This window comes from Pontibacter saemangeumensis, from assembly GCF_039541895.1.
Lineage (GTDB): Bacteria > Bacteroidota > Bacteroidia > Cytophagales > Hymenobacteraceae > Pontibacter > Pontibacter saemangeumensis.
Genome location: NZ_BAABHC010000009.1, coordinates 1 through 57671 on the forward strand (window position 1 = coordinate 1; position 57671 = coordinate 57671).

At 53.7% G+C, this 57671-nt stretch carries 44 protein-coding genes (1 of these 44 running past the window's edge); 23 read left to right on the plus strand and 21 right to left on the minus strand.

Annotated features, from left to right (window positions below; all coding sequences use genetic code 11):
- Positions 1-138 precede the first annotated feature (138 nt).
- From ABD920_RS09135 to ABD920_RS09145, 3 genes are all read left to right on the plus strand, one after another.
- Positions 139-1332, plus strand: a complete 1194-nt coding sequence (locus ABD920_RS09135) for a molybdopterin molybdotransferase MoeA (protein WP_345158460.1) — start codon at positions 139-141, stop codon at positions 1330-1332.
- 108 nt (positions 1333-1440) lie between these two features.
- The gene (gene moaC, locus ABD920_RS09140) at positions 1441-1917 is read left to right on the plus strand and encodes a cyclic pyranopterin monophosphate synthase MoaC (protein WP_345158461.1); all 477 of its coding nucleotides are present in this window, start codon (positions 1441-1443) and stop codon (positions 1915-1917) included.
- Entirely contained in the window at positions 1898-3055 is a 1158-nt protein-coding gene (locus tag ABD920_RS09145; RefSeq protein ID WP_345158462.1) for an NTP transferase domain-containing protein, read from the plus strand. Before moaC ends, ABD920_RS09145 begins: the two co-directional genes overlap by 20 nt.
- Positions 3056-3094: 39 nt before the next feature.
- Here ABD920_RS09145 and ABD920_RS09150 read toward each other — a convergent pair whose 3' ends face one another.
- The 6 genes from ABD920_RS09150 to msrA form a co-directional block, all read right to left on the minus strand.
- Positions 3095-3574, minus strand: coding sequence for a GNAT family N-acetyltransferase (locus ABD920_RS09150; protein WP_345158463.1), 480 nt, complete (start codon positions 3572-3574; stop codon positions 3095-3097).
- A gap of 76 nt (positions 3575-3650) precedes the next feature.
- Positions 3651-4520, minus strand: a complete 870-nt coding sequence (locus ABD920_RS09155; RefSeq protein WP_345158464.1) for an alpha/beta fold hydrolase — start codon at positions 4518-4520, stop codon at positions 3651-3653.
- A gap of 73 nt (positions 4521-4593) precedes the next feature.
- The gene (locus ABD920_RS09160; RefSeq protein ID WP_345158466.1) at positions 4594-5010 is read right to left on the minus strand and encodes a molybdenum cofactor biosynthesis protein MoaE; all 417 of its coding nucleotides are present in this window, start codon (positions 5008-5010) and stop codon (positions 4594-4596) included.
- Positions 5011-5022: 12 nt separating this feature from the next.
- On the minus strand, positions 5023-5265 hold the full coding sequence (moaD, locus tag ABD920_RS09165) for a molybdopterin converting factor subunit 1 (RefSeq protein ID WP_345158467.1): 243 nt from the start codon (positions 5263-5265) through the stop codon (positions 5023-5025).
- A gap of 16 nt (positions 5266-5281) precedes the next feature.
- Positions 5282-6166 carry a sulfite exporter TauE/SafE family protein gene (locus ABD920_RS09170; protein WP_345158468.1) on the minus strand — a complete coding sequence of 295 codons (885 nt, stop codon included), beginning with the start codon at positions 6164-6166 and terminating at the stop codon, positions 5282-5284.
- Between the two features lie 391 nt (positions 6167-6557).
- Positions 6558-7097 (minus strand): peptide-methionine (S)-S-oxide reductase MsrA, encoded by a 540-nt coding sequence (gene msrA / locus ABD920_RS09175; protein WP_425568590.1) that lies wholly within the window; start codon positions 7095-7097, stop codon positions 6558-6560.
- 480 nt (positions 7098-7577) lie between these two features.
- On the opposite strand from msrA, the gene ABD920_RS09180 reads away from it, so the two are divergent.
- From ABD920_RS09180 to ABD920_RS09195, 4 genes are all read left to right on the plus strand, one after another.
- Entirely contained in the window at positions 7578-8105 is a 528-nt protein-coding gene (locus tag ABD920_RS09180; protein WP_345158469.1) for a (2Fe-2S)-binding protein, read from the plus strand.
- A complete protein-coding gene (locus ABD920_RS09185; protein WP_345158471.1) occupies positions 8102-9097 on the plus strand; it encodes an FAD binding domain-containing protein in 996 nt (331 codons plus the stop codon). Before ABD920_RS09180 ends, ABD920_RS09185 begins: the two co-directional genes overlap by 4 nt.
- Positions 9094-11313 carry a xanthine dehydrogenase family protein molybdopterin-binding subunit gene (locus tag ABD920_RS09190; protein ID WP_345158472.1) on the plus strand — a complete coding sequence of 740 codons (2220 nt, stop codon included), beginning with the start codon at positions 9094-9096 and terminating at the stop codon, positions 11311-11313. The genes ABD920_RS09185 and ABD920_RS09190 overlap by 4 nt, the downstream gene beginning before the upstream one ends.
- 97 nt (positions 11314-11410) lie before the next feature.
- Complete coding sequence (locus tag ABD920_RS09195) at positions 11411-12583, plus strand: XdhC family protein (RefSeq protein ID WP_345158473.1); 1173 nt, start codon at positions 11411-11413, stop codon at positions 12581-12583.
- Between the two features lie 191 nt (positions 12584-12774).
- On the opposite strand, the gene ABD920_RS09200 is transcribed toward ABD920_RS09195, so the two are convergent.
- Both ABD920_RS09200 and ABD920_RS09205 read right to left on the minus strand, forming a co-directional pair.
- Positions 12775-13158 (minus strand): DUF3037 domain-containing protein, encoded by a 384-nt coding sequence (locus ABD920_RS09200; protein ID WP_345158475.1) that lies wholly within the window; start codon positions 13156-13158, stop codon positions 12775-12777.
- On the minus strand, positions 13136-13933 hold the full coding sequence (locus ABD920_RS09205; RefSeq protein WP_345158477.1) for a HipA family kinase: 798 nt from the start codon (positions 13931-13933) through the stop codon (positions 13136-13138). Before ABD920_RS09205 ends, ABD920_RS09200 begins: the two co-directional genes overlap by 23 nt.
- A gap of 277 nt (positions 13934-14210) precedes the next feature.
- On the opposite strand from ABD920_RS09205, the gene ABD920_RS09210 reads away from it, so the two are divergent.
- From ABD920_RS09210 to ABD920_RS09220, 3 genes are all read left to right on the plus strand, one after another.
- Entirely contained in the window at positions 14211-15089 is an 879-nt protein-coding gene (locus ABD920_RS09210; protein WP_345158479.1) for an alpha/beta fold hydrolase, read from the plus strand.
- Between the two features lie 919 nt (positions 15090-16008).
- Positions 16009-17562 carry a GAF domain-containing protein gene (locus tag ABD920_RS09215; protein WP_345158480.1) on the plus strand — a complete coding sequence of 518 codons (1554 nt, stop codon included), beginning with the start codon at positions 16009-16011 and terminating at the stop codon, positions 17560-17562.
- Positions 17563-17609: 47 nt separating this feature from the next.
- Positions 17610-21734 carry a chemotaxis protein CheB gene (locus tag ABD920_RS09220; RefSeq protein ID WP_345158481.1) on the plus strand — a complete coding sequence of 1375 codons (4125 nt, stop codon included), beginning with the start codon at positions 17610-17612 and terminating at the stop codon, positions 21732-21734.
- Positions 21735-21884: 150 nt separating this feature from the next.
- Here the strand turns inward: ABD920_RS09220 and ABD920_RS09225 are convergent, their stop codons facing one another.
- Both ABD920_RS09225 and ABD920_RS09230 read right to left on the minus strand, forming a co-directional pair.
- Positions 21885-23900 carry a glycoside hydrolase gene (locus tag ABD920_RS09225; protein WP_345158483.1) on the minus strand — a complete coding sequence of 672 codons (2016 nt, stop codon included), beginning with the start codon at positions 23898-23900 and terminating at the stop codon, positions 21885-21887.
- Positions 23901-24321: 421 nt separating this feature from the next.
- Positions 24322-24651 carry a hypothetical protein gene (locus tag ABD920_RS09230; protein ID WP_345158484.1) on the minus strand — a complete coding sequence of 110 codons (330 nt, stop codon included), beginning with the start codon at positions 24649-24651 and terminating at the stop codon, positions 24322-24324.
- Positions 24652-25056: 405 nt separating this feature from the next.
- Between ABD920_RS09230 and ABD920_RS09235 the strand changes: the two genes are divergently transcribed.
- Positions 25057-27303, plus strand: coding sequence for an outer membrane protein assembly factor BamB family protein (locus ABD920_RS09235; protein WP_345158486.1), 2247 nt, complete (start codon positions 25057-25059; stop codon positions 27301-27303).
- Between the two features lie 78 nt (positions 27304-27381).
- Positions 27382-28740 (plus strand): glycoside hydrolase family 140 protein, encoded by a 1359-nt coding sequence (locus ABD920_RS09240; RefSeq protein WP_345158488.1) that lies wholly within the window; start codon positions 27382-27384, stop codon positions 28738-28740.
- A 304-nt stretch (positions 28741-29044) separates the two neighbouring features.
- Here ABD920_RS09240 and ABD920_RS09245 read toward each other — a convergent pair whose 3' ends face one another.
- The 4 genes from ABD920_RS09245 to cysC form a co-directional block, all read right to left on the minus strand.
- On the minus strand, positions 29045-29626 hold the full coding sequence (locus ABD920_RS09245; RefSeq protein WP_345158489.1) for a hypothetical protein: 582 nt from the start codon (positions 29624-29626) through the stop codon (positions 29045-29047).
- Complete coding sequence (locus ABD920_RS09250) at positions 29626-30924, minus strand: LVIVD repeat-containing protein (RefSeq protein WP_345158491.1); 1299 nt, start codon at positions 30922-30924, stop codon at positions 29626-29628. Before ABD920_RS09250 ends, ABD920_RS09245 begins: the two co-directional genes overlap by 1 nt.
- A 247-nt stretch (positions 30925-31171) precedes the next feature.
- The gene (gene cysQ / locus ABD920_RS09255; RefSeq protein ID WP_345158492.1) at positions 31172-32002 is read right to left on the minus strand and encodes a 3'(2'),5'-bisphosphate nucleotidase CysQ; all 831 of its coding nucleotides are present in this window, start codon (positions 32000-32002) and stop codon (positions 31172-31174) included.
- 9 nt (positions 32003-32011) lie between these two features.
- The gene (gene cysC, locus ABD920_RS09260) at positions 32012-32662 is read right to left on the minus strand and encodes an adenylyl-sulfate kinase (RefSeq protein WP_345158494.1); all 651 of its coding nucleotides are present in this window, start codon (positions 32660-32662) and stop codon (positions 32012-32014) included.
- 136 nt (positions 32663-32798) lie between these two features.
- On the opposite strand from cysC, the gene ABD920_RS09265 reads away from it, so the two are divergent.
- A complete protein-coding gene (locus tag ABD920_RS09265) occupies positions 32799-33695 on the plus strand; it encodes a sulfotransferase domain-containing protein (protein ID WP_345158495.1) in 897 nt (298 codons plus the stop codon).
- Positions 33696-33699: 4 nt separating this feature from the next.
- Here the strand turns inward: ABD920_RS09265 and ABD920_RS09270 are convergent, their stop codons facing one another.
- Positions 33700-34173, minus strand: a complete 474-nt coding sequence (locus ABD920_RS09270; protein ID WP_345158497.1) for a hypothetical protein — start codon at positions 34171-34173, stop codon at positions 33700-33702.
- Positions 34174-34297: 124 nt separating this feature from the next.
- Positions 34298-35134, minus strand: a complete 837-nt coding sequence (locus tag ABD920_RS09275) for a DUF8091 domain-containing protein (protein WP_345158498.1) — start codon at positions 35132-35134, stop codon at positions 34298-34300.
- A 123-nt stretch (positions 35135-35257) separates the two neighbouring features.
- On the opposite strand from ABD920_RS09275, the gene ABD920_RS09280 reads away from it, so the two are divergent.
- The 4 genes from ABD920_RS09280 (at position 35258) to ABD920_RS09295 (ending at position 42584) form a co-directional block, all read left to right on the plus strand.
- Entirely contained in the window at positions 35258-36745 is a 1488-nt protein-coding gene (locus ABD920_RS09280) for a glycoside hydrolase 5 family protein (protein ID WP_345158499.1), read from the plus strand.
- 324 nt (positions 36746-37069) lie between these two features.
- Complete coding sequence (locus tag ABD920_RS09285) at positions 37070-38182, plus strand: acyloxyacyl hydrolase (protein WP_345158501.1); 1113 nt, start codon at positions 37070-37072, stop codon at positions 38180-38182.
- Positions 38183-38347: 165 nt separating this feature from the next.
- The gene (locus tag ABD920_RS09290) at positions 38348-38950 is read left to right on the plus strand and encodes a hypothetical protein (RefSeq protein WP_345158522.1); all 603 of its coding nucleotides are present in this window, start codon (positions 38348-38350) and stop codon (positions 38948-38950) included.
- Positions 38951-39182: 232 nt separating this feature from the next.
- Positions 39183-42584, plus strand: coding sequence for a sensor histidine kinase (locus ABD920_RS09295; RefSeq protein ID WP_345158502.1), 3402 nt, complete (start codon positions 39183-39185; stop codon positions 42582-42584).
- A 23-nt stretch (positions 42585-42607) separates the two neighbouring features.
- Here the strand turns inward: ABD920_RS09295 and ABD920_RS09300 are convergent, their stop codons facing one another.
- From ABD920_RS09300 to ABD920_RS09310, 3 genes are all read right to left on the minus strand, one after another.
- On the minus strand, positions 42608-43726 hold the full coding sequence (locus tag ABD920_RS09300) for a hypothetical protein (protein ID WP_345158503.1): 1119 nt from the start codon (positions 43724-43726) through the stop codon (positions 42608-42610).
- A 385-nt stretch (positions 43727-44111) separates the two neighbouring features.
- Positions 44112-44636, minus strand: coding sequence for a GreA/GreB family elongation factor (locus ABD920_RS09305; protein WP_345158504.1), 525 nt, complete (start codon positions 44634-44636; stop codon positions 44112-44114).
- 117 nt (positions 44637-44753) lie between these two features.
- Positions 44754-45941 (minus strand): Pycsar system effector family protein, encoded by a 1188-nt coding sequence (locus ABD920_RS09310; RefSeq protein WP_345158506.1) that lies wholly within the window; start codon positions 45939-45941, stop codon positions 44754-44756.
- Between the two features lie 887 nt (positions 45942-46828).
- Here ABD920_RS09310 and ABD920_RS09315 point away from each other — a divergent pair.
- The 3 genes from ABD920_RS09315 (at position 46829) to ABD920_RS09325 (ending at position 51911) form a co-directional block, all read left to right on the plus strand.
- Positions 46829-49732 (plus strand): malectin domain-containing carbohydrate-binding protein, encoded by a 2904-nt coding sequence (locus tag ABD920_RS09315; RefSeq protein WP_345158508.1) that lies wholly within the window; start codon positions 46829-46831, stop codon positions 49730-49732.
- 272 nt (positions 49733-50004) lie between these two features.
- Entirely contained in the window at positions 50005-51648 is a 1644-nt protein-coding gene (locus ABD920_RS09320; RefSeq protein WP_345158509.1) for an ABC-F family ATP-binding cassette domain-containing protein, read from the plus strand.
- Between the two features lie 44 nt (positions 51649-51692).
- Positions 51693-51911 carry a zinc ribbon domain-containing protein YjdM gene (locus tag ABD920_RS09325; RefSeq protein WP_345158510.1) on the plus strand — a complete coding sequence of 73 codons (219 nt, stop codon included), beginning with the start codon at positions 51693-51695 and terminating at the stop codon, positions 51909-51911.
- 155 nt (positions 51912-52066) lie between these two features.
- On the opposite strand, the gene ABD920_RS09330 is transcribed toward ABD920_RS09325, so the two are convergent.
- Positions 52067-53659 carry a carboxylesterase/lipase family protein gene (locus ABD920_RS09330; RefSeq protein ID WP_345158512.1) on the minus strand — a complete coding sequence of 531 codons (1593 nt, stop codon included), beginning with the start codon at positions 53657-53659 and terminating at the stop codon, positions 52067-52069.
- 211 nt (positions 53660-53870) lie between these two features.
- Between ABD920_RS09330 and ABD920_RS09335 the strand changes: the two genes are divergently transcribed.
- The 3 genes from ABD920_RS09335 (at position 53871) to ABD920_RS09345 (ending at position 56675) form a co-directional block, all read left to right on the plus strand.
- The gene (locus ABD920_RS09335; RefSeq protein ID WP_345158513.1) at positions 53871-54599 is read left to right on the plus strand and encodes an NUDIX hydrolase; all 729 of its coding nucleotides are present in this window, start codon (positions 53871-53873) and stop codon (positions 54597-54599) included.
- Between the two features lie 422 nt (positions 54600-55021).
- A complete protein-coding gene (locus ABD920_RS09340; protein WP_345158514.1) occupies positions 55022-55957 on the plus strand; it encodes a ring-cleaving dioxygenase in 936 nt (311 codons plus the stop codon).
- Positions 55958-56123: 166 nt separating this feature from the next.
- Positions 56124-56675, plus strand: a complete 552-nt coding sequence (locus ABD920_RS09345) for an alpha/beta hydrolase (RefSeq protein WP_345158515.1) — start codon at positions 56124-56126, stop codon at positions 56673-56675.
- Between the two features lie 175 nt (positions 56676-56850).
- On the opposite strand, the gene ABD920_RS09350 is transcribed toward ABD920_RS09345, so the two are convergent.
- On the minus strand, positions 56851-57671 hold the 3' end of the coding sequence (locus ABD920_RS09350) for an FAD-linked oxidase (RefSeq protein ID WP_345158516.1). The gene runs 841 nt beyond the window's last position; 821 of the gene's 1662 nt are visible here — the last part of the coding sequence; its start codon lies off the right edge, out of view; it ends in the stop codon at positions 56851-56853.

Genomic DNA, 57671 nt, shown 5'->3' on the forward strand with positions numbered 1-57671 from the left:
AAATCAGCTGAGACCATGATTCAGATTACCATGATACATATCATGCTTAAGAAATTATCTAAATGAAATCAAAACAGCCTCTAAGAATATATACTATTTCCTGCAGGCCCATTCGAAATCACAGCATAAAGAAAATACATGGTTAAAGTTGAAGAGGCGGAAGCAATCATTCAGGCGGAGCGCAGGGATTTTGGCACAGAGTCCGTAGCGTTTGAGCAGGCGCTGGGAAGGGTGCTGGCCGAAAACCTGAAGACAGACCGGGACCTTCCCCCTTTCAACCGGGTTGCCATGGATGGCATCGCCATCCGATTTGCGGCTTTCGAAGGAGGCACCCGCTCTTTCCCTATCAGCGCTACCCAGGCGGCAGGAGAGCCGCCTGTGGATATTAAAGCGGCGACTGACTGCATCGAGATTATGACAGGGGCCGCCCTGCCGCCTTCCACAGACACCGTGATCCGGTACGAAGACTTTCGGATTGAAAATGGCGTTGCGACTGTTTTAACGGAGGACATCAGCAGGGGCCAGAACATTCATGCGCAGGGAAAGGACAAAAGGCGGCATGATACGGTGGCCGCCGCTGGCCAGGTGATTTCCCCGGCGCTGCTTGGCATGGCCGCCGCTGTGGGCGCGAGCGCGTTGCAGGTAAAGAAGCTGCCGAAGGTGGTGGTGATCTCGACAGGCGATGAACTGGTGGACGTGGAGGAGACACCGCTGCCTTACCAGATACGGCGCTCGAACAGCTATATGGTGCAGGCCGCACTGCAAAAATACCAGCTGCACGCCCACCTGCTGCACATACCCGACGATGCCGAAGCAACGAAGGCGGAACTGGCCCTGTGCCTGCAGCACTACGAGGTGATCATTTTGAGCGGGGGGATTTCTATGGGCAAGTTCGATTATGTGCCGCAGGTGCTGGAGGCGCTGTCGGTACAGAAGCTGTTTTATAAGGTGCAGCAGCGGCCGGGTAAGCCTTTCTGGTTCGGGAAGCATGCGAACGGCGCGCTGGTGTTTGCCTTGCCCGGCAACCCCGTTTCTACGTTCATGTGCCTGCACCGCTATTTCCTGCCGTGGCTCATGGCTTCTTTGGGTTTAGATAACCCCGAGAGGTACGGTGTCCTGAATGGAGATGTCTCATTCCAAGCGCCCTTGCAATATTTTCTGCAGGTGAAATTGGGAATGAACGGGCAGGGGCAGGTGCTGGCAACGCCCTTCGAGGGCAACGGCTCCGGCGACTTCGCCAACCTGGTGGAGGCGGATGCCTTCCTGGAGCTTCCGCTGGGAAAAAGTAATTTTACGAAAGGAGAGGTGTATCGGATTTGGCCGTTCAGGTAGAGGAGCCGGAAATAACACCCTTTCGGATGGCAGAGGAATTTGTTGCATTTACCTCCAGAAAAAGCATCCTGCAGGAGATCAGAAGACATATATAAATCAAATGATAACATGAGTGAATTTTCGCACTTAGACGAAAAGGGCAAGGCCACGATGGTGGACGTGGGCGGGAAGCAGGTGACGACGCGAACGGCCACTGCCCGGAGCGTTGTGGTGCTGCCGCCCGAGGTACTGGAGAAACTGAACGAAGGCGACATCCAGACCAAAAAAGGATCGGTGTTCCAGATCGCCATCATCGCCGGCATCATGGGGGCGAAGAAAACGGGCGAACTGATTCCGCTTTGCCACCCGCTGGGCCTAGACAACTGCCAGATCGAACTGCACCTGAACGAACAGCAGGAGTTGGTGATCGACTGCACCGCCAGCATCACGGCAAAAACAGGGGTGGAGATGGAGGCGCTGGTTGGCGCCTCGGTGGCAGCGCTGACGGTATATGACATGTGCAAAGCCCTAAGCCACGATATAGTGATAAAGGAAACCAAGCTGATCACTAAAACAGGAGGGAAGCGTGATTTCAAAAGAGCATAAAAAGCATAGCCTCCTCGCCCGGCCCGCCTATGGCAACTTTGCCCGCAACGAGTGGGCGATGGTAGGTGCGCCCTGCGGGGATATAAAGGCATTGGCCGAAAAGGTGATTTCGGCTTTATCACCCCTTTATAAATGCGCCTACGTGGATGCCGCGCATGCGCATGATGATGCCCAGCCAGATCTACCTGCCCCTCTGGCAGCAGGTGCTGCTGCAGCTTATACCGACCGGATCAGCTATCATCAATTTGATTTTAAGCAGCAACCCGACACTTTTAAATTCCGGCAGCTTTTCTCGGAAACGGACCTGGTGCTGGCGAACGGCAACCACCACCAGGCAAAGGCGCAGGTGGTGATCCTGGATAAACGCAAAAGAGCCTCGCTGCAGAAAAGGCTTTCGCAACTCACGAATGTAACTTTGTTCTTACTGGCCGATAACGCAGTGGAGGTGTTTGATTTTGTACGGGAGGCAGTGCCGGCCTGGCGCGACCTTCCTATATATAAACTAAGCGAGACAGATAAAATTGTCGCATTCTTCCGGCAGGAGATGCAGCGGGCAAAGCCGGTGCTGAACGGACTGGTGCTGGCCGGCGGGCAGAGCCAGCGCATGGGCCGCGACAAAGGAGCCATCGCCTGGCATGGGCGGGAGCAGCGGTTCTATATGGCGGATCTGCTAAAAAGCTCTTGCGAGGAGGTAGCCATCTCCTGCCGCCCGGAACAGCAGGCGGAGTTGAGCAGCAGCGGCTATAAAACGCTGCCAGATACGTTTATGGGCCTCGGGCCCTATGGGGCCATACTGTCGGCGTTCCGGGAGCAGCCGGATGTGGCCTGGCTGGTAGTGGCCTGCGACCTGCCGCTGCTGGATGCTCAAACCCTGCAGCAGTTGACAGCGCAGCGGAATCCTGCCATGGTCGCGACTACCTTCGAAAGCCCGCACGACGGTTTCCCGGAGCCGCTCATCACGATCTGGGAACCCAAGAGTTACCCGGTACTGCTCTCGTTTCTAGCGCAGGGCTATACCTGCCCGCGCAAGGTGCTGCGAAACAGCGACATCCAACTGCTGAAGCCTCAGTACCCCGATGCCCTCCGGAACGTAAACACGCCCGAGGAACTGGAGAAAGTAAAGCAACTGCTGCCCTAAGCTGTGCGGAGGCAACACTGGCTATTTATGATATAATATTTAGCTGCGATGCAGGTCAGGCGTGTGGCTGGGTAAGGTCTTTTGCATGCAGACGCTGTTCTCTACACCTGCGTATTGCCCGTAATTCGGGATGATTCTGTAGTCGCTTTTGGTGTAGAGCCGGATGGCTTCGGGCTGGGCCTTTCCGGTTTCAAGGATCAGTTCCTGAAACCCCAGTTCATTTGCCCAGTGCTCCAGCGCACTTAACACCTTTCCGGCTATGCCCTGCCCCCGAAACTCAGGGCGAACATACATCCGCTTCACTTCCACAGTGCCGGCAGCATAGGCCTTGATTGCACCGCACCCAACAGGCTGGTCTTCCAAATAAGCCACTACGACATGCCTGATCATATCGATCTTATTGAACTGAGCATAAAAAGCATGGTCTTCGCCGTCCCTGATGCTGAGGTCCAGGTCTAGCAGGCGTACAAGCTTGACAAAGTCAGGGTTGGTAGAGTCCGTTCGGAGGAGTGTGAGCATAGCTTTTGAAAATTCTGATGATACTGCGGTTTGGTTAGTTTTCCAGCTAACTGCCGCTGTGCGAATCTAAAAATTTTTATCCGATTTCAAACTTCCTGAGGAAGGCATGAACTGCAGCATTATAGAAGGCTGGGTTGTCTTCGTGCAGGATATGGGAAGCCCCGGGAACAGTAATGCGTTCCGCATGCGCCAGGAGTTCGCTCAGCCTGTCGAGAAGGTAATGGAACATGCGGGGGCTTTTTTCTCCCGCAACTAATAAAACCGGGACTACGATCCGGCGAATCTCTGACAGATCTAGAGGTGGAAACCCTGAACCGAGGAACTCAGCTTTGATAAGGTTCGCCCGTACCTGTTCCCGCCTCGCTTCGGACAGATGCACGAAAGCCTGTGTGCCGAGCGTGGCCTTGCCAAAAATCTCCATGGCAGCCTCCAGTTTGCCGGCTTTGACGGCAGCCGTTGCGGGGCCAATCCCTGTTGCTCCGAATTTAATGAGGGCAAGGGCCGTTTTTGGTCTTGAAAATAGTAATCTGAGAAGCTCCGTGGGTTTGGGGGAATTGCTTACAAACAAGGTAATAGCCGGAGGCTCTGCTAACACCAGCGTTCGGACCAATTGAGGGCTTTTTGCAGCAAGCAGCAGGCAAACAAAGGCCCCATAGGAATGGCCGACCAGATGCACGGGTTTGCTTCCAAGCTTTGCAAGAAGATCTTCCAGATCTCCGACATGCCCGGCCATCGAGTAATCTTCTCCCGCCGCTATCCTTTGATTCGGCCAGTGATAGCGCCTGCTGTATGCGACAGTATGGTAATAGTTCGAGAATTCCTGCTGCTGTTTTTCCCAGGTCCGGTAATCGCTGGCAGAGCCGTGAACGAAAACAATGAAATTGCCCGTGCCTTTTTCAATGTAATGAAGCTGATACCCGTTGCGTGTTGTATATACCATCGCCATCACTTCTATGACTTTATATATACGTATCACCTCAACCAAGATTATGAGGAATAATGATCACACATTAGCTTAATTATGGGTGTGCGGCTACCCAGACTTCACCGTCTTCAAAGATTTCTTTTTTCCAGATGGGCACCGTTTGTTTCAGCGTATCGATGAGAAAGCGGCAGGCGTCGAAGGCGGCGGCCCGGTGGGCGGCGGAGACGGCGATGACGACTGGCACCTCGCCGATTTGCAAGATGCCGGTGCGGTGGTGGAGGAGCACTTTGTGCAATGGCCACTTTGCCATCGCCTGCCCGGCCAGTTTGCTCATTTCGCTCAGGGCCATAGGTATATAGGATTCAAACTCCAGGCGCACCACGGGTTTGCCTTTGGTGGCATCGCGCACGGTGCCGATGAACACGTCAATGCCCCCGCTTTGCGGCGACATCACCCAATCAATGCAGCCCGGGATATCGAGCGGCTCCTCCGTTACTTTTAGATCTATCATATAAAGCTGGTTTTAACCCCCGCTCACAGGCGGTATAATGGCAACTTCGTCGCGTTGCTGTAAAACATTATCGGTATCCGCATACTCGTTGTTTACGGCAATCATGAAGGAGGTCAGCTGTTTCAGGCGCGGGTACTGCGCCTCCAGCGCCGTCTTCAGGTTGGCAACGGTTGCGGCGTCCCCCATTTCTACCTCAACGGCAGAGGCCCCGAAGATGTCCTTGGCTATCCCAAATGCCAGTACGTTCAGTTTCATATCGCTTTCTTTTAAATCAACCTAAATGTTTATACAGCACCTCGATGCCTGCCACAAAAATCAGCACGGCCGTCATGCGCCGGATCATGAGCGGATTGAACTTCATGATCGCCATCCGCGACCCTAACTGGCCGCCGGCAAACACGGCCGCACATAATAACAGGATTCGCGTGTAATTAATTGCAGGCGGCAGCTGCAGCAGTTGCCCGGCAATGCCCGAAATAGAGTTCACGAGGATGAAGACGCTTGCAGTGGCGGCTATTTTCCTGGAGTTGTCCCACCGGATCAGGTTCAGCAGCGGCGATAGGAAAATGCCGCCGCCAATGCCCAGCATGCCCGACAGAAAGCCGATGCCCCCGCCTAACACACCATCTTTTATATAGGTATTTTTGTCTGTGGCAACAGGGGCAGCCGTCTGTGGGTGTTTCTTACTGGTCCAGAGCAGCACGGCCGCCAGCAGCAGGCTACAGCCCAGCAGTATGAAAAACGTGCGCTGTTCTATCCGGAGCGTGGCGCCTAAAAAGGCCATGGGCACACTGGCCAGCACCAGCGGCATGATCTTCCGCCAATTCACATGGTTGTTCTTTACAAACAGGATCGTGCCGCCCGTTACCACCACAATGTTGCAGAGCAGGGCAATTAACCGCAGTTCTTTGAAAGGCAGCGCATATAAGGCGAGAATCGCGAGGTAACTGGAGCCGCCGCCAAAGCCGACGGAGGCATATATAAACGCAATGAAAAAAAAGAATAGCAGGAGTTCCCAGTGCTGCATGTCGGTATGGTCAGGGCTTGGGTGTCTAACGGTGTGGGACTGGCATTTTAGTTTTGAAGCGGAAGGCAGCATTTGTCCTTTCGCCCCGCTTTTACCTCTTGAGCGGTTGCGTCTGTCAATCGCAGCCATTCACCCCCGCCGGCATCAGACCGAATTTTACTGAGCTAAAATAGCTATTTTTATCCATATATAAGTGCTGCTGCTCCAAACGGGTGCCGGAAGTGGCGAAGGAGCGGGAGAAATTTTTCTATGCCCATATATAAAAGCCTGCTGCACATCAGGGCGCAGCAGGCTTTTTAAGATATTAATGAACAGGTTTTATACCACTATCAGTTGGTTCATGCGCATTGCATTTTACTTTTCTGCAGATTTCCCTCCTCGGAGGGGCAGGAGTGGGTTCTATAGAACATCTTCGTGCGCAGTATTCAGTTGATAATGGCACTTAGCCTTTCCAGAGGGAACAAAAAAGGCAGCCATATAGTGCTACGGCCGCCTTTTGATTCGAAGTCATTGACTTTATCTATTTATTCCAATGTCGCTGTATATATCCCGCTCTGCCTGAGCCAACGTGGTAGCGCTGGTAGTGTGAGGGGTTCTTTTTGTAATAGTCCTGGTGGTATTCCTCAGCCGGGTAAAACGGTTTGGCAGGCAAAATGGGCGTTACGATGGGTTGTGAAAAAGGTCCCTTCTCTGCCAATTCCTTTTTTGAATCTTCTGCCTGCTGTTTCTGCTCTTCAGAGTGGTAGAAGATAGCGGTTTGATAAGAGGAGCCCCGGTCGCCGAACTGCCCGCCGGCATCCGTCGGGTCTACCTGCTGCCAGAAAACTTCCAGCAGCTCCCTGTAGGAGATTACGCTGGGGTCGAAAGTGATCTGCACCGCCTCGTAATGTCCGGTGGTATCCGAGCAGACCTGCTCGTAGGTCGGGTTTTCTACGTTTCCGCCGGTGTACCCCGATACTACTTTTTTGATGCCCGGCCATTGGTCGAAAGGCTTTACCATGCACCAGAAGCAACCGCCGGCAAAGGTGGCCAATTCATATCTGTTTTCTTCGTCGCTCATGTCTTCTTCGTTTTAATTATCACATCCGTTGTCAGTATGCTCATTTGCTACTGCATCCGCTGCGCGAATGTTTTCCATTGCTGCTTGCTCCTGATAAAGTATCCAATTGCGGGCAGTTTAAGAAAGCCTTTGAAAGGGATTGCCCTATATAAAGTCAAAAAAGCCGGAAAGCGTTCAAGCACCCACAGGTTTGCGGTAACCCAAATACTTTTTTCATCAACTTAAACAGAAGGATACCCCGTTTGTTTTACAGGTAGGAGGTCAACCGGATTTTAAATGGTGTGATCATAACTTATGGCGCTATTACTTAAACCGGCTAAAAAGGAGCGCGTATGAACAAGCGACAGTCTTACCGTCTTTCTCCTGCATATGATCAGCATGAGGGAATATGCCGCATGAACTGGAGTATTAAGAATCTCTGCTGCGGTATAGGCAGCTGTGAACGACCGTTGATTTTTCTACCACCTCGACCCCAAGCATATGAAAAACAAACCGGAAACGGAAACCATTGAACGCGCTGCGCCCTGGCTACCACCCAGGCAAACGGTGACGCTGACCATCAACGAAACGGAAATGCAACTGCAGTTGGAGCCCTGGACGTCGCTGCTCGACCTGCTGCGGGAGCACCTGCACCTGACCGGCACCAAGAAGGGCTGCGACCACGGGCAGTGCGGCGCCTGCACCATCCTGCTGGACGGAAAACGCATTAACTCCTGCCTCACGCTGGCCGTGATGCACGACGGCTCCGACATCACCACCATCGAAGGGCTGGCAAAAGGGGAGGAGCTGCACCCCGTTCAGCAAGCTTTTATCGACCACGACGCGTTCCAGTGCGGCTACTGCACCCCCGGCCAGATCTGCTCCACCATCGGGCTGATCAACGAGGGGAAAGCGAAGACATTAGACGATATCCGGGACCTGATGAGCGGCAACATCTGCCGCTGCGGGGCCTACAGCAACATTGTGAAAGTGGTGCAGGAAGCGCTGGAAAGGAGCAAGGCCAAATGAGGAGCTTCACCTATTCCAGGGCCGCCGATGTAGCCGGGGCCGTACAGGAGATAGCCGGCAACAAAGAGGCAACGTTCATCGCCGGTGGCACCAACCTGCTCGACCTGATGAAGATCGACGTGCTGCACCCGCGCCACCTCATCGACATCACCCGCTTAGCATTAAGTTCGGTTGAGGAAACAGCAGCGGGTGGCCTTCGCCTTGGGGCCTTGGTTACTAATGCTGACACAGCTTACCACGAGCAGGTGGAGAAGCGCTACCCGGTGCTCTCGCACGCGATACTGGCAGGCGCTACGGCCCAACTCCGTAATAAAGCCACCGACGGGGGGAACCTGCTGCAGCGCACCCGCTGCTACTACTTCTATGATAAATCGACGCCCTGCAACAAGCGCGAGCCAGGCACAGGCTGCTCCGCCATCCACGGGTTCAACCGCATCCATGCCATTTTAGGGGAAAGCGAGCACTGCATCGCCACGCACCCTTCCGACATGGCGGTGGCGTTGGCCGCGCTGGAAGCGACGGTACTGGTTTCCGGACCGGATGGCGAGCGGAAGATCGCGATGGCGGATTTCCACCGCCTTCCCGGCAACACGCCGCACCTGGACACCAATTTAGGGGAAGCGGAAATCATCACCGCCATTGAGTTGCCGGCCAAAGGCTTTGCCGAACATTATGCTTATGTCAAGGTACGCGACCGCGCGTCCTATGCCTTTGCGCTGGTTTCGGTGGCTGCCTGCATGGAGATAGTGGATGGCACGATCAAGGAAGCGCGCGTAGCACTGGGAGGTGTGGCCCACAAGCCATGGCGCGTGCCGGAGGCGGAGGCCCTGCTGACCGGCCAAAAGGCCACAGCGGAAAACTTCCGGAAAGTGGCGGAGGCTTATATAGCAGGTGCCACCGGCTACGGCCACAACACCTTTAAAATAGAACTGGCAAAGCGGGCGATTGTGCGGGCGCTGCAGCAGGCAACAGAAAGGGAGGATAAAGCATGAGAACAGATTATATAGGAAAACCTACCAACCGCGTCGACGGCCGGTTGAAAGTGACAGGCGGGGCAAAGTACGCGGCAGAGTTCCATGTGCCGGGCCTGCTATATGGCTATGTGGTATCCAGCGAGATCGCCAGGGGTAACATAGCGGAGATCGACACCAACGAGGCGCTGCAACTGGAGGGGGTGCTGCAGGTGTTAACGCATGAAAATAGGCCGCCAAGCGCCTGGTTCGATAAGAGTTACCAGGATGAGGACTCGCCACCCGGCTCCCCGTTCCGGCCGCTTTACAACAGCGAAATCCAGTTCAGCCAGCAGCCCATCGCCCTGGTCGTAGCCGAAACATTCGAGGCGGCCCGCTATGGCGCTACCCTGGTGAAGGTGGTATATGAGGAAGCTCCCCATACCACGGACCTGAAGGCAAACCGCGCGCAGGCCTACACCCCCAAGAAATACAAGTCGACGCCGCCGCCAGACTCGCGCGGGGATGTGGATGCTGCCTTTGCCAGCGCCGCCGTGAAAGTGGAGCAGGAGTACACGCACCCGTCGGAGCACCACAACCCCATGGAGATGCATGCCTCCACGGCCATCTGGGAAGAAGACGGCACCCTGACGGTATATGACAAGACGCAAAGCGTCAAGAACAGCCAGAACTACATCAGCCAGATCTTCGGTTTGTCCTCCAAAGAGGCGCTCGTGATCTCCCCATTTGTGGGAGGGGCCTTCGGTTCCGGGCTGCGGCCGCAGTACCAGCTGTTCCTGGCCGTGATGGCCGCCCTTGAGATGAAGCGCTCCGTAAGAGTGGTGCTTACCCGGCAGCAGATGTTCTCCTTCGGGCACCGCCCGGCTACCGTCCAGCATTTCCAGTTGGGTTGCGCTGCCGATGGCACCCTACAGGCGGTGCGCCAGGAGGCGTTTGCAGAGACTTCCAAGTTTGAGGACTACTCTGAGAATGTGGTGGTATGGCCGAACACCTTATACAAAAGCGAAAACGCGGCCTTCGATCACAAACTCATCAGTCTGGATGTGTACACCCCGCTGGACATGCGCGCGCCCGGCGGCTCTACCGGTTTGTTCGCCCTGGAGAGTGCCATGGACGAACTGGCCGCCGCCGCCGGTATCGATCCGGTGGAGTTGCGGCTGAAAAATTACACGGAGGAAGATCAGAGTAATAACGCGCCTTTTTCGAGTAAAGAACTCCGTGAGTGTTACCGCCAGGGTGCCGAGCGGTTCGGCTGGCACAAGCGCAACCCGGAGGCGCGCTCCATGAAGGAAGGGCACCAGCTCATCGGGTGGGGGATGGCCACCGGCGCGTGGGAAGCAAAACAGCAGCAGGCGAGCGCCAAAGCCCTCCTGACACCGGATGGAAAACTTACCGTGAGCAGTGCCACCGCCGACATTGGAACGGGTACTTATACCGTGATGACGCAGATTGCCGCCGAGGCCCTGGGCTTGCCGCTGGAGGACGTGACATTCAAGCTTGGTGACTCCGCGTTGCCGGAAGCGCCCCTGGAAGGAGGTTCCTGGACGGTTTCCTCGGTGGGATCTGCCGTGAAGCAGGTGTGTGATTCGGTGGGAGAGAAACTGCTGAAGCTCGCGCGCAAGGTGGAGAACTCACCGTTCGCCACCGCAAGCTTTGAGGAGGTGACCTTTGCGGATGGGGAGCTGCGGCTGAAGAGCGACGCTTCCAAAGCGCTGGCGGTAACGCGTATCCTGCAGGAGCGGGAAGTCAATGCGATTGAAGAAGAGGTAACCTCGAAACCTGCCTCAGAGCAGAAGAACTATGCTCCTTACTCGCACTCCGCCGCTTTCGTGGAGGTGAAAGTAGACGAGGACCTTGGAACTATAAAAGTAACGCGGGTGGTAAGTGCCATCGCGGGCGGGCGCATCATCAACACCAAAACCGCGAAAAGCCAGATCCTGGGCGGTGTGGTATGGGGCATCGGGATGGCGCTGGAGGAGGAGTCGCTGATGGATAACACCTTTGGCCGTTTCATGAACCATAACTTAGCCGAGTACCACGTGCCGGTAAATGCGGATATTCCCGATATAGATGTTATTTTTGTAGAAGAGCACGACGACATCGTGAACCCGCTGGGTGCCAAGGGCCTGGGGGAGATCGGCATTGTGGGAGTGGCGCCGGCCATTGCGAACGCCGTGTACCATGCCACCGGAAAGCGCATCCGCGAACTGCCGATCACGCTGGACAAGGTGATGTGAGCAGGGAGGGCATCGTAAACGTACATTGAAACATAATCAGGAGAGGCTGTTCATATATATGACAGTCTTTTCTGTTCTATATATAAACAGCTTTGGCATGAAAGAAGTAAAGGACATCGTGTTGGCTTATGACGCCGCGCAGCGGGAGGGCAAGCAGACGGCGCTTGCGACAGTCGTGCACGTGCAGGGCTCCTCGTACCGTCGACCGGGCGCGCGTATGCTGGTGACCGACGACGGAAAGCTGACAGGCGCCATCAGCGGCGGCTGCCTGGAAGGCGATGCCCTGCGTAAAGCGCGCCTCGTGATGGTGCAGCAGCAGGCGATGCTCGTCACCTACGACACCACCGATGAAGACGATGCCCAACTGGGCGTGGGCCTGGGCTGCAACGGCATTATCCAGATCCTGATCGAGCCGATAGACGCTAAAAATCCATCGAACCCGATTCAGCTGCTCAAGGCCTTTCTACGGCACAGGCAGACAGCCGTGCTAGTCACCTTGTTCTCGCTGGCGGATAAAAAGGCGGAGCAGATCGGTACCTGTTTCCTGATGGAGCAAAACCAGGAGATAACAGGGTGCCTGCTTCCTGATGAAGGCCTACAGGCTGCGCTGGAGGCAAATGCACGGGAGGCGCTCCAGACGGGCGCTTCTTCCTTTGCCGCCTACGAAGGAGCGCAGCCATTAACAGTTTTTGTGGAAGTGCTGAAGCCGGCTGTTTCGCTGGTGGTGGTGGGAGCCGGCAACGATGCTATTCCGCTTGTGCAACTGGCAGCCGTGCTGGGCTGGCAAATTACCGTGGTGGACGGCCGCGCCAACTATGCCACCACGGCGCGGTTCCCGCTGGCGACGCAGGTCCTGGTGTCTAAGCCTGAGCAGGTGCTCTCCCATATATCCCCCGACAGCCTCACCGTTTTCGTGCTGATGACGCATAACTATAACTATGACCTCGCGGTGCTCCGGCACCTCCTGCCGCTGCAGCTTCCCTATATCGGTGCCCTGGGTCCGAAGAAAAAGCTGGACCGGATGCTGGATGAACTGCGGGAGGAGGGGGTGCGGGTAACGGATGTGCAGCGCCAAGTCCTCCATGGACCGACTGGCTTGGATATCGGCGCAGAGACCTCCGAGGAAATCGCGCTGTCCATTATGGCGGAAATCAAGGCGGTGCTCGCTAAAAGGGGAGGCGCCCCCTTGCGAGACAAGGCAGATGTCATTCACCCGCGCCAGAATGCCCTAATCAGGAAAGTTACCCTTACCCGACAGGAGCAAGCCTAAGCTGAAAACCTGCGTGCAGGTTATGGATAAGATGCTGCGCCAGCAGGCGGGGCGGATTATTAGGAACAATATGCTCTGAGTTGGCCGTGAGGCAGCACCTGGAGCACAAGTCCTCTGTATATACCCAATGAAAAACAGCCTTCGGTAAGGTTTGTGACTGTAGGGTTGGGATTATATATAGCTGCAGCCCTCTACAATACTAATTGGTGATAGAGCCGGTCGAGCGTGTCCTGTGGATCGGTGCATAAACCCGGATGAACAGGGGAGGTCTGCACCACCGTGCTGCGCGTGGCGGTAAGCCATCGGAAGCGCGAGGCCACCGGCAGCTGGCCAATAGTTCCGCCAGTCTTGCCCCCTTTGCAGATACGAGCTAAGGCCTGAAGCCGCTCCTCCAGTTCAGTTATATCCACCTCCTTCGTAAATGCCCGCAGTCGTGCCTCGTCCAGGTGGTACGCCGTCTGCAGGAAACCCTTCGCCGCACAATATAGAATGACGCCGACATTCAGGAATTCCTCGCGCGCGACGCAGGGCACTACGCGAATAACGGCATACTCAAATAAGTGCTTTTCTGGCATGTTGCGCTTCTTGAATGAAAATTTCGGAATGAGCGATTCGGGTCTCGAGGAAGTGGACGTAGGCCCGCCGGTGCTCCTCGGCAGAGGCAAACGGCGACTCGCCTTCAAACCATGCATCGGGTACCAGGCCAACAATAGCCCGCAGGCGGTCAGGCGTTAATAAAGCGCGGAAAGCAGCATCCACGGCATCCAGTTCGTTGGCCTGCGGGAGCAAAACATGGTCCTTTACCTGCACAAAGGGCCGCCGGGCCTGTTGCTCCCAGTTTTGCCAGGAATGGTGGAAAAAGAGCGAGGCCCCGTGGTCGATCAGCCAGAGGTCCTTGTGCCACATGAGCATATTGGTATTGCGGGGCGTGCGGTCTACGTTGGTGAGCAGGCAATCCAGCCACACGATCTGTGAGGCGAGGGTGGGAGTTACGGTAGTTACCAGGGCATCGAAGGTGATGGCGCCGGAGAGGTAATGCAGTCCTAGGTTCAGCCCTTCGCTCGCCCGGAGCAGGTCCTGGATTTCCTCGTCGGGCTCGGTGCGGCCAAAGGCTTCGTCGAGCGTGGCGAACACCAGCTCCGGCACCCGCAGCCCCAGCGCACGCGCCACTTCCCCGCCAATCAGTTCGGCGATCAGCGCCTTCACGCCCTGCCCGGCGCCCCGGAACTTGAGCACATACATAAATTCATCGTCAGCCTCTACCAGCGCAGGCAGAGAACCGCCCTCCCGCAAGGGCGTGACGTACCGCGTAACCTGCACAGACCTAATCTCAGGTGGGTATTGATTCATATTGCCTTCTTATATAAATGCTCCCGGCGAAAAAACATTGCACTGCAAGGATGAGCGGAGCAAGGCCTTAAACATTCGAACAAACCCGCTTCTTCGTCAGATGCCGGACAAAAATAAGCATTTCTAATCAAAGACTGTACTGGAAGGAGGTATGGCGGTAAGAAATCCTCCCCACGTGCAGCAGCATTAAATCAGGACAGAATCAACGGTGGGAGGTAACAGCAGGAGCGCAGGAAGAGTATACCTGCCTGTGGGAACTACAAAAACAACCAGGTATATGAAAGACAAACGCACGGTGGAACAGGTAATAGCCAGGCACAAAGACTCAGGAAAGTTTTTTACAGTAGATGGTGTGCAGACCTTTGCGCTTGACCAGGGAAGCGGTGAAGCCGTGCTCTGTCTTCACGGTGTACCCACTTCCTCCTTTTTGTACCGCAACGTAGTCCGCTCACTCGCACAGAGAGGATTTCGGGGTGTTTCCATAGACCTGCCCGGGCTGGGGCTGGCCGAGCGGCCCTCCGGATTCGATTACTCTTTCGGCAACTTTGCCCGCTTCCTGGCGAATGCCGCCCAGCAACTGGGGCTGGAGAAATACCACCTCGTGGTGCACGACATAGGCGGGCCCATCGGCTTTGCGCTTGCGGCCACGCACCCGGACAGGATCCTGTCGCTCACCATCCTGAACACGTGGGTGGATGTGGTGAATTTTCAGAAGCCGATGCCCATGCGCCCGTTTGAGAAGCGCGTAATAGGCGAATTGCAACTGGCAGCGCTGCGCCACCGCACCTGGTACATGATGTTCAAGAGCGTAGGCACTGTAGACCATGAGCGCATCACCAAAGAGGAAGTTTACGCCTACGTGGACTTGCTGAAACGGGAGGATGGCGGCAAGGCTTTCCTTAAAATAATGCGCAACTTCGACCATTCCATTGAGTTCAGGGACCTTTGCTTAAAGGCCGTGAAGTACACGCCATATCCTGTGCAGGTCATCTGGGGCGCCGAAGACCCCGGGCTTACTTTCAGGCGCTATGGGTTTGAAATCATGGAAGCGGCTGAGTTAGAGCACCTCTATACGCTGAAGGCAAGCCATCTGCTGCAGGAGGAACGGTGGGAGGAAATAGCGCAAAGAATTACAGAGATAGCATATATAGGCTGATTATATCAGGACAGGTATCGCTCACAGGTATGATTCTGTTAACAGCTTACTCCCTTACAACACCGTGGTGGGGAAGTGCGCGCTTCAGAAGTGACAGGAGAGCATATATAAACAGGCGCGGTGAATTGTCACCAACGATACCTTAAGATTTTGAGGATCAGCCAGGTCATCACTATAGTTGGCTTTATATAGATCAGGAACTAAGGCGTGCTACCGCCTCCTGCTGCTCCACGTATTGCTGCGAAATCGCCGCGCTGCCTGCCTTCAATTGTTTTTATCTCAGGTTTCTCATTTGTTTTGACGTCAGTACATGGATGAGGCAACCGAGCGAGGGCATATATAATTCAGACGAAAAAGCACCTTCCATGGCATATAATATGGGCGAGGAGAATTGACAGTTGAGAAAAGAAGAGCAAACGCAGGGTTCAAAATGAAAGAAAAGCAAGAGAATTTTGTTAGTAAACGTCCCGAACCACTTCTGACGTTTGCACTATCATGATGGTAAATTTGAATCCTATTTATGTAGGGCTGCTGATGACCGTGAAATTGATTTAAAAGTGCGGACAGTATCCTGATATATAGAATTCCATCCTCTTGTCGTATTGATTAGCTCATGTATATCCAGTAATTTTGAGGTGGCCTTACCCGGCTTTTAGAACCTTAGGGCAGAAGGCATGTTTGGAAGTGGGCGCATGGCATCCCGCAATTGCGTGTAAGGGTCAGATAATGGCTTCCATTGCCATGGCAGCACATGTTTGTATATAGGCAAAGAAGCAGAATGAGTTGTCTTGAATGATCGGTAGGGGAAGGGCTTAATATAATTCTCTCGTTGCCGGCACATGCCAGGTCTTGTGCTATCAGTATGGCTGCCTGCTCAAAGCCTTAAATCTACTCTGGTGGGGTATTTAAATTTTTTTGAATGGATGAAAACTCAGCTAAGGTTAACATAACCATTGCTAAAAACTATGACTCTGAATTTTGCGGGAGCATTCCGCTGCACCTCGTAAACCTGATACAGCCGCACGGCATACTGCTGGTGCTTGACAGAAGTACATTGCGCATAGTGCAGGCCAGCGAGAATGCGGGCCAGCATTTATATATACCTGTGGAAGAATTGCTGGAGCAGCCCTTGTCGCTGTTTCTGCCCGACGGCCAGCTTGAGGAACTCAGAACTAAGATAAGTGCCCACAACAATCAGGAAAAGATACCCCTCAGTCTGACATGGCAGGCAAAGGGGGAGCAGCGAAGTTTTAACGCGCTCGTGCACCTAAAGGAGGGACAGTTGCTGATAGAGTTGGAGGAAAATACCGAGACCGCTGCAGAGCGTTCGTTCATAGGGCTTTATCAGCAAATCAAATACATTACCTCGTTGCTAAAGCAGGCTGGCGATACCGCAGAAGCAGCAGACATCGCCGCCTCAGAAGTGAAAAAACTGACTAATTTTGACCGCGTGCTGGTATACCAGTTCGACCCGCAGTGGAATGGCATCGTGATAGCACAAGCCAAAGAGGAAAGCATGGACGATTACATGGACCTGCGCTTCCCGGCTTCAGATGTGCCCAAGCAGGCGCGTGACCTTTACTTCAGCAATCCATACCGCCTCATTCCCACCCGCATCTACGAGCCGGTGCGCCTCATCCCAATCGTTAATCCACTGACGCAGCGCTTCACCGATCTTTCGGACTGCAATTTGCGCAGTGTGGCAGCCGTACACCTCGAGTACCTCGCCAACCTGGGTGTGATGGCTTCCATGTCGCTGCCCCTGATTATTGACAACAAACTGTGGGGGCTTATCTCGTGCCATCACAGGGATGCCATCAGCCCGAGTTACGAATTGCGCTCAGCCCTGGAACTGCTCTCTGGTATCATTTCTGCGCAGTTGGCGGCAAAAGAGAAGGAGCGCGCCATCCTGCTCCGGGCAAAGCTGCACGGAGTTCATGGCCGGTTATTGGGGCAATTGTACGGGAGCCCGGATTTTGTAAGTGGGATTTTGAGCGGGGATACAAGTCTGCAGCACCTGCTGGCCTTGACGGGCGCGGCGGTGCTGTATGAGGGCAGCATCTGGACGAGCGGTGAAACCCCCGGCAGGCAGGAGCTGAAAGAACTGGCAGGGTGGTTGCGGCGCAGCAAAACAGACAGGCTGATGGCCACCGACAGCCTTCCGCATTTATATGCCAGGAGCAAAGATTACAAAGAGGTTGCAAGCGGCCTCATCGCCCTGCCCATCAATGCAGACCAGGGCGAATATATACTGGGTTTCCGCCCGGAGGTAATCCAGACAGTGCGTTGGGGAGGCGACCCGAACAATGCCATCCAACTGGAACCGGACGGTAAGACGTACCACCCGCGCAATTCTTTCGCAACCTACCAGGAGACGGTGAAGTATACATCGCTGCCCTGGCAGGCGGAAGAGTTGGAGGCCGCGGAGGTCCTGCGAAGTTCTGTACTGGAGAAAATCATCAAGGAGAAGTAACAAAAAAACCAGTTCCTGCCGGAATTTTGGAGAGATGCATGATTGACATGAAAACACCAGAGCGTACATCAGCGCTGCCTACGCCGCCCTCAGATCATTACCTCGTTGGCATCGGCGCCTCTGCCGGGGGTTTGGAGGCCATCCATATCCTCTTCGACCATTTCCCCAATAACTCCAGCTTTTCCTTCGTCATCATTCAGCACCTGTCGCCGGACCACAAAAGCCTGATGGCGGAACTGCTCACGAAGCACACGCGCATGCAGGTGCAGGAGGCCGAGGATAAAATGCTCACCAAGCCAAACTGTGTTTATGTGCTGCCCAGCGGCAAGCAGCTGACCATCGAGCACGGACGGCTGCGCCTGATCAGCAAGGAGCGGAACCGGGAGCCCAATTATGCTATAGATGTTTTCTTTGAGTCCTTGGCCAAGGACCGTGGCCGCTATGCCATCGGCGTGGTGCTGTCCGGCACAGGCACCGACGGCACCAAGGGCATCAAAGCGATCAAGGCAGCCGGGGGCATGGTGGTGGTGCAGGAGCCGGCTTCCGCTAAGTTCGACGGGATGCCCCGCAGTGCCATTGAGGCCGGGTTTGTGGATTATGTGTTGCCGCCTGACCTGATGCCGCATGAAATAATGGAGTACACCCGGAAAGTTCCGTTGGTGCTGTCGGCCATAAAAGACAGAGACGTGCAGGACGAAGAGGAAGTGCTGAATGAAATTCTGGACCTTGTCTGCGCCCATACCAATACCGACTTCAACAATTATAAGAAGGCCACTATTAACCGCAGAATCCGGAAACGGATGGATTACCTGAGGGTGAGCGATCTGCATGGCTACCTGGATTATCTGCAGGAGAACCCGGCCGAGATCAAGCAGCTTTGCCAGGAATTCTTTATCAACGTCACCAGGTTTTTCAGGGACAAAGAGGCCTTTGAGCTGCTTGAGCAGGAGGTGATTCCCGAAATAATCGCTGGCAAGGATGTGGATGAGCCCGTGAAGGTGTGGGTAGCCGCCTGTAGCACAGGCGAGGAAGTATATTCCCTGGCTATCTTATTCCGGGAGGCTTACCAGCGTCTGGGGCGGGAGCCCATGGTGAAGCTTTTCGCCACCGACATAGACCAGCGGGCCGTATCGCAGGCTTCTAAGGGAGTTTACCCGGCAGCCATCTCCGAAGACATCAGCGCAGATCGCCTGCAGCGCTTCTTTCACCTCAAGGGCACGCGGTATGTGGTAAGCGAGGAGATCCGGCGGCTGGTGGTGTTTGCGCAGCACGATCTTCAGAAAGACCCCCCGTTCAGCAAGATCGACCTGATCACGTGCCGTAACATGCTCATATACCTCAATCCGGGGCTACAGAACAAGGTGCTTTCCCTTTTCCCGTATGCCCTGAACCTGAAGGGCTACCTGCTCTTGGGCCCCAGTGAGCACATCGGGGAACTGAAGATGTTGTTCTCTGAGGAAAACCGTAAATGGAAATTGTACCGAAAGGTGAAAGAAGGGAATGCCATACAGCAGCGGTACGGGATCACGGACTACACGCCACCGGTGGCAGCATCAAGCCAGACTGGGGGGTATAAGGTTTCGCACGTGGCGAAGTACAACGATCTCTTCATGGACGCCGTTGCCGAGGACTTCAAGGTGACGGGCCTGTATGTGGATGAGAACTACCAACTGCTGCACGGGATCGGCGACATCAACCGTTTTCTGAAATTCCCAGACAGGCGGCTGCATTTTAACCTGCTGAAGATGGTTTCTGAGGAGCTGGCCGTCACCTTGAGCGTGGGCATCCGGAAGGCGCTGAAGCAAAACAAAAAGATAGTCGCCCGCCCGGTGACGATTAAGGTCGATAAGAAGGAGCAGATGGTGCACGTCTCGATGAAACCTGTTTTAACAGACCCGAACCAGCCCAAGGTGATTCTCGTGCTGCTGCAGGAGCAGGGCCCTGCCAATTCCCCGCTTAAAATAACAGAGGCCTCCACTGTTCTGGAGGCGGACTATTACCAGCAACTGACCACGATGGAACTGGAGCTGAAGGAAGCGCGCGAGAGCCTCCATCTGACGGTACAGGACCTGAGTACCTCCAACGAGGAGCTGCAGTCCAGCAACGAGGAGCTGATGTCGAGCAACGAGGAGCTGCAAAGCTCCAACGAGGAGATGCAGTCGCTGAACGAAGAGCTGCACACGGTTAACTCGGAGCACCAGCTCAAAATAAAGGAACTGCAGGAATTGAACGAGGACCTGGACAACTATATCCGAAGCTCCAACATCGGGCAGCTATTCGTGGACCATCACCTTGTGATCCGTAAGTTTACGCCCATCGTCAAAGAGATCATCAACATCATCGACAGCGATGTGGGCAGGCCAATTCACCACCTGTCGCATAACCTGAACTATTCGCGCCTGTTGGAGGATATCCAGTATGTGAACAACACTTCATCCGAGGTAGAGCAGGAGATAGAAACCGCCAAAGGGCAGTACTACCTCATGCGCATTATCCCTTACCTGAAGCACGATGGCAACAAGGACGGGGTGGTGCTGTCGTTCGTGGACATCACGACTCTCAAAACGCTTAGCAACGTGGTGCAGGGGGTGCTCAACAGTTCCCTGAGCAGTATTATGGCTTTCAAGGCTGTGCGAAACGAAAAGCAGGCCATCGTTGATTTCAACTGGACCCTGTTGAACCGGCAGGCGGAGGAACTCATCGGAAAAACATATGCCGAGCTAACCGGTACGGGTGTGCAGCAGGAGTTGGGTTTTCTGAAGAAAAGCGGCCTGCTAAAGAAGTACGAGAACGTGGTGGAGTCCGGGCAGCCGCTGCACATTGAGCAGCAGCTGCAGATAAACAGGCAGAAGGCGTGGTATGAGATCGCGGCCGTGAAGATGGGAGACGGCCTGACGGTAACGATGGCGGATATCACGGCCAAGAAGAACAGCGAGGAAAAGATCCTGATGGCCTATGAGGAGCTGAAGAAGGCAGAGGAGAACCTGATCAGGCTGAACGATGAGCTGGAGCGGCGCGTGGAGGAACGTACGCAGGAACTGGCTTCCAGCGAGGAGCGGTTCAGGCTGGTTTCGATGGCGACGAACGATGTGGTCTGGGACTGGAACCTGGTGAGCAACGAGCTGTGGTGGAGCGATAGCCTGGCGGCCATTCTGGGGTATGATGTGAGCGAAATGGGAACGGGTGTGAAAGGGTGGTTCGAGAAAGTGCACCCCGATGACCGCGAGGAAACCATGAAGGGCATTAACAACGCCATCAACTATGGAAAAGACCAATGGGCGGGTGAGTACCGCATCGCACGGGCAGACGGTTCCTTTGCCTATGTTTCCAACAGGGCCTATATCATGCACAACGAATACCAGATCCCGTACCGCGTGCTGGGCTCGTTCATCGACTTGTCGGACCTGCGGGCCACGCAGGAGAAACTGCAGCACACGAACGAGCACCTGCTGCGCGTAAATGCCGACCTCGACACCTTTGTCTATACGGCCTCTCATGACCTGAAGGCCCCGGTGGCCAATATCGAGGGCCTTGTACTGCTCTTAGAGGACCAGATCGGGGAGGCAGGGCCGCTGCCGGGCATGCCGACAGAGCCCCTGTTCAATATGGTGAAGGGATCGATCAGCCGATTCAAGAACGTGATAAAAGACCTGACGGACATAGCGAAAGTGCAGCGCGATGTTGACGGAGGCGCCGAGTCAATTGAGCTACTGGAGGTGCTGCATAACGTGAAGCTTAACATACAGGAGCATATCAATTCTTCCGATGCCGAGCTGCAAGTGGATTTTACGGAGGCTTCCCGCATTAACTTTTCAAGGAAGAACCTCTATAGCATTCTATATAACCTCGTGATCAACGCCATCAACTACAGTGCCCCGGAAAGGAAGCCAGAGATCAGCCTTTTCACAAAGCTGGAAGATGGCTATATAACCCTGACCGTAGCTGACAATGGCTTGGGAATGAGCGAGGACAACCTGTCGAAGATATTCACGCTCTTCAAACGCTTCCACGCGCACGTTGACGGCACCGGCATGGGGCTGTACATCGTGAAGCGCATCATGGACAATGCCGGCGGCAAAATAGAGGTGGAGAGCGAAGAGGGGATCGGCACCACTTTCAGGCTTTACTTCCCAGCCGAAGAAGCTGAAGCAATCGAGGGTGCCGAAGAATAGCGTTTCAAAAGCTTTACCCTGAAAGTCAGCTTCCTTGCAGGGCTTTGTGCATCACCTGCAGGCGGACCCCTCTATCCATGCAACGCGCGGTATGTCAAACGGAATGTCAGCGTCATGCTATATATAAGTTGGTGGTGCCCACTGCACCTGCTACCTGGGATCCTGGTTTGTCTGTGAGGTTTCGGCAATTTCCGTCATCAAACTGGTGAAGCTGCCGGTGTTGAGGGTGAACCTTGCCTGTCCGTTTACCACACTGATGCGCGCGCCTTCATTCATCTCGCGGGATTTGTCGGTGACGAATATGCGCAGCATCCTGACCTGATCCGGAAGACCGGTGAGCGTTACTTCGCGGGTAGCGCCGTTGTTCACCAGGTGCACCACGTAGCGGCCCTTCCCGTTGTCGCCGAGGGCCGCACTCGTTATGTTTGGCCTGTCTGCCGTAACCGGCATCGCCAACAGGCCTTCCGGAGTGGCGCCAAGTTGTTTCAGGTTCCAGAAACGCTGCGTGGGGCGAAGGGGGGAGGTATCCCCAAAAATGCCCCCGCCGGAAAGCGGCGAGTAGTCGGCGGTGAGTTGCCACTGCAGGATGGTGAGCGGCTGACAGATAGCCAGAATCCGGGTATAGAGGTTTATTTCTTCACGGGCGTACGTCTCCTCCTCAAATATCCCCGGGTAGTTCCAGGCGGCCGCGTCGATACTGCCTTCTCCCACAATCAGCGGCAGGTTGAGCTTTGTGGCGGCGTCTGACCACTTCTGTAGTGTTTCCTTTTCCCATCCCCGCCACGAGTGGAAGGACAGCGCACCTATATAGGGCCTTGCTTTCGGGTCTTCCATGGCCGGATATATAAAGGCGTAGGAGTTGGCATCGGAGTTGTCGCCCAGCAGCAGTTTCGTTTGCAGGCCTCGCTTTGCAAAATAGGCCCCAAGACCCCGGATCAGTGCGGCATGCTCTTCCGGCGTCTGTCGGATGTTGATGCCCAGGTCGGACTCATTAAAGGAAAACAGCTGCACCTCCACCCCATAGGCATCCCGCAGGTAAGCTATATAATCAGCGATGGATTTATAGATGGCATTCATGTTGGCTTCTGCCAAGGGGTTCCCCCACACGCCGTCCTGACCCGGCCGCAGCTTTGGTTCTCCCACCACCGCCCATGCCGGCCCCGACCAGGCAGAAAGAATCACGGGGATATTCATTTTAGAGAGGCGCTGCGCCATCTCCATTGATTGCTGCACATGCGGGTGCAATGTTCCGGCCTTTGCTGCTTTGATAGGGTCCGATTTTAGCTCGGGCTGCCACAAGTGCCACGGCATTTCCACGCGCCCCCAGGATACACGCAGGTTCTGGAGGCTGTAATCGATCACCTGAGGGTCTGTTTTGGCATTTTGCAACCTGAAGTTACCCCCGATGCCGGCAAACGCCCGCCCCGTCTCCGCGGTGTTTAACTTCAGCGTGACAGGCTTCCTGTCGATCTCCCCGGTTGCTCGCAGCAGAAACGTTTGCTCCTCGACCTGGCCCTGCTTGACCGGCCCCAGGTGCACCGGCAGATAAAGCTGCAGGTTCCTGCTGTTCTCAGCGGAGCCACGGGTGAGGATAACCACGCCAGGCGCGCTGAACAGGATCTCTAACTGCCTGCTGTTGGTCATCAGCTTCACGCCGTTCGCCGTGGCACGCATCAGTTCCTGCGCTCCACCCGTAGTTTGTGGTTTCTGGGGTTGTCCCAATGGCTTGATCAGCTGGACCGATCGTTCAGAGAATTCTTCGCCCGGAAGCGCGACGCTGAAAAAAACACCGGCAATGCTTGTGTCGGCTTTGGCGGTTACCTGTACCGTTACCTTTGCCTGCCCGGTCCCCGTGTCTTCTACCGTCTCTGTCAGGAGCAGGCTATCTATACGGGTGGTCACGATCTGTTTCCTGCCCTCCCGCGCATATGTTGGCCGCTGCCGTTCTTTGCCCGTTGCGCTGATTTGCCGCCAGTCATTGCCCACTACCCGCAGGCTGGTCTCAAACTCCATCAATTGGCCCTCTATCCGTATGCCTTTTATGTTTCCCCATGCCGCTACCTCCGCCTGGCTGTAGGTCTTTTGCATGCTGGCACCACAGAGCAGTAGAACGAGTGCTATATATAACAGGCAGCTTTTCAGGGAGAAGGCGTCAGGGTTCTTCATATAGTTTGAGTTAAAGTGTTTTTAAGAGATGATGCATTAAGTAGCAGGCATGCAGGAACATAAAATGAATAGAACCGTTCGGCAAAATTCCCCGGGAAGGAAGCACACACCCAATATAAGCAATCTGAAATAAGAAAAGCGGGTAGGAGGTATATTAAACAAATAGGACCGTATAGCTGCGGGCGCAGCTTTTGTAACTGTTATACCAGATCATATATACCCTCCCTTTGATACAGTAAAAATCGCAATCTCTTTCAATTCAAAAGATGAAGCCATATATGGAAGAGGCTTTTTGCGACTTGGAATTGAGTGGATTTGTTTCGGGGAAGCCATAATGGGCCATTGCCTTACTTTATCAGGAGGAGCGAAATAATCGGATAAACAGCTGCATCGGGACGAACAGAAAGAGCTCTGCTGCCTGCTACCAGGCATCGCCTATATCGTCTTTTGTGCCGGAGGGGCCCTGGAAGCCGGTGCGTGGGCTAAAGGGGGTGCCACGGCCTTCCAGATGATCTTTCATATCGAGGTGCAGTTTTATCCGGTCGAGCGCCAGGAACTCCTGCCAAAGCCGCTGGTCCTTCTCAGTCATCCGGCCGATCAGCTCCTGCAGCTGCAGACTTTTCCCCCCGGCGACGGCATCGGCGAGGTAAGTATCTGTGCGCAGCAGCGTGTTAATCTGCTGGCGGAAATGGGCGTTCAGCAACCGGTATTTTTCCTCGTCCCATGCTGGATGTAGTTCCTCTGCGTCCATGAGCCTGTGTAGTAAGTTAGTTTTCTAAAGAAAGGCGCTGATCTGCTAATGGTATATATAAAAAAGTGAAGGCTCTCACAAATGGAGAGCCTTCACAAATATTTGAAAATTACTTTTCAACTTTTAGCCATGTTTATATACGGTTGATGTAGAAGAAGAGTTTAAGAATATTTGAAAATAGGTGCAAAAAAATCAGCAGCCTGCTGCCTCATGCTAAATCTGTAAATGCAATGCCCGCTTACAGATACTTTGTAGAAGCAGAAGTGCCTGCCCAAAAAGAAGGAGACTTGCGCAGAATTAAGTATATTGTTTCTGAAATTTTTGGCAATACGCCAGCAGGGATTTATAAATTCTTAGCAAAAGAGGCAGCAGATCTGCTTACGTACACGAGTCAACTTATTGGCAATGAGAAGAAAGCTTTATTGGATGGCCTTTCCCCTGGCAACCTTCCTGGTGCTGGGCTGCGGAAAAAGCACCGATGCGGTTCAGGAACAGGAAACGGATCGGTACAGCGGCTGGCGCACCTATGCCGGTAGCAAGGACGGCAACCGCTATTCCACCAACACCGACATCAACAAAGAGAATGTGCAACAGCTGCAGGTGGCCTGGACGTACAGCACCCGCGACAAAGACCCTGACAACCGGTCCCAGATGCAGTGCAATCCAATCGTGGTGGATGGGGTGCTCTATGGCACCTCGCCGAAGTTGAAGCTCTTTGCCCTGGATGCCGCGACCGGGGAGCAGAAATGGCTGTTCGACCCCTATCACCTGCCCGGCGCAGATCCCGACGAGATGGCGTCCTTCAACGTGAGCAGGGGCGTTACCTACTGGCAGGGCCAGGACGGGAAAGAGCAGCGGATCCTGTATGCCGTGGGGCCTAAGTTATATGCCATTGATGCCGCCACGGGCCGGCCTGTCAGCGGCTTTGGGGAGAGCGGCTGGATTGACCTGCGGCAGAACCTGGACCTGGAGTACGATGCCTCGGAAGCCTATGCGGTAGGAACCACGCCCGGCGTTGTTTACAAGGATTTATATATCACCGGCATGCGCCTCTCCGAGGGAGCGGATGCTATTCCGGGCCACATCCGGGCTTTCGATGTGCGCACAGGCGAACGCCGCTGGATATTCCACACCATCCCTTACCCGGGAGAAAAAGGCTACAATACCTGGGACAATCCCGACAGCTGGCGCAGGATCGGGGGGGCCAACAACTGGGCTGGCATGGCGCTGGATGAGGAAAGAGGCATTGTCTATGTTCCCACCGGCACGGCCTCCCCAGATTTTTACGGAGGTATCCGGAAAGGGCAGAACCTGTTTGCCAACAGCCTGATCGCACTTGATGCGAGCACCGGGAAGTATATATGGCATTTCCAGGTGGTGCACCACGACCTCTGGGACCGGGATCTGGCGGCTAACCCGAACCTGGTGACGGTGCAGCACGAGGGCCGGACCATCGATGCCGTGGCCCAGATCACGAAGCATGGCTATATATTCCTTTTCGACAGAACCAGCGGAAAGCCTGTTTTTCCGATCGAGGAAAAGCCGGTGCCGACAAATACCGGTCTGGCAGGCGAGGAGGTATGGCCCACGCAGCCCATTCCGACACTGCCTGAGCCTTTTGCCCGCCAGGATTTTGGCCCCGACCAGGTCACGGACCTGACGCCGGAAACGCACGCCCATATGATGGCGCAGTACAAAAAAGTGCAGGACCGGGTGATGTTCGCGCCGCCCAGCAAAAACGGCGGGTGGATTTTCCCCGGGTTTGACGGGGGAGGCGAGTGGGGCGGAGCCGCCGTGGACCCTGCCACCGGCATCCTGTACGTGAACAGCTCGGAGATGCCCTGGAGCCTAACGATGGTGGATGTGCCAAAGCAGGAAGCCCTGACGGAGGAAAACAGCGGCCCCGTCACTTACGCCAAATACTGCGCCTCCTGCCACGGCAATGAACTGGAAGGAAACGGCGCTTCTTACCCGGCGCTGGTGAGCATCGGTGAAAAATTCAAGGAGAAAGAGCTTTTAAGCATTATCAACAACGGCAGGAACATGATGCCTTCCTTCAGGCAGATTCCTGCGCAGGAGAAGCAGGCCCTCGTAGGGTTCCTGCTGCACAAGGAAGAAAGAGGCGCCGCAGCGGTGGCCGCCTCTGCCGCCTCGGCTGCTCCACCCAAAGAGCCGACCGGCAGCGACAAGATAAAGAAAAGCGTGATGGACGAGGTGCCTTACCGCATGACGGGCTACAACCGCTTCCTGGATAAAGAGGGCTACCCAGGCATCAAACCGCCCTGGGGCACCCTGAACGCCGTTGACCTGAACACCGGCAAATTGCTTTGGAAAGTGCCCCTCGGGGAGTATGAGGAGCTTACAAAAAAAGGCATTCCGCCCACTGGCACCGAAAACTACGGCGGTCCGTTGGTAACGAAGGGCGGTCTGGTGTTTATCGCGGCTACCAAAGACGAGAAAATCAGGGCTTTTGACAAGGAAAGTGGCAAGGTGCTGTGGGAGGCGCAACTGCCTGCCGCCGGGTACGCCACGCCTGCCACCTACAGCCTGAACGGCAGGCAGTATGTGGTGATTGCCTGCGGCGGCGGCAAAATCGGGAGTCCCTCCGGTGACCAGTATGTGGCCTTTGCGCTTCCTGAAAGTGTGAAATAGAAAGGGTTTTTGCTTATATATAATTACTGACCAGTCTGTTACGATATGGATTATAAACTTATAAAACAGGGCATCTTGATGGCGTGCTTAATACTGAGTATCCCGGCGGCGGCGCAGCATCTACGCGTGAGCGACAACCAGCGTTACCTGGTAAAGGCAGACGGAACCCCGTTCTTTTACCTCGGCGATACGGCCTGGGAGCTGTTCCACCGACTGAACCGCGAGGAGGCGGATATGTATCTGAAAGACCGGGCAGAAAAGGGCTTTACCGTGATACAGGCGGTGGCGCTGGCGGAGATCAACGGCCTGCGCGACCCGAACCCTTACGGGCACCTGCCGCTGCACAACGAAGACCCCACCAAACCCAATGATGCCTATTTCCAGCACGTGGACTACATCGTGAACAAGGCAGCGGAACTGGGGCTGACCATCGGCATGCTGCCTACCTGGGGCGACAAGATTTTCAAGAACAGCTGGGGAGTCGGGCCGGAGATTTTCACTCCTGAGAACGCGAGGGTATATGGGGAGTACATTGGCCGCCGCTACAAAGACAAGCCCATTATCTGGGTTTTGGGCGGCGACCGTTTGCCGCGCCACGAGCAGGATGAGGCGATCTGGCGGGCCATGGCCGAGGGCATCGTGGCCGGGGCAGGCGACGGTGACGCGGACAACGTGATGATGACGTTCCATCCCCAGCCGAAGGAAGACGGCGGCTCCTCCACCTGGTTTCACAACGACCCCTGGCTCGACTTTAACATGTTCCAGACCGGCCACTGCCGCGATGTGCAGGTATATGAGAAAATCACCCACGACTACAACCTGAAACCCGTTAAACCCACCATGGACGGGGAGCCGATCTATGAAGAACACCCGATGTGCTTCAACGCAAAGGAGAAGGGCTATACAGCGGCGTGGGATGTGCGGCGCGCAGCGTACCAGGACTTGTTTGCCGGTGCCCATGGCCATACTTACGGCTGCCACAACATCTGGCAGATGTACGACACCAACAGGGAAGGCATCAACGGACCAACCAAAACCTGGAAAGAGTCGCTTGACCTGCCGGGGGCGCGGCAGATGACGTTTGTGCGCGCGCTGATAGAGTCAAGGCCGTTTCTGGTGCGTATGCCGGACCAGCAACTGGTGCAGGAGGCCTATGCGGGTACAGAGCGCATCCAGGCTACGCGGGGCGAAGACTATGCCTTTATATATAGCACAGCCGGCAAACCCATCGAAGTAAACATGGGCATTATCTCCGGGAAGCAGGTAAACGCCTCCTGGTACAACCCGCGCACAGGCACCTCTACCTTTATCGGGAAATTCAAGAACACCGGAAGTAGAACCTTCACACCCCCTACCAGCGGGCCGGATAATGACTGGGTGCTGCTGCTGGATGATGTGAATAAGGGATATAAACCACCGCAGCATACAAAACCGTAAGAGAGTTGGCAAGAAAAAGAGTTTATTGATTGCATATATGACCGACAGTGGCAGCGGAGCATTTACCCGCTGCCACTGTCGGCGTTTAGCAGGAGACCATCTGAATAGAGACCCCTTTTTCGATATACTTACCATGTCGAAACATGCCCCACCCCCGGTCCTCCGTTTAAAGGGGGGTCAACCACTGGAAGGGAATTTACCCAGAAACCGAATTTTTATTCCCGTTGGGACGGGCGGGGGTGGGTTTTCAGCAAGAAGATTTAGAGCAGATTTATATAGCGCAACCTGCGTTAGAAGCCTGCCATCAGAAGATGAAACCCATCCGGAGTGACAAACGCCTGTAGTTTATTTTCTGCTCGATGTAATTATTCCACCAATTGCTTTGAGAGGAAACGCGCTGGGTTTTGTAACCGATGTTAAACGAGAAGGCGCTGCCGCTCTCTGCCGTGCGCACCCGGAGCCCGACAGCGGGATTGAACAGCCAGCCGCCGCCCAGCTTCTGTTCCTCGCTCTCATCACTCAGAAATGTTGAGCCGTAGCCGGCATCCAGGCTGTAGGTGGGACTCACGCGGGCATCCAGCACCTCGCCCCGTACCCCAAGTGCCACAGGAGTGACCATGATATCATCATAGAAGTCGAAGCCCACAGACGCGCCTACCACAAAGCCCCTGCCCAGACGATACCCGTTGAATACCTGGACAGTGGGGGAGGCCGCCGAAACATCCGTGTTCTGACTGGCATAATGTACTTTACCGTAGAGGTAGCCCAACTCTATCTGGCCCATATACCGGTTGCCTGCAGCGGGCTTGTCTACCTGGTCGGACTGTGCCTGACAAAGTGTGGTGAGCAGCAGGCAGAGCAGGAGAAGGAGTGAATTCCGCCTCATCAGCTCGCCGGTGTTTTTCGTTGTACCGGTATCACACTTAGGAGCTTTACGTTGCTTAGGTCGCGGTAGTCGTACTGATACAGCCCATCCTGCCCGACCATAAGCACAGTTTCGCCAAGCGGTATCACGTCAAAAGCGTCCTGTTCCTTAAAGTGGGAGAGCAGGTTCTGATCTACCGCCAGATGATCTTTTATATTGAAAACCTTTAAACCGTGCGTGCCCTCGCACAGGAAAAGCGCTTCCCCGTCGATGCCTAACCCATGCGGGTTGAGCATCGGGTATGTCTTCAATAGGGTAGGGCTTCGGGGATCGCTGATATCCACCACCTCGAGCTGGTTGGTGAAGCCCATGCAGGCATTGCCAGACCGCAGCGTCACCCAGGCCAGGTCGCCTTCCACCACCACGGGGTCACAGCTACGCACGTGCTCATAGATAGAGAGCAGCGCCGGGCTCGACGGGTTGCTGCTGTCGTAGATGTGCATGCCGGTGCTGGAGCCGATGAAAAGCTTGTTCTGGTAGGGGAAGATCGTTTCGATGTTCCATCCCAGGGGGATGCTGGTGCCCGTTTTGGGGTCAGCGGCGCTGCTCACATCAAACACCTGCAGGTTCGAGAGGCTAACGGTGTAGAGGTGATTGCCGGCCACTGTAAACCTGGCCATTGACCCTCCCTTTCCGTTTGTCGCGCCTCCCCCGGCGTCAGCGCCGGAATTACCGCTATTCGTGAACGCGCCCCTACCGGTAAAATCAAGGAAAGGCTGATGCGTTCTTCCCCTGGTGTCGCAGTCGGAGGAGATGGCTTCGGTAACTGTTTTGGGCACGAATTCAGAGACAAAAACCGCGGACGTGTCGCTGACGAGCATGCCGTAGCTCGGGAAGATATTCTCCACGCGCTTCACCTCCTTCACATCCAGCGGATTCGTGATATCCAGCGCCACCAGGTCGATATAGCTGTCGGCATACAGGATATTGTCTTTCACCGCCATGTCAATGTTACCGGGAATCTGTATGAAGCTAAGCAGCCGGGGCGAGGCGGGGTCCTGATTGTCAATGACATGGACGCCTTCGTTCACCTCGTTCACGAATAGATAATGCCCCAAGGCATATATCTTCCCGGGATTTTCCAGGACTCGGGGCTGCGTGACCTGTACCGCCTCGCGCAGGTCCGCCCGCAGCATATATACCGGCTCCTGCACGGTATAGGTGATCGTGGTCTCACAATCGTCGGAGCAGGCACAGAGGAGCAGCGCCAGCAGCACAATAAGCGCGCGTTGAAGAGGAGGTAAAGGTCTGTTTCTCATGACAGAGGGTTTAGCCGTGAAGATTATATGGCATCTATATAGCAGATTCATATAGGCGCTTATAGGCAGGACCCGGCAAACCGGCAAATGGTTGTAAGCCATTGAAAATAAGTTTGAAATGAGGGTTGGCAGAAACAGCGACTTCGGGCATTCTGACACTATATAGCCATGTCAGGAAAAAGGGAAGCAACAGACAGGTAAGGGCAGGAGCGGGAATCTGATGGAGGACTTTTGGGAGCAGTCGGCATCATAAAGCCACAAAGAAAGGATTCAACAGCTCTTGCTTATTGTAGATAAGTTCTGTTTTGAGGTCAGGCAGGTAAATCCCCCTATTCAGTGCCATCAGGATCGCGTGACTGGCGGCTGTGTCCCATTCCATGGTCGGGGCAAAGCGCGGGTAGATGTCGGCCTTTCCCTCTGCCAGGAGCATCATTTTCAGGGAACTCCCCATGGACAGCAGGCGCACGTTCCTGAACTGGTTTATGAACCGCTCCGTCTCCGGCGTCCGGTGCGAGCGGGAGGCTACCACCGTGACGGCTGCCTTTTGAAGCAGCGCCTCCAATGAAACGCTGTGCGGCAGCGGCGCCAGCTGCGTCCGTTTTTCTCCTTCCTCTTTATATATACCTGTCTGTTTCGATCCATAGTATAGCGTAGAGAGGCAGGGGGCAAAAACCACTCCGGCTACAGGTCTGTTGCGTTGCATCAGCGCAATGTTCACCGTAAACTCACCGTTCCTTTTCAGGAATTCTTTTGTGCCATCCAGCGGATCTACCAGCCAGTACCAGGGCCACGTTGCCCTCACCGCATACGCCGTGTGCACCCCTTCCTCCGACAGCACAGGCAATCCCGTGGCGGCGAGATGCCTGCTGATGATGTCGTGCGCCGCTTTGTCCGCTCTGGTCAGGGGAGAATCGTCCGGCTTGATGTTCACCTCTATCTCGTCGCAGGCATATATGGCCTGGATGGCGGCGCCGGCTTCCAGGGCCGCCTGGCGCGCTGTCTGCAGCAGCATATCTATGCAGGCTGGTGTGGCAATTTTATCATCCCTTCTCAGGGCATCGGGTGGTTTTACTTTCATTCAGGTTGCTTAAGAGGCTGCACCGGTAATGCCCATACCCCGCACATCCGGTTTATGCTTAACCTGCTGCTGCTTCACCAACAAGGGCTCCACAACTTCGATCAGCTTGCGCAAAGAGTCTTCAACGGATTCTTCAGCGGTCTTTACGATCACATCCGGCGCTGCGGGAACCTCGTAGGGAGCACTTACGCCAGTAAAGGCAGGGATAAGGCCGCGCTGCGCTTTGTCATACAGGCCTTTTACATCACGCTGTTCACATACCTGTAGCGGGCAGTTTATATATACCTCCGTATACCTGTCGGACCCGACAGTTTCCCTGACCAGCGCCCTTTCTACTTCATAAGGAGAAATAAAGGCCCCGATCACCACGAGGCCTGCATCCAGCATAAGTTTGGCCACTTCGCTTACCCGCCGCACGTTTTCTTTTCGGTCCTGCCTGGTAAAACCCAGGTCACTGTTCAGGCCGCTGCGCATGTTGTCGCCATCGAGCAGGTACACCTTGTAGCCTTTTTGAAACAGGTAGTGCTCGAGGCCCACGGCCAGTGTGCTTTTACCTGAGCCAGACAGGCCGGTGAGCCAGATGAGCCAGGGCTCCTGCTGCATCATGTCCTTCCGCTGCTCAGGGCGCACTTTGGAGTAGAAAGGGTAAAGGTGCTTCATCTCTTCTGCGTTTTTAGAATAGCGCCTGTAGGCTGATTGTTACACATTGTACCTGTTAAACCACAATCAAGTTACCCCGCCTAACCTTTGCAGGGCGCTTTCCGTCTGGATGTACTCAGAAAACAATCCTCAGAAAATGAAAATACTGCAAGGCGGAGCGCCCAAGTGCGGCAACTTCTGGCTCTACCAGATCATCCGGCATATCCTTTCCCAAACCGGCCAAAACCCCGAAAGCTTTATAAGGCGGCAGCCTATATATGAGCTGGCCAAAACCTGGGACCTGAACTACCCGAGCCAGGCCAGCATCGATGTGCTTGACATTACCGATTTGCAGTACAGCTACCGCATCAGCAGTATATTCAGGATGCCGGTGGAAGATATCAGGGCCTATATAAACCAGACCGATCATATATGGACGCACTCGCCCATCTGCAAGCGAAGCCCGGAACTGCTGGACCTGGTCGGAAAGAAAGTCTATATCATCCGGGATCCGCGCGACCGGGCAATTTCAGCGGCCAGGTACTACACCTCACCCTATATGCTGAAGTATTACCCTCAGGAGGAGCGGGACCCGAAGCGCTACCTGGAGAAGCATTTTGAGCAGCTGCTGCTGGAGTGGGTGTGGCACGTGTACGACCACCTGCGCCTGAGCCGGCACCACAACATCCACATCGCTTTCTACGAAGGTTTCCTCCTGGATTTCCAGCAGGAGCTGGCGCGGCTGCTGGCTTACCTGGAGACTGACCTGGGCGAGACGCAGCGGGAGGAGTTGCAGGAGGCGATGCGGTTTGACACCCTCCGGGCGAAGAACCCGAAGCACCTCAGGAAAGGGAAGTCCGGCTATTGGATGAACCAGCTGACGGAGGAGCAGGTCGCAAAAGCCGATATGATCGCCGGGCCGCTGATCCGGTTCCTGCACTACCCGACAGCGAAAAACCAGCCCATGACCTACGCCGCTGCGCCGCCGCACCAGGATTTTGAGCAGCTGAAGCAGGAAATCATCGCTTCGCAGCAGCCGTTGTACCAGCGCTGAACATTTACCAGACCCCCAGTTGCCGCCCCATCGTTTTAAGCTGGCCGATGTGGTAGCCGTTGTGGTGCAGGGCCGTCATGGCTGCCCAGGAAAGAGTTTTGCCGTTGCTGTGCACCCTGAATAAATCATTTTTCGGGTCCAGCACCAAAGCGATCATCTCGTTCAGCTCATACTCGAAGCGGTCAATGGCCTGGTTCCACTCCTGCTCGCTTTGCGGGGTATGGTTTTGCGGCCAGTGCGCTTCGGGCCAAATGGCAGGATGCTGTTCCGGGGATTTCATAAACTGGAGCAGCGTTTGCTGCCGTGCCTGCATATGCCCCAGCAGCACCCAGGCCGAGAAGTGAAGGCCATCCAAAAGTATGCCTGCTTTATCGTGGTGGAACTCGCGCAGCAGGATCACGTTCGGGGCAAAGCCGCCGTGCAGCAGTTCAGCCAATTGTTTTCTCAGGAGGGTGTCGGTGCTTAAGTTTGAAGTCATGGAGCTGGCATTATATATAAATCCGGTAGCTGGCTTCTCAGGAAGTGCCAGCAAAGGTTCTGAAACGGCTGGTCTATATATAAAGTTTTTGCTTAACGTGCCGTGAACGCTTTTGAAAGCTTTGCTATATATGCTCGGATGCTCCGGCTGCGGCCACCTCTAGAGCCTGCTTTGTGCTGAAGAGCAACTCATTCCCTTTTTTCCCAACGGCAGCGATGGTCCCCATTTTGCGGAGGCAGTAGGTGATCTGGCGGCACCGGTGCAGGGGCAGGCCCAGCGCAGTTGCCAGGCACTTGTTGGAGAAAGGCTGCAGCATGCCAAGGGGGATGAACTGCAGAAAGTCTTCGCTGTTTTCGAAGCGGTGGGAGCTGATCACTTCCAGTAGCTTCCGGTCTTTGATGCTGACCCTATTCCGGTGCTTGCTGCCTTTCCCGTCGCGGCAGCGCACTTCCTCTTCACGTATCACCGGAAACTCCACCGTGAAATTCTCGTGTTTCAGCAGCTCCGGGATGCGCACCAGCTCTTCAAACAGATCCGTCAGGTGGCCGCGGTGAGGCGACTTTCTTCGGGAAGTTATTTTAGTGCCGGTAGTATCCACTTGCAGCACCCATTTCTCCAGGGTGATGGGGTGCAGCACATGCACCCGCCGCGTCTCGACGAGGGTATGCAGCTTGTGGCGAATGGCCGAAAAATTGCGCGTCTGTATCTCCACCAACTGATCGCCCCGGACAAGGTCTATGACAAACCTTCCCACAGGCACCTCAAAGCGATCCTCCGGCTTCGCATACCACTGCTTCAGGGAGGCGTGCAAAGAGCGCTCGTTCTGTATATTGATGCCTTTCCGCTGGTCTTTGCTCTTTTCCTGCACTTCTTCCATCCCTAAGTTTAAGTTATATGCGGAGCAAAGGTAGCCGTTATGGCTGCTCAGGAAAAGGCCATTGGGCAGATTGAATTTGAGCATAGTGTTTTTCCTGCACGCTTTTTTCATCGAAAATCCGTAGTATTCCACTTGGTGTTAAAAGCTTTTGCGATTTGCACGGCATCCTTACCACCTATATTTGCAGAAAGAAAGAAACGCTATAACGTGCTGGAGAAGGTAAAAAACCAAACAAAGGTGAACGCGTCTGCCGTTAAAAGCAAGCTGCCGCCGAAGCAGGAACTCAAACAGGACCTTCCCTGGATACAGGTGGCGCCAGGCGCACCTTATTTTATAACAGAGGAGGGGGAGAACTGGACACCGATCGGGCAGAACGACGCCATCACCTGGCCTGACTTCGACGGCCTTTTCCGGCGTAAGAACCTGCGGCAGGTGGAGGGGCACCTGGCTTGGCTGGCCGGTCATGGCGTTACCTGCCTGCGGCTGATGCTGGAATACGCGCAGGGTGACTACCGGTATTTCGAAAAGCCGGCCGGCACGTTCTCCCCAAACATGGTGAGGCTCTGGGATGATCTTTTTGATCTGTGCGCCCGCTATAACATCCGCATCCTGCTTACCCCGGTCGATACGTTCTGGATGTGGCTCCGGTGGAAGCACCACCCTTACAACCACAAAAACGGGGGACCCTGCAAAAAGCGTTCGGAGTGGCTGCTGTGCCCCGCAACATTGCAGGCGATTAAAAATAGGCTCAGCTTTGCGGCCGAACGATGGGGCGGGAGCGGGGTGCTGTTTGCCTGGGACCTCTGGAACGAAATACACCCTGCCCACGCCGGCGGTAGAACAGACATATTCGCCGGCTTTATAGATGAGCTGAGCCAGCACGTCCGGGACACGGAGCAACGGCTATATGGGCGGAGCCACCCGCAAACGGTGTCGTTGTATGGTCCGGTGCTGCAGGAGCACCCTGCTGTGGCGGAAGTGATTTTCAGGCACCCGAAACTCGACTTTGCCAGTACCCACTTTTATGACGCAGCCACCATCAACTATCCGAAGAACACGGTCGACTCTGCGCTTGTGAGCGGTCGGCTGGTGCGGGAGGCGCTGGAACACCTGCAGGGCAGCAGGCCTTTTTTTGACAGCGAACACGGCCCTATCCATTTGTTCAAAGACAGGCATAAAACACTTCCGGAGTATTTTGACGATGAATACTTCAGGCATATGCAATGGGCGCACCTGGCGTCCGGGGCGGCGGGCGGCGGCATGCGCTGGCCCAACAGACACCCGCACACCTTGACGCATGGCATGCGCCGCGCCCAGAAAAGCATGGCGGCTTTCGTGCAGCTCATCGACTGGAAAAACTTCAGCCGGAAAAACCTGAATGAAGAAGTGCGTGTGAGCCAGTCAAACGTAGCTGTTTTTGCCTGCGCAGATGCGCAACAGGCGGTGGTATGGCTGCTGCGCACGGATACAATTCAGAAAAAACTAAAAACAGTGAACCCCGAAGCCACGCCAGTGGAGGTAGACATTGCGATACCCAACATGGCGGCAGGATTCTATACTGTAACCTTTTGGAACACCCGGGATGGAAAAGTACTTGCAACTGAAAGGGTGCAGCACACCTCAAGCGGTAAACTGCAGCTGAAAAGCCTGCCCGTCGCAACTGATCTGGCTCTTGCCGTGCGGTTACAGCGGTAGCCTCTTGCTATCCTGACTTTTTAGGAATCAGCCGGCGCTAAAATAACTACCTTCGCATATATCTCTGAGGCCTGTGCTTCGGTTTATTGGTAGTGATAAAGAAGTAATGCTGGTTCAAAAATACAGCTACGGCTGCCCTAGGTCGCCTCTGGCGAGTGTGAGCTATAGGTCGGCCTCTGGCCGCTGAGCAATCATAACATAGTTAAACGAGGCGGGACGCCTCCTGATAACTCACACTCGCCAGAGGCGAGCGAGGGCATAGCATTACTTCTTTATTACTACCCGGTTTATTTTCTATTGCTATTCGTTCAGTTGTTTTTTTTGATGTTCAAATCTATACAAGCTGCGGCTGTGCTGCTGGTGCTGGGTTTTTACCAGCCTGATGCTGTTGCCCAGATCACTGCGCTTCAGGCGAATAATCCCTGGTCCTTTGGTGTGAATGGCTACTATGGTGGGCTGTTCCGTTACAAAAGCGATTTGCCGCCTCTTAGTTTCACCAATACAACCGGGGTGGAGGTATATGCTCACCAGCATACCCTCGGAGACAAGCCGTGGCAGGTATTGTACAGGTATCCACAGATCGGCTTTGCCTTCTCCTATTATCACTATGGGGTGCCGGACGAGTTGGGAGAAGCTTTCACACTTACTACCTACCTGGATAACGTGCTGCTGCAGGGCCGGAAGAACAGCCTCCGTTTAAACCTTGGCACCGGCCTGGTCTACTCCACCCGCTATTATATACCCGAAATAAATGAGGGAAACAAAGCCATCGGCAGTCCGCTTGCCTTCGTGCTGCGCGCGACGCTGCGGTATGAGTTCCCGCTTCGCCGGAACACGTTCCTGAACGTGAACCTGGCTTTCCGGCATTTCTCCAACGGGGGGCTCAACAAGCCGAACAACGGGATGAACTTTCCGATGGTGGGGCTTGGGGCGCGTTTCCAGCACCGGGAGGTGATGCGGGAGCCTACTCCCGAAGAAGCTCCTCCTGCACCAGACAAAAGCACACACCTGAACGTACGGCTCGGGGTGGGGGTAAAGGAAGTCCTGCTGGTAGACGAGAAGCACCCGGTGTATAATTTGTCGGTATATGGCAGCAGAAGAATATCCAATGCCAGTGCCCTGCTGCTCGGTGCCGATGGGTTTTATGACACCGCGCTGCGGGAAGAGTTCATCAATGTGGGCCTGCCGGTTCCGGATGAGGACCTGGATGCGAGAATGGCGGGCCTTACCGTGGGCCATGAACTCCACCTGAACCGTCTCTCGGTGGTGGTTCAGCTAGGGCGGTACATATACCAGCCGCTCGGTTTATTTCCCGATTATTACCAGCGCTATGGTTTGAAATACAATATTTACAATCGAATGTCAGCCAGTGTGATGCTGCTGGCCCACACCCGCACTGCAAACGTGGTGGAGTGGGGTGCCGGTTGGCAACTGTGATCGACGGTGCCCCGTTCTATCCTAAAAATTCATGACCGTATTCTTGAGACAAAGTATCTATAAAAACAAGCACTAAAATTTGAATTAATATAACAATTAATTAAATTCCATACTAAATCCCGTAATCCTATGAACATTTCAGGAAGCCTCCTCTCCACCAAGCAGATGATTAGTTTTGCAGCCTTTGCAGTATTGCTTTCAGCCGGCTTCAGTTCGAGGGCCCAGACAGCATCTCCCCCGCCCGAAGCACAGATCAAAGCAGCTTTACTGGCGGCTCCCTCAGAAAAGCAGAAAGATGCCACCGTGCTGGGATATAACCAGAAAGGCGAACTGGTGGAGTTGCGGAAAGGGACAAATGAAATGGTTTGCCTGGCGGATGACCCGAATCAAAAGGGCTTCTCTGTTTCCTGCTATCACCGTGAGCTGGACCCGTTTATGGCCCGGGGGCGTGAGCTGAAGAAGGCTGGCAAGGCCTCGAAGGAAATTTTTGACACCCGGGAGCAGGAAGCGAAGAGCGGGAAACTAAAAATGCCGAAACAAGCCTCCACGCTCTTTGTTTATACGGCAGAGGATGACCAGGTGAACCCCGAAACGGGAGAGGTAAAAGACGGCTACCTGCGGTATGTGGTCTATATACCCTATGCCACCGCCGAGAGCACCGGCCTTCCGCTGAAGCCAGAGGCACCTGCCATGCCCTGGATCATGCACCCTGGCACCCATGGGGCCCATATCATGATCAGCCCACCGAAGGAGAAGGCAACGGAATAGGTATGACACGATAGGCAGGTTTAAAGCTTTTAAAACAGGGTTTGTGCCTGCCATTGACTTGCTTCAAACCTGGTCACAGAATTCTGTCGAAGGTGTTCACAGCTTTTCGGTACTGTATCCCGCCTGGCAAAAAAGATAACAGGCGGGGCCAGTTAGTTTCGTTTTGCCCTGATGTGTAGCAAAGCCCCTTGCTTAGGCAGCAAGTTGCGCTTCAATGTCAATTCGTAATGCCATGCATTCCTGTTCCGACAGACCCTTTTTAGCCTTTCTGTTTTTTTGGATGATCTGTGTCAGCTGCCTGCAGGCGCAGGATCTGACGTTTGTAAAAGTGCCCCCGTCGCAGGGGAACAGCCTGGGGCTGATCGCCGGGATGTCGCAGGACAAGCAGGGTTTTCTGTGGCTGGCGACGCACTCAGGCCTGCACCGGTACGACGGCTATGAGCAGGTAACCTATATAAACAACAGGTTTGATGAGAATTCGCTGGGCGATAACCGCCTGGAATGCGTGCTGGCGGATAGGAACGGCATTATTTGGATAGGCGTCTGGACTAAGGGCCTCGACCGGTTTGACCCGAAAACGGGCGAATTCAAACATTACCGCCACAACCCGCTGATGCCTCACAGCCTAAGCGACGATGTGGTGACCGCCCTGCTGGAAGACAGCGATGGCAACATCTGGGTAGGCACCCATAAAGGCCTGAACCGCTTTCACCCAGAAACCGGCACCTTCACCCGCTACGCCCACGACCCGGCAAACCCACAAAGCATCAGCGACAACAAGGTGAGAGCCCTTTACCAGGACAGGCAGGGAGCCATATGGGTGGGGACCGGCAGCCCCTGGGAATCGAAGCCAGAAGAAGGCGGGCTCAACCGCTTTGACCCAGACAAAGGAATATTCGAACGCTTCAAGCACGACCCTGAAGACCCGAACACGCTCTTCTCCAACTGGGTGCGCGCCATCCATGAAGACAGCAGGGGCACGTTGTGGGTGGGCACCTTCGGCGATGGGCTGCACCGCATGGACCGGAAAAAGGGCACCTTCGAGCGCCTGCCCTACGACCCGCAGCACCTGGATAAGTTAAGCCGCCCGTATGTGGATAAGGCCAGGCAGAACGACGGCGTGATCATCATCCACGAGGACCACGCCGGAGCTGTTTGGATCGGGACGTACGACAGCGGCCTGAACAGGTATGACCCTAAAACCGGGAAAGTAAAGCAGTACCAGAAGAGCTCCGCCAAGACAACAGGTCTGGATGATAATAACATCTGGTCTGTATACACCACGCACGAGGGCACGCTTTGGTTCGGGACGGCCAACGGAAACCTATACCGCGTTGACCCGGAGCGCTACCGCATCCCGTACGTTGAGACAGGCACTATCGTCCGCAGTTTTTATGAAGATCCTTCCGGCTATATGCTGCTGGGCACATCCAACGGTCTGATTGTCCGCCACAAGCAGAGTGGGGAGCAAGTGCAGTACAGTTATGACCCCACAGACCCCTCCGGTATAGGCGCTGACACCGTCTCCACTATTTACAAAGATAGTCAGGGACATTTCTGGCTGGGGCACGCAAGCAGTAAAATTGACCATGGCTACCTCAGCCGTTTTAATCTGCAGACCCGCACCTTTATCAGTTATAAACACGACAATAACGATGAATCGAGTTTGAGCGGCGGTTCTATTTACTCCATCCTGGAAGACAGTATGTCTAATCTATGGATCGCGACAGGAACAGGTGTAGACAGGCTGGATCGGAAAAAAGGAGTTTTTATACATTACAGGCAGGACCCCAATAATCTCCTGACCTTAAGCCATAATTCGATCACCTCTATTCTGGAAGGTGAAAAAGGATGCCTGTGGCTGGGTACACACCATGCGGGAGGTATAAACTACTTCGACACAAAAACCTCCCACTCAAAAAAATACCTGTTAGGCAGTAACATATCCCAGCTCTACAAAGATGCTGCCGGCGCGCTGTGGGTGGCTTCAGAAAATGCCGGGATATACCGCTACGAAGAGTCGGAAGACACCTTTCTGCCTTTTCCCATTGACCTGAACGAAACCGCGATCAATGCAAGAGGGGTGGTGGAAGATGACCAGCAGAACCTGTGGTTTAACACGATGCAAGGTCTCCTGAAGCTAAACAGGCAGCGTGGCAATGTCCAGTTGCTGAGCGAGCCGTATGGCGTGCTGCCGAAGTCGCTGTCCTTCCTGGCGAGTTACAAAGGGCTAGACGGGATGCTTTACTTTGGAAGCAGTACAGGCTATTACGCCTTCTTCCCGCAGCAGTGGCGCCCGAACGACCATCCACCGCAAATTGCCTTTACCGGGTTGCGCGTGTTTGATAAGCCCGTGCTACCGGGTAAACGCAGCCCCTTGAAAGCGCCATTGAGCGAGACCGGCTCCATCCGGCTCGACCCGGGGGAGAACGTTTTCTCTATTGACTTTACCGGGATACACTTTAACAACCCCGAGCAGAACAAGTATCTCTTTAAGCTAGAGAATTACGACCACGACTGGCGCGCTGCCAAGACAGAACGTACAGCTTCGTATTACAATGTGCCTCCGGGTAATTATATCTTCCGTGTGCGGGCCTCGAATAGCGATGATTTGTGGGCTGAGAGGACCCTGGCTATCCGGGTGAACCCTCACTGGTGGAACACCTGGTGGGCATATGTTATCTATGGTGTCCTGCTGCTGACACTGGGACTTGTCTTCAACCGGCTACAGCGTCAGCGACTGGTTGCGCGGGAGCGCTACCGGGCGAGGGGGCGTGAACTGGCGCAGGCGCGCGAAATCGAGCGGGCTTATAAAGAGCTAAAGCAGACGCAGGCCAAACTGGTTCAGCAGGAGAAGCTGGCCTCGCTTGGAGAACTGACGGCAGGCATCGCGCACGAGATTCAGAATCCCCTCAACTTCATCAACAATTTTGCAGAGGTGAGCGCAGAATTAACTGAGGAATTGCAGCACGAGCTGCCGGACAAGGAGGAAAGCGAAGCAAAGTCTATCACGGGCATGCTCAGGCAAAACCTGGAGAAGATCATCTACCATGGGCAGCGCGCCGACAGTATCGTGAAAGGCATGCTGCTGCACTCCCGCAGCAGCAGTGGACAGCGGGAGCTAACCGATCTGAATGCCCTGACGAACGAGTACTTGCAGCTGTCATACCATGGTTTGCGCACCAAAAACAAATCATTCAGCGTCACGATCCAAACCAATTATGACACGACGCTGGAAAAGGTAGCCGTAATCCCACAGGAACTGGGGAGGGTGCTTCTTAACTTATTCAGCAACGCTTTTTACGCGGTGCAGCAAAAGCAGAAACTAATGGGTGCCGGCTATGAGCCGAAGGTGGAGGTTAGCACCTGCCGCCGGGACGAGTTTGTGGAGATTGTGGTGCGCGACAATGGTATCGGGATGCCCGACAAGGTCAAGAACAAAATCTTTCAGCCTTTCTTTACCACCAAGCCAACTGGCAGCGGCACAGGGTTAGGCCTCTCGCTCAGTTACGACATCATTGCCAAAGGGCATGGGGGGGATTTGCGGGTAGAGACGGCAGAAGGGGAGTATACGGCCTTTATTATTCAGCTGCCTGTCACTGTTAATTCCTCGCTTCAACCCGTTGAAGCCTAAGCAGGTAAAGTGCTTCCTGCTAATCAACTGATGTATTTAACCACGGAAGTGAGGGACGGTTTCCTGACTGTCTGCATAGTTTTGCCATTTAGCAGCACCACCTTTTCCCGGTCGCGGAGCAGTTCAAAGGCGGCCAGGTAGTTATCGGGTATATACGGTGTGTTAGGGCTGTGCAGCTCATATATCTTTCCCACGGATTTAAATTTCCATTGTGCCTGGCCGGATGCCAGTTCATCAACAAGCTGCGCAACAGCATATGCCGGGCGATACTCAAACAACGACAGCTGGTGTTGCGGCCCCTGATTTGCTAAAAATAGCGGCACCCCATCCGGTTGGTATCCGCTATATGGCAGCACTGTCAGTTTAAAATCATCATAAACGGCCACGTCGGGTGAGCAAAACAGGACGTAGTGGCTTGGGCTATCCGTGCCCGGTTGATTTATCGTGAACAGGAGCGTATACAGGCTTTTTTCCCGAAGCAGGCTTTGAAGGTGCTGCAGGATATACTCCTGCCTGCGGCCAGGGTGCTTTTCTTTCCTGCAGAAAGCGGTAATCAGAGAAAGCCGGTCTTCAAATAGTTCTACAAGTGTCTGACTGACTTTTCGGCCTGTGAAAGCCCTCAAAATTGAGGCAGGGCTCAGCAACAGGAGCAGGTCTGATCGTGAGGCATTACAGGCCTGTAGCAGCATCTCCTGTGCAAAGCCATAACTGAACGGGTCCATAAAAAGGAGCGCAGGAAAGCCGCTTGCAAGGGTTTCATTCAGCAGCGCCCGGTTCTCAAAATTACTGAGCAGTAAAGGCTTCTCGCTGAGTTCTTCACAAGCTGGCAACTGCTCCAAACCTTCAAGGATTCCTGCCAGCCCGGCTTTTGCAGAATCATTTAGAAAGAACCGCAGCAACCCAGGCAGGCCTTTGGTTTTTAGCGTGCTGCGGAGTAGCCTTTGTAGCACCGGTGGCGCAGCCTGTTGTGCCTGCTGTTCTTGCCCTGCAGCTGCATGCAGGTCCACGAACAGCAGAGGCTCGTCGGCGGTTGCCATACGACTGCCGCACCATTTTTCAAAATAAATTGGTAGCAGCTCCTGCTTTACCTCGGCAAAGCTCCGGGGCTCCTGGAAAAAAGGATTAGGGGCTGTGTCAGTCATATAGGGTGGGTATCGCTAAAAAGGTATCAGCACGGTGTCGCATCAAATGTCCTTCCTAACTGTGCTTGCTGCTGAAGCGAAATACTGCTGATTATATATAAAACATCCTGTGAAATCGCTAATTTAGTTAGTATTACTTCGGGAATAGCTAAACATCATAGTTTTTAATTTATCCATCACATTTTCACGCAGCAGTGCCAATCCTATATGGCTTATATATAGGCTGCTTGCCAATACTTGCCGCAAAAAGTCAGCCTTCAGAAGTATTGTGAATGAAATAAGTAGCAATATAATGAAATGTACCTGCCGCTGAAAAGGGGGTGGAGGGGAGAAGAAGGTTAGTACTTAGATGTTTGCTTGGGAAAGAAATGGGCATGGGAAAGGCCTAAGCCCTGTCATAGGTTAGCGCTGCTATTTCCAGTGTTTCCTCTTTTCCGCCCATGGGCAGTTTCACCGTTTGCCCAACACGCGCACCGATTACCGCGCGGGCGATAGGTGCTACAAAGGCTACTTTACCTGCTGCAACCGATGCTTCATCTACTCCTACGATGGTAAAGGTGCGTTTTGTGCCGGGGCGACCTCCACTGCGGGTTAATAGTGTCACTGTAGCTCCGAAACGCACTTCATCAGCAGGCTGCGTGCGTGGGTCGATTACTTTTGCAGTTGTCAGGCGTTGCGTAAGGGCTTTCAGTTGTGCGTTCAGGATGGTAAGTTGCCGGGTGCGGTTAGCTTCGTCTTCGTGGTTCGCCTCTACCTTTGCCCGTTCTTCCTCAAGTGCGCTTAGTTCCGCCCGGAGTTGTTCCAGCCCGGTTGGGGTAACGTAATTGGTGGCACCAGGGGGCAGCGCGGCCCGTGGCGGAATGATGGGCGGCTCGCCTGCATCGTTTTCTTTTACAAAAGCTCGGCTCATGCTCTTGCTAAACGAAGCAGCGCGCGCGGGGTTTCCCTATCCAACCGATACGTCTGAGCGACGCCTTGATTTCCTCCAAACAAATTGCAGAGAGACAGATGCTGAGTATATAGAAGCTTAGGGTGCGGGAGCCAGGAAAAGCCAGGCAATTGCATAGCTCAGCAGCACCACCGCAAAACCCACCATGAAGATGGTATAGGATATCTTCAGGAGGTGGTATTTTTTTGCGAGCACTTTCCCCTGTATATAGATGTTGTCGATCATGCTGTTGTAAAGCTGGTCGTTGTCATACATGATATTCCGGATGCCTTTTTTATAGGTCTCTGGTGTTAACTGCACAAAGTCCCCGAAAAAGAGGTAGTCGAGTTTGTCTTCTGAAACAGACTTTTTCTTGATGTTTGGTCGGGTAGAGAGCACTGCGAATATAATCGTGAAAACGCAGACCAGCGTGAGCAGGATAGACGGAACGATCAGGTGCGGCACCTCGTCGAATTTCCGGACAAAAGAGGAGATCATGATGGAGGCGATGATGGCATTGATGGAGATCATCAGGTTCGCTTTGCTGTCGGCCATCACGCTGAGCTGGAGATGGCTGGCCATGGTAGTCCTGAACATCGTTTCGATGCCCTTGCCTGTTTTCTGGCCTTTCTCCTTTTGCAGGGTCTTGCGTAGGTTTTTGTTCTCCTCCCAAAGGGCCTCCAGTTCCTCGTTGTCTTTGGATAATTCCTTCCGCTTTTTCTTCAGCAGTTTCAGGTTCGCTTCTTTGCCGTCGGAAAAAGCGCGCTTGGCATACTTAGTAAAGTAATGATGTTTTTTTAGCAGTGCCCGCTGGTTGTCCAGCCACTCATAGGCATCACTTTTTTTGCCACTGTCAGTGCTTTCCTGCTTTTCAACCTGCACAAGATAATCAGGAGAAGCCACAAAGCTCGCCACGGCATCGCAGAACACCTCTTCCATCGTGTCCTGGGGGTGCTGCGGGTAATGGCTCGCGGCAACGCAGCGCTGCACTTTTTCTACTTCTTCAGCGGGCAGGCCATTGAGGTGCAGAAAATCTGCGAGCGGCAGGAGCGGGTTCAGGTCAGCAGACGCTTCCGCCGGTAAGTAACTCAGGTCGTGCAGCCAGGCGGCAAGCAGCACAACCCTCATCTCCTCCTCCGGCAGGGCGCAGGCGCTCCCTATTTCCTCGGCTCGCGCGACTAAGGCCTTTGTATGAGACAAGCCGTAAAAAGACGACGTTTCAGCGGCGGAAAATTGCTGTGCCACAAAGGCATGTGCCTTCTCTATTATATCCGTTTCAGTTATCATGCCTTTTCTATATAATTCCTGTGGAACCAGATCCAGCCTCTTTTCCAGGACAGGTCCGGATCTTCAACTGTTCTGTGAAGGTAATTTCAGATGAGACTGCTTTAAGTATATAATTTAGCAATTATATTCAAATAATGGCTTAAACAGCATCTGAAAATAATTTCACTTTGTTGCTGCATTTTTTGATATATAGTGGTTGCCTGTCAATTACTTATGAGGAATTTACACTGCAAGGGCGATACTTTGAATGTTTGCCAGGTATTGAAAACAGCCAAGATGTTCTAAAATATTTTATTAATTTCAATTCAATTGGATAAAATCATATGATTTAAATAAATTTTAGTTTTATTTAACGAATGATAATACAGCTGAGTTTGTATTTAACAACGCCTGTATAACCATATGGCAACCATCAAACCGTTTATATATGGCTGAAAAAGCATATGATAGCGAAAACATTGTACCATGTATATCGTATTATATATATTTAATAAAAACACCCGGCCTGCTTCATCAATGGCCTGTTTGATTCTGTTTTAGTGATCAGAGGGAGAGACGAAAGGACGTATACAATAGAGGGTACTACCGAAGCTCTTACCAGTTTTAGCTTTTTTAATCATTCTTTGGATGAGCACGATGTGAGTCGGGTCTTAGCTTTCCACTTTGATTCATTTTAATTCACTTGTTTATCCTGCTGCTTATTATATTCATTCACCTGATTTACTCTTATCAACCTTTTATATGTAGCCATTGATGGCGGCTCGTTCTGGCTTCAGCACAAAAGAAGAGCACCCGCTGGATGAGAAACAGCAGAGCAGCCTTGCTGGTTGCCTCCCCCCACTCGCCTTACCACCTACAAAATATATATCCTTTAAATCCTCCCCTATATGAAAACATGTTACAAAGACTTTCTGCTGGCATGCCTGTTCCTGATTTTGGCAGTGCCGGCTCTGGCCCAAACTTCTGTGCCTCTTGGCAAAGCAGTAGAGGTGGCGGGCATATATAAAGCAAAGGCCGGGGCGCTGAAGCAGGTCGGGCTGAACACCCAGATCAGCCACCAGGTGCCGGGACAGAAGCCGCTGGTGCTGAAGATAAAGAACATCAAAAAGGAGGGTACCGCCGACGTATACATGGGTGAGGTGGAAGACAGCAAGAACAGCACCTTCTTTTTGCGGATAGACAAAGGGCAGTTTGATGGATACGTTATATTAAAAGAGCTGAAGAAAGCGTACAAATATACCGCTGGCGCCAATGGTTTGGCTTACCTGGAAGAGGTGAATATTGATAAAGTGGTATGTGTGGAATATTATGAAGGCCCTGCTCAGAGCAGCGGCACCACATCCGGTGAGGCAATAGCCGCCAGCGCGGTGCCAACGGATCTTCAGAGCCTGCCGGGGGCCGCTGCCGTCGTATACCTCGATTTCAACGGGCAGTATGTCAAGGGCACTTACTGGAATGATGGTGGCGAGATAAATGCCGCCCCCGCGAACCTGACCACGGCCGAAATGCAAGATGTTTGGAAGCTTATCAGTGAGGATTTCAAGCCTTTTGCCATCAATATCACCACGAACGAGGCAGTGTACCTGAGCGCCCCGGCGACGCGCAGGATGCGCGTTATCTTTACGCCAACCGATTTCTTTTACCCCGGCGCTGGCGGCGTGGCCTATATTAATTCCTTTACCTGGGGAAATGAGACCCCTTGCTGGGTGTTTAACAGTGGCGCCAAATATGCAGGCGAGGCTGGCTCGCATGAGATTGGCCACACCCTTGGCCTGGCTCATGACGGGCGCACGAACCCCGTTGAAGCTTATTTTTACGGGCAGAACTCCTGGGCCCCTGTCATGGGCGCCGGCTATTACAGCGAGCAGGTGCAATGGAGCAAGGGGGAGTATCTGTACGCCAATAACCTGGAAGATGATCTCGGCATCATCACCAGCAAAAACGGGTTTGGCTACCGTTCAGATGATCATGGCAGCACGAATACAACTGCAACTCTGTTGTTGTCTGAAAAAGCAGCTATGGGTATTATTGGCAGCAGAACGGATGTGGATGTGTTCTCTTTTCAGACCTCTGGCGGCAACGTAGATCTGTCGGTGAACCCTGCATTGGCTCATGCTAACCTGGATGTTTTGCTGACCCTGAAGAACGCTTCAAACGGGACGGTTGCCGTGTCTGATCCTGCAGGGGCTTCAGCCAGTTTAACCAAATCGGTGGCAGCGGGCACTTATTATGTGCATGTAAAAGGAGCTAAAGGCGCCTTCGGTGCTAACTCTGACTATAACTCCATGGGGGAGTACACGATCACTGCCAAGTACAGCGCACCGGTCACTACCGCTAGCCAGGTTTTCATGAACGCCGGAGGTTCGGACTTTACTGACACCCAGTCGCGTTTGTGGGGGTCGGATGCTAATTTTAGCGGTGGCACAACTGCCTCTAAAGCCTTTGATGTGCAGGGTACCACCGACGACGCCCTGTATCTGGCTTACCGCTATGCCTCGTCTGGTGCTCCTTTCAGCTATAACATTCCAGTCAGCGCGGATGGGGCATATACGGTGAAACTGCATTTTATGGAGCCGTATTTCGGAGCCCCAGGCGGTAAAACAACTGGCCTCACCGGGGCACGGGTGTTCCATGTGGATGTGGAAGGGGCGCGGGTACTGACTAATTACGACATCTACAAGACAGATGGGGCAGGCAAAGCCGTGGTGAAGACCTTCAACGTAAATGTGACGGGTGGAAGCGTCAACATTGCCTTTGCCTCCGTTACTAACAATGCCATTGTATCGGCGATTGAGGTTATGCCGACTACTTATACCTTAACAGCCAACACGGCCGGAAGCGGTGTCATCGCCGTAAACCCGAATCAGCAGAGCTATGCCAGCGGCAAAGTCGTTACCCTGACCGCGACCCCGGCTTCCGGTTACCAGTTCACAGGCTGGAGCGGCGACGCCACGGGTACTATAAACCCACTGTCGGTGACGATGAACAGCAACAAAACAATCATGGCTAATTTTGCCCCGGCGCAGCAGACAACCAGCCTTGTCAGTGATGTCGTGTCCACCAGCGGAAGGAGTTATGCTTTGGGGGAACTGATCGTAGGTGCCAAGATATATACGGATCGAACCTACCAGGCCACCACCGTGCCTGCCTTTTTGGACAGGGCCCCGATGATCAGGACAGCGAACGATGATAAGAAAAGCACCAGTACCACGCTGGTCTCATTTAAGCTGAATCAGCCGGCCAACGTCTTTGTCGCCATAGATCCCCGTGCCACGGCGCTGCCCTCCTGGCTGAGCGGCTGGCAAAAAATCACGGACAGAATTGGGGTGAACGATTCTAAGATCAGCTATATGAACTTGTACAGTAAGTCCTTCGCGGCTGGCACCGTTAGCCTGGGCGGCAACATGGTAAGCCCGGCTGCGGGCGCTGAGAACAACTATTTTGTAATCGTGCAGGCGCAAACGAGTGCAACAGTAGCCTCCGCGCTCGGGCATCATGTGCAAGAGGCGGAATCAAACCTGCTGGGTGGCTTGCAACTGAAGGCTTATCCAAATCCGAGCACGGGCGGCAAAGTTTATATATCCCTTGAGAATATAAAGGATGGAGAAGCTGTCACCGTTTCCGTGCACGATGTGCTGGGGCGACTCATTTCGACTGCAGCCACTGTGGGCGATGTGCATGGTGCAGGCAACCTGGACTTGCCGCTGAAGGAGCGTATGAGCCGCGGTCTATATATCATCAGTGCCAAAGCCGGAAACACTAAAGTGCAGACCAAGCTACTGGTGGAGTGATCGATCGTTTCATTAGAAGATCATGCCGATGCAATGCCTCCCCAGTATATACGGGCTTTATCTTAATGTGCAGGGCCGGCATACACACCAGTGATGGGTAACCAGTGGCATATATAAACCTGCCACGGTATATACAAACAGCCTTAGGCACAATTACACATTGTGCTTAAGGCTGTTTTCTTTTTATCGCCTGTATAAAGCTAAAAAGTGTTCGGCCATCTATCAGGAAACTTGCATCACTTTGCTACCTTTGCAGCTTTAATATGCAAGCTATGATTTCAGTAGACGCGGTTGCTGTGGAGTTTAACGGGGCAGCCCTTTTCAGCAACGTTTCCTTTAACATCAACGAGAACGACCGCATTGCCCTGATGGGAAAAAACGGCGCGGGAAAATCAACCCTCCTAAAGATCATTGCAGGTGCCAGTAAACCCACCAGGGGGAAAATATCCGCTCCGAAAGAAGCCGTTATCGCTTACCTGCCGCAGCACCTGCTCACCGAAGACAACTGCACCGTGTTCGAAGAAGCCTCCAAAGCCTTTGCCAGTATCCTGGATATGAAGGCACAGATGGACGCGCTTAACGCCCAGCTCGAAACCCGCACCGACTACGACTCCGATGATTACTACAAGCTGATCGAGCAGGTGTCAGAGTTGGGGGAGAAGTACTATTCCATCGAGGAGATCAATTTCGATGCGGAAGTAGAGAAGACGCTGAAAGGCCTTGGCTTCTCCAGGGCCGATTTTACAAGACCCACCAACGAGTTCAGCGGGGGCTGGCGCATGCGCATCGAGCTGGCGAAGATCCTGCTGCAGAAGCCGGACCTGATCCTGCTTGATGAGCCGACCAACCACCTGGATATAGAGTCTATTCAGTGGCTGGAGGATTTCCTGGTGAACAACGCGAAGGCCGTGATCGTGATCTCGCACGACAAAACCTTTGTAGATAACATCACCAACCGCACCATAGAGGTAACCATGGGCCGTATTTACGACTACAAGGTAAATTACAGCCATTACCTGCAGTTGCGCAGGGAGCGCCGCGAGCAGCAGCAGAAGCAGTTCGAGGATCAGCAAAAGGAGATGGCCGACATTCAGGCTTTCATTGATCGCTTTAAAGGCACTTACTCCAAAACCCTGCAGGTGCAGTCGCGGGTGAAAATGCTGGAGAAGATGGAGATTATCGAAGTCGACGAAGTGGATACATCCGCCCTGAACCTGAAATTTCCGCCTGCGCCGCGCTCCGGCAACTACCCGGTGATTGTGGAGGGGCTGACAAAGAAATACGGCAACCACACGGTATTTCAGGATGCCTCCCTCACCATCAACCGTGGCGAGAAAATAGCCTTTGTGGGTAAGAACGGCGAAGGAAAATCCACGCTGGTGAAAGCCATCATGGGCGAGCTTGACTTTGATGGAAAGCTGCAGCTGGGGCACAACTGCATGATCGGCTACTTTGCTCAGAACCAGGCATCCATGCTGGACGAGGACCTGACGGTTTTCCAGACCATTGATGAGATTGCGATTGGCGACGTGCGCACCCGGGTGAAGGATATGCTGGGGGCTTTTATGTTCAGCGGCGAGACGGTGGAGAAAAAAGTGAAGGTGCTTTCAGGCGGGGAGAAAACGCGCCTGGCGATGATCAAGCTGCTGCTGCAACCTGTGAACCTCCTGATCCTGGATGAGCCGACCAACCACCTCGACATCAAGACTAAAGACATCCTGAAAGATGCGCTGAAAGCCTTCGATGGCACGTTGATCCTGGTATCGCATGACCGTGATTTCCTGGATGGACTGGCTACGAAAGTGTATGAGTTTGGGAACAAGCGCATCAAAGAGCACTTCGAAGATATAAATGGCTTCCTGCGAAACAAGAAGCTGGAAAACCTGCGGGAGATCGAGCGGAACGTGACGAAGTAGGCGCTGTTGCGAAAACGGGCGTTAGCTTTAAAAATCGTAAATTAATGATACTTATGGAAGTGAAGGACAGTAACGGAAACATCCTCAGCGAAGGCGACGCTGTAACGCTCACCAAAGACCTGAAAGTGAAAGGATCCTCTATCACGCTCAAAAGAGGGAAAGTCGTTAAAAATATCCGCCTGACAAACAACCCGGAGGAGATTGACTGCCGGATTGACGGAAGCAACATTGTGCTAAAGACTTCTTTCCTCAAAAAAGCGTAACCCTGCTGCGCGCGCAGCTCCTGCGGGCGTCTGCAATTGAAAAAAGGATCGCCGCTTAAGCTGATGCTTGAGCGGCGATCCTTATTGTGGCAAGCTGTTCTTTTTTATATATACTTTCCAAAGGAAAATCATATATAGAAAGCCATGTTTACATTTTACTTCTTTGCCTGTTTGTCGAGGAACAGGTAGCGGGCACGGTCTTTCTCCGGCTCCACGCGGGTGTTAACATCTATATGCATCACCTGAACGGCATTACCGGCTTTGGCTTCCGGCCACTTGGGCAGGTTCGCACCGTTGGGGTTGCCTGTCTTTATGAAGTTGGCAAAGTAGCCCTGCATGATCTCCGACACTTTATAGTCTTCCGGCTGCCAGTTATATACCTTGTTTGTAGACAGGTTGCCCATTGCGTATTCAATCTCGGCAGAATGTACGGCTCCTTGCGCAGGAGGCGCTTTCGGGGCAGACGAACCCGAGTCCTTTACGATGCCCCCGGCAAGGCCCGGTGTGGCGCCTCCTAGCTCAGGTTTCATCTCAGGCCGCGGACGTGAATACATATAGCGGTATACGGGGCTCTCCCCTGATTTACTGTGAGCGTCCAGCAGTTTCCAGGTGCTGTACCCGATAAACAGGTCGCCGGCAAGGTCGGTTCCAGACTTGATTACCTCCTCCTTTGTTGTAGCAGGGTATAACTTCAGCACCTCCGTTGCCCGCTCAGCAAACTGCTTTTGCACCGCTTTGGCATAGTTCTCCGGCGTAGGCTCGTCCTGGCCCAGCAGGTACCTGTAATTCATCTCTTCGGAGTTCCAACCTGCCAGCAGCGGCACATGCGCCTGTTCGCCCGCCTCGAAGATAGCTGTAGGAGACTTAGGGAGGAAATAACCGTCTACGATTGGCCAGAAGCGAGGCATGCCGGGTTTACCGGCCTCCTCCAAGAGTTGCTGTGCGGGGATGGCGCGTAGTTCTGCCAGGGAATTTGCCCCGAGGCTTTTCGCAAGCTTTAACCCTTCCTGCTCTGCCTGGGCAAGTGTAACCGTGGGTTGCAGCGCAAGCATGGAGCCGCTCTCCGCAATCGCACCGTTGATCAAGTCTTTTGAAAGGGGGGAGGCCATCTGCGCGCTCACCGAAAACGATCCCGCGGACTCACCCGCGATCGTTACCTTCTCAGGGTCTCCGCCAAAAGCGGCGATATTTTCATGCACCCAGCGCAGGGCAGCAGCCTGGTCGAGCAGGCCATAGTTGCCCGAGGCGTTGTGCGGCGACTCCTTGGTGAGCTCGGGATGGGCTAGGAAGCCGAAGGCGCCAAGCCTGTAGTTGACGGTGACCGCCACTATGCCCTTCGTGGCCATGCTTTCGCCATCGTACCGCGGCTCCGAGCCGTCACCAGCCATAAACCCGCCTCCGTAGAAATACACCAGCACCGGCAGGCGCTCTGTTCCTGTTTTGGCAGGGGTCCACACGTTCAGGTAGAGACAGTCTTCACTCATGCCGTTCGAGCGGAAGCCCATGTCCCCGAACACGGCAAGCTGCATTGCGCGGGGGCTAAACTCTTTCGCAGGGCGCACGTTCTGCCAGTTCTTCACCGGCTGCGGCTCTTTCCAGCGCAGTTCCCCCACGGGAGGCGCCGCAAAGGGAACTCCCCTGAAGATGCGCACTCCGCTTTCTCCGGTAGTGCCTTCCAGCACACCGTTTGCGGTATTAACCTGGTTGGCGGCTGCCGCGACGGAAGTTTTGGCTTTTTTTTGTGCCATAGCCGCCGGTGCAAACAATATGGCCAGCAGCAGCAGCATGTAAATAGATTTAAGATGGTGCATAAGCAACGATTATGAAGTGTGTAATGTGAAAGTTTGATTCATTATGTTAATATTACATAATAATAAGAATGTTTTCAATATGTCAGGTTAACATATTGATATTTATTTTTCATATAGGTCATATTAGAAGATCCAACTGCTATACCGGATGAAAGAAGCTACTGCCCTCATACCCCAGCTCACTGTAGATTGCATCATACTGGGCTTCCACGACAACCAGCTACGGGTATTGCTATTGCGATGGAAAGATACTTCCTTCTGGAGTCTGCCCGGCGGACCTGTGCGTCAGACGGAATCGGTGGATGCGGCGGCAACCCGTATTCTCCGGGAACGGACCGGGTTGGGCGCTATATACCTGCAGCAGTTCCGTGTTTTTGGGGATGAGGTCCGCTATAGCCTGGAGGAGGTACAGGAAAAGCTGAAACATATCTTTGATCCGGCTATATGGTACAAACGGGCCATTTCCATCGGGTATTATGCCTTGGTTGATTACTCCAAAGTTACCCCTTTGCCCGATGCGTATACGGATGAATGCCGCTGGTGGGACATCCGGGACTTTCCGACGTTGCTGTTCGACCACAACCACATGGTGAAATTAGCGCTGGAGGCGCTGCGGCAGCAACTGAGCTGGCAACCCGTCGGAAATAACCTGCTCCCCGAGCCCTTTACATTACCGGAACTGCAGCGGCTCTACGAAACCATTCTGGGAAGGAGCATGGACCCGCGCAATTTTCAGCGCAAGATGTTGAGCCTAGGCATTCTGGAGCGATTAGAAACCAAGCGGAGGGGCGGGGCCTTCAGGTCTCCCTATTTATATCGGTTTATCCCGGAAAAGTACGAGGCTGCCCTGAAGGAAGGAAACCTGATGATTCTGTAAGTATATATGGGACCCGTCTCTGAACAAAGCCATGCGTAGCTACTCCTGAAAAGCATTTGGCTATTTTCCAAATTATTGATTTATATAGCCTAACGAAGATTAATAAGGATGCTTCAAGACCAGGCAGGGCTTTCACAGAAATCTATTTAAAAAATTCACAGGAAGTTACTTTAAAGCGAAACAGGGGCGGGGTCGAAAAAAAATCTCAGAAGAAACTTTACGGACAAATTTAATGTATATACATAAAATGTACATACATTATTAAGGTGTTTCATTCGCATTTAATAATTGAATTGGCTTTAGCGGTCAAGACGAAACAGAAGTCTGTTGCGTAGTAACAAGAACATTGGCCGGAAAAGGAGTTTCTTAAAAAACCTCAAGCAGGTGAATCTTTATACACAGCACATTTATATTAAAATATCATGGAAGAACGAATCTTAGGCCTTCATCATATCACAGCCATAGCCGGAATGGCCAAGCAGAATTTAGATTTTTACACCAAGGTGCTGGGTCTGCGCCTGCTTAAAAAAACAGTCAACTTCGACGATCCCGGGACCTACCACCTGTATTATGGCGATGAGAAAGGAAGCGCTGGCACCATCCTGACCTTTTTCCCTTACGAAGGCGCCAGAAGAGGGAGCGCCGGAACCGGGATGGCCACTAATATTGCCTACGCAGTGCCCGAAGGGAGCTTTGATTTCTGGATAGACCGCTTTGAAAAGCATAACGTCCTATATAATAAACCTTCCGAGAAATTTGGCGAGGCTTATTTACCCTTCCTTGACCCGGATGGGCTGAAGCTGGAACTGGTGGTGCCGAAGAACGGGGACAACAGGAAAGCGTGGGAAACAGACGAGATAAAGGCCGATGCAGGAACAAAAGGTTTCCATGGGGTGACGCTCACCCTGCAGCAGATTGAGCCAACCGCTGCCATCCTGACAGATATATTCGGGTATAAGCTGTTGGAGCAAAGCGGAAACCGCTACCGCTATATAACGGATGCCGTTGAAACTGCCGCCATCATTGATCTGGTAGCCCTGCCCAACGAAACCCGCGGCATAGGTGGCGCTGGCACAAACCACCATATCGCTTTCCGGGTGAAGAACGAAGAGGTGCTGATGCAGTTCCATGAGAAAGTAATGCAGAGCGGCCACAGCATCACCAATAAGATCGACCGGAATTATTTCTACTCGCTTTACTTCCGGGAGCCCGGCGGGGTATTGTTCGAGATCGCCACCGACAATCCCGGTTTCGGTATCGACGAACCATGGGATCAGCTGGGTTCTGGTTTGTTGCTGCCGCCGCAATACGAACCGCGCAGGGCCGAAATCGAAGCTGTCCTGCCCAAATTGGATTAACAACAATGAGGTTCCCGGTAAAGCCCTGCTACTATATAAGTAGTTTGGACAGCTCCGGGAATCCATTCTACCTAATCATTAACATAGCGAAACGAATATGTATACGCACAAAAAACAGGTTGTTACGCGTGGTCGCCCTTTATCAGAAACAGGAAAGGCGCTAATTATGGTGCATGGCCGCGGTGCCACAGCGGAGAGCATTTTAGGGCTGGCAGATGACTTATATGCCGCTGACTTTTCACTTTTTGCACCGCAGGCCACGCAGAACACTTGGTATCCGGCTAGCTTTATGGCTCCTGTCCCGCAAAACCAACCGGCGCTGGATTCTGCTTTAGCACTACTTAACGAGGTGGTGAACAGTATACTGGAGCAGGGGATCAGCAGTCGGAATATCTATATGGCGGGATTTTCGCAGGGGGCTTGCCTCACTGCTGAGTATGCCGCCCGAAATGCGAAGCCATATGGCGGCCTCCTTATATTTACGGGTGGATTGATAGGCCAGCGCCTTGATACAAGTCAGTATATGGGCATGTTTGAAGCCACGCCAGTCCTAATTACCACGGGAGACCCGGATCTACACGTGCCGGTGAGCCGCGTGGAGGAAACCGCGAAAATAATGGAAGAGATGGGTGCCAGCGTGACCAAGAGAATATATCCGGGGCGCCCGCATACCATTTTGCAGGAGGAAATTAACCTTGCCCGTGCCATCTTGGCCTAATCTTGTTTCTTAATTCAAGGCAATATGATATAGCGCTTTCATCCAAGAGAAGCAACTGACTCATATCCTATATACTTCCATCCATCCCTGCAGAAAAATGCCGTTCCCCAAGAATTCATATGGATAAAGCCATATATGGAAGAAGGAATAGGCGACGTGGTGTAGTTGCAGTACCTCAAACAATGGGTGGTGTGGCGAGCTTGTCTAAGCCGCACTGGATCATGAAATCATTTGTGAAGACGCTACGCGTGGCTGCATCAAGTAAAAACTCCCGGCAGCGGAGCCATTTGTCTACGTTCACGTCGCCGTACATGCGGCGCACCCGCTCCTCGTTTAATATAAAGTTTATTTTGCCCCAATGCAGGGTGTAAGGGATGTTGAGTGCTTCCAGCCGAAGCCAAACTTCTCTGAAAAACCCGCGGGTCTCCGCAGCATCCACGCCGTCCATCTCGAGCACACAGGTTTTAGGGAACTTTGTAAAACCAAGCAGGGCAGGCGTGCCTTTCACAAAACGCAGGGCGATGCCGCCAGCGAAAGGCCGTGTTTTATTCAATTCTAAGATCACTTCGATCACCTTGAATACATCGGAGGTAGCCACTGCCAGCGCTGCGCTTGCGATTTGTCCTTTAAAGCGGGTATGCCGGAAAGTCTCGCCCATGGTTTGTGGTTTGGGCTGCGCTGCGCGAAGCGTGCTTTTGAAAAAGGCGTTCACCAGCGGCTTGATGGCGAGCATGTTAATGGTCGGCCCTGCCACATCTATGACCTTGGAAATAATGCCGTTCAAGTCCTGGCTATACGTCCGCCCGCTCTCTAGCTGGTTATGCACCGGTATATAGGTAGCAGGGCAGGGTGTTTTGTAGAACATCCGGATGTAAATTCCCTTTTCCTTGCTGTTTTTTTCAAAGTTGTGCAGGTTGAGGGCAATCTCCAGGTGATAAAGTCTCTTCGTGAGGCTCTCCTCCGGCATTTTTACCTTGAGGCTTTCAGGCAGCCCGC

What these genes read in the sequence shown, in the direction of transcription:
- ABD920_RS09135 (WP_345158460.1), top strand. Translation starts at nt 139, where the DNA reads ATGGTTAAAGTTGAAGAGGCGGAAGCAATCATTCAGGCGGAGCGCAGG.
- moaC (WP_345158461.1), top strand. Translation starts at nt 1,441, where the DNA reads ATGAGTGAATTTTCGCACTTAGACGAAAAGGGCAAGGCCACGATGGTG.
- ABD920_RS09150 (WP_345158463.1), bottom strand. Translation starts at nt 3,574, where the DNA reads ATGCTCACACTCCTCCGAACGGACTCTACCAACCCTGACTTTGTCAAG.
- ABD920_RS09155 (WP_345158464.1), bottom strand. Translation starts at nt 4,520, where the DNA reads ATGGCGATGGTATATACAACACGCAACGGGTATCAGCTTCATTACATT.
- ABD920_RS09160 (WP_345158466.1), bottom strand. Translation starts at nt 5,010, where the DNA reads ATGATAGATCTAAAAGTAACGGAGGAGCCGCTCGATATCCCGGGCTGC.
- moaD (WP_345158467.1), bottom strand. Translation starts at nt 5,265, where the DNA reads ATGAAACTGAACGTACTGGCATTTGGGATAGCCAAGGACATCTTCGGG.
- ABD920_RS09170 (WP_345158468.1), bottom strand. Translation starts at nt 6,166, where the DNA reads ATGGCTGCGATTGACAGACGCAACCGCTCAAGAGGTAAAAGCGGGGCG.
- msrA (WP_425568590.1), bottom strand. Translation starts at nt 7,097, where the DNA reads ATGAGCGACGAAGAAAACAGATATGAATTGGCCACCTTTGCCGGCGGT.
- ABD920_RS09180 (WP_345158469.1), top strand. Translation starts at nt 7,578, where the DNA reads ATGAAAAACAAACCGGAAACGGAAACCATTGAACGCGCTGCGCCCTGG.
- ABD920_RS09185 (WP_345158471.1), top strand. Translation starts at nt 8,102, where the DNA reads ATGAGGAGCTTCACCTATTCCAGGGCCGCCGATGTAGCCGGGGCCGTA.
- ABD920_RS09190 (WP_345158472.1), top strand. Translation starts at nt 9,094, where the DNA reads ATGAGAACAGATTATATAGGAAAACCTACCAACCGCGTCGACGGCCGG.
- ABD920_RS09195 (WP_345158473.1), top strand. Translation starts at nt 11,411, where the DNA reads ATGAAAGAAGTAAAGGACATCGTGTTGGCTTATGACGCCGCGCAGCGG.
- ABD920_RS09200 (WP_345158475.1), bottom strand. Translation starts at nt 13,158, where the DNA reads ATGCCAGAAAAGCACTTATTTGAGTATGCCGTTATTCGCGTAGTGCCC.
- ABD920_RS09205 (WP_345158477.1), bottom strand. Translation starts at nt 13,933, where the DNA reads ATGAATCAATACCCACCTGAGATTAGGTCTGTGCAGGTTACGCGGTAC.
- ABD920_RS09210 (WP_345158479.1), top strand. Translation starts at nt 14,211, where the DNA reads ATGAAAGACAAACGCACGGTGGAACAGGTAATAGCCAGGCACAAAGAC.
- ABD920_RS09215 (WP_345158480.1), top strand. Translation starts at nt 16,009, where the DNA reads ATGGATGAAAACTCAGCTAAGGTTAACATAACCATTGCTAAAAACTAT.
- ABD920_RS09220 (WP_345158481.1), top strand. Translation starts at nt 17,610, where the DNA reads ATGAAAACACCAGAGCGTACATCAGCGCTGCCTACGCCGCCCTCAGAT.
- ABD920_RS09225 (WP_345158483.1), bottom strand. Translation starts at nt 23,900, where the DNA reads ATGAAGAACCCTGACGCCTTCTCCCTGAAAAGCTGCCTGTTATATATA.
- ABD920_RS09230 (WP_345158484.1), bottom strand. Translation starts at nt 24,651, where the DNA reads ATGGACGCAGAGGAACTACATCCAGCATGGGACGAGGAAAAATACCGG.
- ABD920_RS09235 (WP_345158486.1), top strand. Translation starts at nt 25,057, where the DNA reads ATGAGAAGAAAGCTTTATTGGATGGCCTTTCCCCTGGCAACCTTCCTG.
- ABD920_RS09240 (WP_345158488.1), top strand. Translation starts at nt 27,382, where the DNA reads ATGGCGTGCTTAATACTGAGTATCCCGGCGGCGGCGCAGCATCTACGC.
- ABD920_RS09245 (WP_345158489.1), bottom strand. Translation starts at nt 29,626, where the DNA reads ATGAGGCGGAATTCACTCCTTCTCCTGCTCTGCCTGCTGCTCACCACA.
- ABD920_RS09250 (WP_345158491.1), bottom strand. Translation starts at nt 30,924, where the DNA reads ATGAGAAACAGACCTTTACCTCCTCTTCAACGCGCGCTTATTGTGCTG.
- cysQ (WP_345158492.1), bottom strand. Translation starts at nt 32,002, where the DNA reads ATGAAAGTAAAACCACCCGATGCCCTGAGAAGGGATGATAAAATTGCC.
- cysC (WP_345158494.1), bottom strand. Translation starts at nt 32,662, where the DNA reads ATGAAGCACCTTTACCCTTTCTACTCCAAAGTGCGCCCTGAGCAGCGG.
- ABD920_RS09265 (WP_345158495.1), top strand. Translation starts at nt 32,799, where the DNA reads ATGAAAATACTGCAAGGCGGAGCGCCCAAGTGCGGCAACTTCTGGCTC.
- ABD920_RS09270 (WP_345158497.1), bottom strand. Translation starts at nt 34,173, where the DNA reads ATGACTTCAAACTTAAGCACCGACACCCTCCTGAGAAAACAATTGGCT.
- ABD920_RS09275 (WP_345158498.1), bottom strand. Translation starts at nt 35,134, where the DNA reads ATGCTCAAATTCAATCTGCCCAATGGCCTTTTCCTGAGCAGCCATAAC.
- ABD920_RS09285 (WP_345158501.1), top strand. Translation starts at nt 37,070, where the DNA reads ATGTTCAAATCTATACAAGCTGCGGCTGTGCTGCTGGTGCTGGGTTTT.
- ABD920_RS09290 (WP_345158522.1), top strand. Translation starts at nt 38,348, where the DNA reads ATGATTAGTTTTGCAGCCTTTGCAGTATTGCTTTCAGCCGGCTTCAGT.
- ABD920_RS09295 (WP_345158502.1), top strand. Translation starts at nt 39,183, where the DNA reads ATGCATTCCTGTTCCGACAGACCCTTTTTAGCCTTTCTGTTTTTTTGG.
- ABD920_RS09300 (WP_345158503.1), bottom strand. Translation starts at nt 43,726, where the DNA reads ATGACTGACACAGCCCCTAATCCTTTTTTCCAGGAGCCCCGGAGCTTT.
- ABD920_RS09305 (WP_345158504.1), bottom strand. Translation starts at nt 44,636, where the DNA reads ATGAGCCGAGCTTTTGTAAAAGAAAACGATGCAGGCGAGCCGCCCATC.
- ABD920_RS09310 (WP_345158506.1), bottom strand. Translation starts at nt 45,941, where the DNA reads ATGATAACTGAAACGGATATAATAGAGAAGGCACATGCCTTTGTGGCA.
- ABD920_RS09315 (WP_345158508.1), top strand. Translation starts at nt 46,829, where the DNA reads ATGAAAACATGTTACAAAGACTTTCTGCTGGCATGCCTGTTCCTGATT.
- ABD920_RS09320 (WP_345158509.1), top strand. Translation starts at nt 50,005, where the DNA reads ATGATTTCAGTAGACGCGGTTGCTGTGGAGTTTAACGGGGCAGCCCTT.
- ABD920_RS09325 (WP_345158510.1), top strand. Translation starts at nt 51,693, where the DNA reads ATGATACTTATGGAAGTGAAGGACAGTAACGGAAACATCCTCAGCGAA.
- ABD920_RS09330 (WP_345158512.1), bottom strand. Translation starts at nt 53,659, where the DNA reads ATGGCACAAAAAAAAGCCAAAACTTCCGTCGCGGCAGCCGCCAACCAG.
- ABD920_RS09335 (WP_345158513.1), top strand. Translation starts at nt 53,871, where the DNA reads ATGAAAGAAGCTACTGCCCTCATACCCCAGCTCACTGTAGATTGCATC.
- ABD920_RS09340 (WP_345158514.1), top strand. Translation starts at nt 55,022, where the DNA reads ATGGAAGAACGAATCTTAGGCCTTCATCATATCACAGCCATAGCCGGA.
- ABD920_RS09345 (WP_345158515.1), top strand. Translation starts at nt 56,124, where the DNA reads ATGGTGCATGGCCGCGGTGCCACAGCGGAGAGCATTTTAGGGCTGGCA.